This window comes from Glutamicibacter sp. AGC84 (assembly GCF_053543575.1).
In genome coordinates this window covers 232,669-284,859 of record NZ_JBLVOC010000015.1, presented here as the reverse complement: position 1 = coordinate 284,859, position 52,191 = coordinate 232,669, and the positions used below count along the sequence as shown (strand labels likewise).

Here is a 52,191-nt window from a genome sequence, read left to right as displayed (position 1 = left end):
GGGTGCCCCCCCGCTTCTGTTGTAATGCATGTCGGGCATGCTGGCTCAGAACTGCTTGCGTTCGATCAGTGCGCTTTCGATTTCGTGAAACCGACAGCGGACCGCTCCGCTTCTAGCAACGTGCTGAGCCGCAGACCACTACAGCCCCGGGCGTTTTGCAGGATTCTCAACCGCTTGAAATAACGGTTAGCGGCATCGGCGATGGAGCTCCAGTACGCGGAGATTCAGAACTGCGTAGCTCGTGCCTCGAATGCAAGGGGTATGCCGCGTTTTTCGAATTGGTCCAGCATTTGCTCATAAAGGGTCCGGTACTCTATGGCAGGGTAATGGCGAAGCGAAACCCGAACGTATGTCGTTCCATCCTTGGAGTTTCCAATGGGGCCATCCACGGAATCATCAACATAAATTTCCAATGACCGGTTCAGATCGGCTCGGTCCCAAAGGACTTGGACTTTCGCATTATTTACATGCTCGATACCTGTCACCGAGGTAATCGAATCCCAGTTGATCTTGCGACCGCCCCGAACGGTCAGGCCGCTGGCTTTGAATCTCAGGTCGATCGCCTCGTTGCCCTTGCGTGCCGCGTCTTTTAGTGCGGTGACAAGTGCGACGACTCCGAAAATAGCAAGAATGGCTCCGATCACGGTCGGAATTCCTTGCAAAACAATCTGGGATAGATAACTTGATGTCGAGGGTAAATCATTCGCGATTAGATAGATTCCCACGATGCACAGAATCCCGCCCAACAGCACTAGGGAAAACCCCTTGTCGATTCTTGGATATAGATGCAAGGAGTTAGTTACAAAATCTTTGTGTTCGGGGAGCCTGGATCTGGCAGTATTCAATTCTCATCCATTTCACTATCGAATTCATCCTCTTCAAAGTTGACGGCTTCGAAAAAGTCGATCATAGGGTCCATCATGAAGCTCAACGCAGACAGGTCCGAGTCGTAGGCTTCCAGCAGGAATACCAGCCCGTGCGAACGCGCAACGGTCCTCACATGCCCGATGGCCGGCAGCACAGCTGAACCGTTTCCTTCACGCTTCCCATCCAGCGCGATGACGGAAGACAATTGGATGATCTGGCCAAGTGACTCCGAGTGGTATTCGCTCATCTGGACCGGTGCCGCCGATTCGTAGTCCGGCCGGGCCAGTTCCTCCAAGCTCAGGGCAGGGTCGTCATCCAGAACTATCAAATGGGCAGTGCCCAGTGCGTGTCCATCTTCAGGCGAATACCAGAGTGTATGCTCGGCTTCGGCTATCTGGTTGTTCGCCACGTCCAAAGCCAGCTGCTCATAGACCTTCCGCAGCTCAGGATCTTCCGGGATGGCCAATTCCGCAAGGTCCTGTGCCCATTGCTCCGCCGTCTCCCAATTATCTTCAGGAAATGAGCGAGGTACTGGAATCCAGAATTCCAGATCCGGTTCAATTTCGTATGTTGTCATTGAATTGGCACCCATTTGAAAGTTCCCAGTATCGACAAGCCCAACGACCTTAATCCTTCGGCGAATGCCTCACCATTCTCCGACTCAACGTGCGCGTAGGAATAAAGCAACCACAATCCAGCTTTTGGATCCGGATCGATGCTTCCATCCGGCAAAGGACGAGGAACAACCATGTTCAGGCCATTGTTCTTGAGCTCGGGAGCTTCGGCAGCTTGCTCCACGGAAGACCAGAGGTACCAGTCTGCTCCGTCGGCATCTTCGATTTCGATCTGGTTGCCGCCTGCGGCCTTTCGCGCAGCATCCAGCAAAGTGCCGGAGGGCCCCACCTTGAGTGGTGTCAGGATCACGGAAACCGGCATTGCACCGACGGCAAGTTTCTCTACCGGCATTGCGAAGCCAAGTGATCCACGGCGCCTCAAGTACTCGAACGTCTGGTGCATTTGCCGTCGAAGCATCAATACCAGGTCTGCGCGCCCAAGTGCCTTGGGCTCAGCAGTCACCAGCTTCGTCAAAGCCTGCTCGTGCTCCACACTGCTGTTGAATTCGCGCCAACCTGCCGGATAAAGCAAGCTATATCCGATGCCTCGGGGACGCGCCTTCGACGCTGGTGGTGTTGCGCTCATCGTTTCTCCCGCCAATTCAATGTGTAGCTCGGATGTTCACTTTACGGATTGCTCCGCGCCTAAGCTACTTCTCGCGAGTCAAGTCCCAGAGGCTAGGAGGCGCGGTCACTATGACGTTGCCCCGGTCTTCCCAGTTCCCGTGCTTCGCAATCTTTTCCGCCCAGGCCTTAGCTTGGGGACCCACGTCGTCAGGGTTCTTCAGTATGTACGCAGCCATCTCGCGATGCTTTGTCGCGCTTCCCTCCGAGATGTACTTCACGTATGTCTTCCAGTCGCCTTTGAATTCCTTGTTGAAGCCATCCAAATACTTGTTGGTCTTGCCGGAAACGGTCTGCTGGTACTTTTGCTCGATCTTGCGGTTATTTCGCCGGATCTTGGCTTTGGTCGGACGGTTTCCACGGATCGTAGTTTTCGGTGGGCGCTTGGTGCCCGACTTGATGGAAGACCTGACAATGCCGCGCCCCGTGCTGGAACGCGTTTTGCTAAAGGCCTTGATGATATTCCGAGGTCCCGCTTTGGATCCTGCCTTGATCCCCGAGGGAATTGCCTTGCTTAAGCCGGAGAAGGCTTTTCCAGCAAAACGGCCGAAGGGGATAATTCCGACTACCGCTATCAGCAAACTGGTCCAGTCGCCATCGCCTTGGACCATCTTGATGACCTCGATTGCCACCACGGCAACGGCAGCGATCACCGCAATTGCTGATGCGATCGGTCCCCACACCGGCGAAGTGATGAACAAGGCCGCAATACCCACGCCCAAGGCAATCCAACCTAGAACCGAACCCAGGGTGGAGAGGAACTTGTCATCGTTGTCCGCGGCTTTGAAGGCATCCTCGATTTCGCCGACTGCCTCATCGTAGGCATCTTCCCAATAGGAAACGCGACCGTCGAATTTGCCCCACAGCTCACGCAGTTCTTCTTCGGCTTCTTCGCGCGCAGCGGTTGCTTCTGTCAGATCGCTTTTGGCTTCCGCTTTTTCCTCGTCGGTCCCTTCGCTGAAGCCGAGGAATCCGTCGGCATCATCTACCGCGCCTTCGGCGGTGTCTTCTTGGCTTCTCTTGGTTTGCACGCTCTGGTGCGCATCCTCGATGTCCGTGATCAGCGCGTTCAAGGTCGTGTACGAATCCACTCCGCCCTCAGCGGTACACATCTGGAGCGCGCCTTGGACCCGGTCCAAAGCATAGGAATATTTCTTCAGGGCCTGGCCTGTGCCGTCGTATCGGATGGCCGCCTTGCGCAACTCGGGAAATACGTCTCCAGCGTTCTCACGCAACTTGGCGATAGCTTCAGACTTCAGATCCGACGTCCCGTTACTGATGTCTTCCAGCCTGGCCGCAGAGCGTTCCATCTCCTCGCCCGAGGTGATCAAGTCCTTGGCGCTCCGGAGCAGGTCATCAGGATTTCCGTCGATGAGCTGCAGGGTTGTACCCTTTGGCGATTCCAAGGTCGTGTCGTCAACTCTCTCAGTTTACTTAGCTTCTTTGGGGGCATCGGAAGCACGTGAATTCAAGAAGGCCTTCTTCGTTTCCAGATCCCACTCTTCGAATCCATCCTTGATGTCCTTCAAGCCGGTATGCACTCCTTCAAGATTCTTGAGGAGGTCATCTCGGGTATCGTTCCAGTTGTCTTCGAAGTCCTTGACCCGGTCTTTCAGGTCGCCCTTGCCCATCGGGTCTCCCACCGAGCCGGCCATGCCCTTGGCGAAGTCAGACGCATTCTCGAAATCCTTAATGCTGTTGCCTAGCTCCGTGACAATTTCTTCCAGGCGCGCCAAATAGATCTCATCGGCCATGGTGCAAACGACTCCTCAGGTATCCAGCGACGACGCTGCAGGACAATTCGGTATTCAAGGATCAGGCGGTCCAAGTGAAATGCGGCCGCCCGCAACTTCCCAAGGCGGCCACACTCCCCCGTATGAAAATGGGCCTACTTGCCAGCCATGGAACGGTCGGTGTCCTGGATCTGCTCCATCATGTCGCGCAGGGCGATGGCCATGTCATTGATGCCGTCGAAAGCCTTCTTGAGGCCATCGTTCAGATCCTTGTAGCCTTCACCGAACTGGCCCGAAGCGTGCTCGGTAGTAAAGTCTTCGCCCAGCAGCTTGTCCACGCCTGACTGCAGCTGCTCAAGAACGCCATCCAGGTCTTCGCGCCCGGTGTCAAGCTTCGATGCCATGGCTTCCATCTCGCCATAATTGGCCTTGAAATCAGTCACAACAATGCTCCTCAACTTGTCGACTGGCCCGCTTTCCGGGCCACTTTAGTTCGTTCACAGTCTAGACTAATGTGGCAGATGGCCTCCGTTCAATGGGGAGAACTCCCCGTGGCAGGCCGGCATTGAATTGCAGTAGAAAGGTCCCATGGACGTCGTCGCAGCAGCCCTCGCCAAATCCGCCTCCCTCGGAATGCGGCCAGCCGAAGCACGCCTGCGCATTTGGTCCTACCTCATCGACTACGCCATTTCGCTGGCCGCATTGCTGCCCGCCGGCATCGGCTACGTGATTTTCGTGGTGACCGGGCAGTACTCCACCGTTCCGCTGGTCCTGTCCGCGGTCAGCGCCCTACTGTTGCTGGTCTACCTGATTGTCTTGCTCACGATGAACAGCCGCAACGGCTCTTCGCCCGGCAAGTCCGCGATGCGACTGCGCGCCACCGGACTGGGCCGCTTCGCCGCACCGGGTTTCCCCCGCGTTATGGTCGCGTCCTTCGCCTTCCTGCTCAGCCATCTCATCCCGCTCATCGGCCCCGTCCTGCTACTGGTCTCCTGCCTGTTCGACAAGGAGCACGGCCGCGGCTGGCTGGACAAGATTGCCCAGACCTATGTGGTCGATATCCGCAATGGACTGGACCCCACCAACCCGCGGGCGCTGGCCCGTGCCGAATACCTGCTCTCGCGCCCGGACCGGGGCATTTCCGAGCATCTGCCGCCGCTGGGCACGATCGAAGATGACGCCGGGCGCGAAGAGGCCGCCGTGCCTTCGCGTGCCCGGTCCACCGCGGGCATTGTCGGGGCGCAAAACAGCGACTGGCATTCGCCTTCGGAGCAAGGTCTGGGAATCGTCCGCCGCGCGGCCTTCGCCTTCGACGACGGGTCCTACATCCCGGTTCCCGAATCCGGGCTGATCGGGCGTGCGCCCCAGGCCGCCCAGGGCACCGGCAATGAACTGCTGGTCGCGCTGAAGGACCCCGAACGGCTGATGTCCAAAACGCATCTGGCCTTCGGCTGCGACGGGGCGAATGCCTGGATCATGGATCTGGGATCCAGCAATGGCACCCAGGTCATCGTCGCCTCCCGCGCCCCGCACAATGCACCGCCCCATGTCCGCCTGCATCTGAATGACGGGGACGTCGTCCAGGTCGGCAGCCGCACCTTCCGCATTACCTTCCAGGAGACCGCCAAGTGAAAATCAAGGCCACGCTCAGGCGACCAGATACCAGCACCGTGGACGTCATCCTCACCTGCGATGCGACCGCCACCGTGGGAGATGCCGCTCGTGCCCTGGCCGGGGAGCAGGTTCCCGAGCATCCCACGCTGCTGGCCACGGCCGCCGGCACCGCGCCGGTGCAGCTCGATCCGCAGACCCCGCTGGCCGAGGCGGAACTGGGTTCGGGCTTCACCATCGAAGTCGTGCCGACTACCGACGCCTTCGTCTCGGGCGGCTCGGCGGCCGCGGTGCTGCGCGTGGCCAACGGCCCGGATGCCGGCATGGCCTTCGCGCTGCCCGCCGGTACCTCCTATGTGGGGCGCTCGGAGAAGGCCACCGTGGTGCTCAACGACCGCATGGTCTCCACCCGGCATGCGCGCATCGAGGTGGGCAGCAAGATCGAGCTGGTGGACCTGAACTCCGCCAACGGCATCCTAGTGGATGGCGGGTTGGCCCAGCGCGTCTCGGTGATCCCCGGCCAGCTGATCACCCTGGGCGCCACGGATGTCTACTTCGAGCTGCTGCACGGGACCGCCACGGGGCAGTCCCCGGTCTACGAGAAGGGCGGCTCGATCCTCTTCAACCGCTCCCCGCGGGTGGAGATCCGCTACCCCGGCGAGGAACTGCCTCGCCCGGCGATCCCGCAGGAAGCCAGCCCCAAGCTCTTCCCCTGGCCGATGATCTTCGCACCGCTGATCATGGGCCTGACCATTTTCTCGCTGACCCAGCGCGCGCTGTCGCTGATCGTGGTGCTGGTCTCGCCGCTGATGATGCTGGGCAACCTGATCGGCCAGCGCACCCAGAACAACAACAAGCTGCGCCTGGAAATCGAGACCTTCGAGCGGCAATTCGAAGTGCTGGAAGATGGCCTGCTGGCCGGGGAGGAAGCCGAACGCTCCCACCGGCGCAGCGAAGCCCCAGCCACCGCAACGGTCTTCGAGCAGGCCGAGTCCCTGGGCCAGCTGCTCTGGACCCGGCGCCCGGAGCACTGGAACTTCCTCTCCCTGCGGCTGGGCTCGGGAACCGCCCGCAGCCGCACCACCGTGGCCCCGTTGGCGGACCGGGCAGGACTGCAGGAATACGTCGAACGGGTCGAAGCCCTCACTGAGCAATACCGGATGATCGACGATGTGCCGATCATCGAGCTGCTGCCCTCTGCCGGCGCCATCGGCATTGCCGGGCCCCGGTTGCAGTCTGCCGATGTCCTGCGCTCGCTGGCCGTGCAGCTTTTCGGCCTGCACGCCCCCAACGACGTGTGCACCGCCGCGATCATCGACCCAGCCTGGACCGGGGACCTGGAATGGTTCAAGTGGCTGCCGCACACCACCGGGCCGCGCTCCCCGCTGGCCCAGCTGGCGCTGGCCGATACGCAGACCTCGGGCACCGTGCTGCTCAACGCCCTGGAAGAGCTCATCGCCCGGCGCAACGACCCGGCTTCCTACCGGCTGGGCCCGCTGTCCACCCGCAATTCCTCCATGGAGCTGGGCAAGGAAACCGGTGAGCAGAACACCAGCGTGCCGTTAGCCAAGGACCTCTCGCTGGTGCTGTTCGTCAGCAATGACGCCCCGGTGGACCGCGCCCGGCTCTCGCAGATCATCGAGCGGGGACCGGCCGTGGGCATCTACACGATTTTCGTGGCCCCCACCGTCCAGTCCCTGCCGGCGGCCTGCCGCACCTTCGTGGATGTCACCCGGGGCCTGGAGGATGCCCGCGTGGGCTGGGTGCGCGCCGGCGAAGAAGCCCGCAAGGTGACCGTGGAAGGGGTCTCGCGCGAGCATGCCGAGCACTTCGCCCGCCGGCTGGCCCCAATCGTGGACTCCAGCTCGCTGGTCCCGGACTCCTCGGATATCCCGGACTCGGTCTCGCTGCTGCGCATCCTGGGCACCGATCTGGCCGAAGCACCAGACGCGGTGCTCGAGCGCTGGAAGCAGAACAACTCGGTGATCGACCGCGCCGCCACCGGGCCCCGGCCGCGGCTCAAGCGCGCCGGAACCCTGCGCGCCTACATCGGCCAGAGCACCCCGGATGCGATGAGCCTGGATCTGCGCACCCAGGGCCCGCACGCTCTGGTAGGCGGCACCACCGGCTCGGGCAAGTCCGAATTCCTGCAGGCCTGGGTGCTGGCGATGGCCGCCGAATACAGCCCCGACCGGGTCACCTTCCTCTTCGTGGACTACAAGGGCGGCTCGGCCTTCGCCGACTGCGTGGAGCTGCCGCACTGCGTCGGGCTGGTCACCGATCTCTCCCCGCACCTGGTCCGCCGCGCGCTGACCAGCCTGCGTGCCGAGCTGCACCACCGCGAGAAGCTCTTCCACCGCAAGAAGGCCAAGGACCTGCTGGAGCTGGAAAAGCGCCAGGACCCGGAGACCCCTCCAGCGCTGGTCCTGGTGGTCGACGAGTTCGCCGCCCTGGCCGGGGAGGTCCCGGAATTCGTGGACGGCGTAGTGGACATCGCCCAGCGCGGCCGTTCATTGGGCATCCACCTGATCCTGGCCACCCAGCGCCCGGCCGGGGTGATCAAGGACAACCTGCGCGCCAACACCAACCTGCGCGTGGCCCTGCGCATGGCCGACGCCGCCGACTCCAATGACGTGGTGGAGGACCCCATCGCCGCTGGCTTCGATCCGTCGTTGCCCGGCCGCGGCATCGCCAAGACCGGCCCGGGCCGGCTGGTGCCCTTCCAGTCCGGCTACGCCGGAGGCTGGACCACCGATGAGCCCGAAGCGGCCGAAGTGCGGGTTGAGGACCTGCGCTTCGGCGGCGCGCGCGTCTGGGAGCAGCCTGATGCGGGGTCCGAGGAAATCGAGGAGAACAGCGGCCCGAACGACCAGAAGCGCCTGGTCTCCAGCTTCATCGCCGCATCCAACGGCGCCGGGATCCCAGCCCCGCGCCGGCCATGGCTCGATGACCTCTCAGCCACCGTGGATTTGCGCGAGCTCGCCCCGGATTCGGACAGCCGGATCCCGCTGGCCCTGGCCGACATCCCCGAGCACCAGGCCCAGGAAACCGCCTGGTTCGAACCCGATACCGACGGCCACCTGCTGGTCTACGGCACCTCCGGCGCGGGCAAGTCGGCGGCCCTGCGCAGCATCGCGATCGCCGCGGGAGCCAATCCTCCGGCCGGCACCGCAGCGGTGTACGCGCTGGAATTCGGCACCAGCTCGCTGCGGTCGCTCGATCCGCTGCCGCATGTCGGCGCGGTGATCGGCGGCGATGACGTGGAGCGCATCCAGCGCGTCTTCCGCATCCTGGCCGAGCACCTCGATGAGCGCTCGACCCGCTACGCGGCCGCAAACGCCGCCTCTCTGAGCGAATACCGCCAGGTCACCGGCGACTTGTCCGAACCGCGCATCTTCTTGCTGATCGACGGCTTCGGCCAGTTCCGCAGCGACTGGGAGCTGGGCCACGGCCGAGGCGAGTACTACCAGGTGTTCATGCGCATCGTGGGCGAAGGCCGCCCGCTGGGCGTGCACGTGGTCACCACCGCCGACCGCTTCGGCGCGGTGCCCACCGCGATCAGCGCGAACATCACCCAGCGCGTGGTGCTGCGCATGGCCGACGAGCAGGCCTACAACGTGCTGGGCGTGGCCAAGGATGTGCTGGGCGAACGCAGTGCCCCGGGTCGCGCCATCATCAAGGGCCACGAGGCGCAGATCGCCGTGCTGGGCGGCACCGCGAACGTGGCCGAGCAGACCGCGCTGACTACCAGCTGGGCCCAAGAGCTGGCAGCTTCCGGTGCCCCGCAGGCGGCCGGAGTCGAGTCGCTGCCGCAGGAATTCTCCGCGGCGGCGCTGCCCGACACGGTCAACGGGCAGCCGGCCATCGGCCTGTCGGATGCCACCCTCGCACCCTGCGGCTTCGAGCCCATCGGCACCTTCGTCATCGCCGGGCCGCCGCAAAGCGGGAAGACCAACACCATGCGCGCCATGGTCACCGCGCTGGAACGCGCCAACCCGGCCACCCAGTTCTTCCACATTGGCGGCCGGCGCGCCGAGCTGCGCGGCTGGCGGACTTGGAACGGCGCGGCCTCGGGCCCGGCTCAGACCCGGCAGTTCGCCAAGGACATGCTGGATCTGGTCGCCGACGATTCCATGCCGGGCAAGATCGTGTTCGTTGTGGAGACCTTCACCGAGTTCGCCGATTCGGATGCCGAGCGCCCGCTCAAGGAACTGCTCAAGGCCATCAACCGCTCCGACCACTTCCTGATCGCCGACGGAGACATCAACGCGTTCTCCTCCAGCTTCGGACTGCTCGGCGAACTGAAGTCCAACCGCCACGGCATCGCGCTCAAGCCCGACGCCTACGACGGGGACTCGCTGTTCAAGGTGCCCTTCCCGCGCGTCAAGCGCCACGAATTCCCGCCGGGCCGCGGATTCATGGTGCAAAACGGGCAACGCACCCTGGTCCACCTTCCACTCGTGGAACAGTAGGGCCGCAGGACTCTGCGCCGGTTCAGTTTCCCGCGAACGATCCCGCACTTTCGGCTTCACGCTGCGGGCTGAACACCCCAGCGCCATGGCGCCAGCGGTAATAGGCCAAGCAGGCAAGGGTGAACGGAACACCGAAGTACAGTGCTGGACGCTGCACTGGATCAAAAGCCACGCCCACCAGCGAAGCGCCAAGCAGCACCAAGGCGATGATCGGCAGAATCGGGAACAATGGTGCCCGATAGGGCAGGGAATCGGTGGATCCATGCAGGGCTACGTAGTGCCGGCGGAACGACAGATGCGATGCACAGATCACGATCCACACCGCTACTACCGCAAACCCGGCAATGGATACCAAAGCCATGAAGAGCGACTGCGCCGCGATGAAGCTGGAGAACAGCGATACCAGTCCGCCGAGGATCGACAGGCTCAGGGCCAGCATCGGAATGCCCCTGCTGTTGGTCTTGGACAGGGCTTTGGGCGCCTGGCCTGCGGCTCCCATGGAATGCAGCATGCGAGCGCATGAGTACAGTCCGGAGTTGCCTGCCGAGAGCAGGGCGGTGATGATCACGAAGTTCATGATGTCCGCACCGGCTGGCAGGCCGGCGACATCCAGGACCGTGACGAACGGACTCTCATTCGCGCCCGCCTCGGCAAACGGGATAATTGCGGCTACGACCACGATGGCACCGATGAAGAACACCGCCAAGCGAACCACGGCGGTGCGGATGGCCCGCGGAATGCTCAGCTGCGGGTTCTTCGCCTCGCCGGCCGCTACGCCGATCAGCTCGGTACCGCTGAATGCGTAGAACACCGAGAGGACGGTGACCAGTACTCCGGTAATCCCCGCAGGGAACAGTCCCCCTTCGGTGCTGAAGTTGGACAGGCCAATCACGCCGGCGTCACTGGCCGGGTTGATGCCGATGATCGTGGCGGCGCCAACGACAATCACCAGCAGCACCGCCGCCACCTTGATCAGCGCAAACCAGAATTCGGTTTCGCCGAAGACCCGCGATGAAGTCGCATTCAGCGCAAACAGCAAAGCAGCGAAAACCAGTGAGAAGACCCAGACGGAAATCGAGGGGAACCAACGTTGCATCAGCAGCCCGGCTGCGGTGAATTCGCTGGCCAGGGCTACCGCCCAGCACAGCCAGTAGAGCCACGCCGTAGCAAAACCCCACGCTGGTCCAAGATCACGGGTGGCGTGTGCATGGAATCCTCCTGCCACCGGATGCCGCGCCGATAGCTCTCCCAGCCCGCTCATCACCATGTAGGCCACCAAGGCTCCGACTGCATAGGCCAGCACCGCGCCCAGCGGCCCGGCTTGGGCAATGGTGTATCCGGAGGAAACGAACAGGCCCGAGCCGATCACCCCGCCCAAAGCGATCATCACCAGATGACGCGAGGTCATGGTTCTTAGCAGTCCGGAATCGGCTGGTGCAGTCTCGTTGGTGCTGACGATGCTCTCGGTCATGGGGCTCCTTGTGGAATGAATGCGCTTGCAGGATATCGAGCTTGGACGGCAGTCCCGGACGGGCATGTCATCTGTGGTCACACGGCGTCAAGGTCGGTCATCCAAGCACTCGCCGTGTACCCTCGATGACGTGCATACCCCAAACCACCCCAGCAATTTCCGTGACGCATTGCGCGCCGAAGGCAGCCCGCCAATCATCCTCGACGGCGGTCTCGGCACCCATCTGGCCGATCGCGGCAATGACGTGACCGGGCACCTGTGGTCAGCGCAGATCCTCATGGACCGCCCCGAAGAGGTCCGCGCGGCGCACCAGGACTTTTTCGCTGCCGGTGCCCAAGTTGCCACGACTTGCTCCTACCAGGTCAGCTATGACGGCCTGGCTCAGGTGGGCTCCGAGCAGCAGATGGAACAAATGCTGCGCACCAGCGTGCGCCTGGCGCGAGAAGCCTCCAGCGCTGGGCGCACGGACACAGCACGCTGGGTGGCCGCCTCGGTGGGGCCCTACGGTGCCGGACCGGGCGCCGGGACCGAATACGACGGCGCCTATCGCAAGACGGCCTCCGAGCTGGCTAACTGGCACCGCAAGCGCTTGGAAATCCTGGCTGATGCCGGTGCCGATCTGGTCATCTTTGAAACCGTGCCAAGCCTGGCAGAAGCAGAAGCATTGACCGTATTGGCTCGGGAGCTGCAACTGCCGGCGTTGCTCAGCCTTGCGGTGCGCGCCGATGATCAAGGCCGAGTGGTTCTGGGCGATGGCACCGATCTTCGAGTCGTGGCCGGAATCGTTCAGGAATCCGGTGTGTGGGACGCAGTCGGCGTGAACTGCTGCCCGGTACCCCAAGCGGTGGCCGCGTTGCAGATCCTGGGAGAAGAAACCGGCTTGCCGCTGTTGGCCTACCCGAATAGCGGAGAAATTTGGGACCACGAAGCTCGTGTGTGGGTCCCAGGAACTGAAGGCAATGATTTGCCCGGAGCGGTTCCCGAACTCGTGGCCGCAGGCGCTCGCCTGATCGGCGGTTGCTGCCAGGTCACCCCGGGACAGATCACCCGGGTCCGCGAAGCCGTCCAGCCCGGCTAAAGCCCTTCCAGGCACTTCGGCTTCCGCTGAGCCAGCGGCTTGTCCGCAGGCCTGGACAGCGCGCGAAAAAGCCGGCAGCAACACGCAGTTGCTGCCGGCTTGAGACCAGTTACTAGAACTCGAAGTCGCCGAAGTCCCCACCGGCACCGCCGAGGAAGTCCCCGAACATGCCTTCGGCCTGGCCGCCCAGGCCTTCACCGGCCGCGGAGAGCTGTTCCCCGGCACCGGATACGGTATCGCCCAGGCCCTCGGCCATGGAACCGAACTCTTCGCCGATGCCGGCGAAACCATCAAGCAGCGGTCCAGCAATGGCCGTGCCGATGAACGCACCTGCCACGCCGCCGAGCAGGCCAACACCCAAGCCGCCGGCCGCGCCGGCAGCCATGCCCATGCCCCGTCCCTTGCCGCCGGAACCCAAGATCTTGTCCATGAACCCGGGACGCGACATCTCCGCGCGGGTTGCCGAACGGGCCAGGTCCCTTGGGTCCTGGCTCATCGGGCGTTCTGCTGGCGGCAACTGCTCGGAGAGCTCATGATGCAGCAGTTCGCGTTGCTGCGGGGTCAGCCGGGCGAAAGCCTCGGCGTGGGCGCGTTCCATATCCTGCGGCGGAGCGGTACGGAGCATGTAGCGGTACTTCTCGATCGCGGCCTGATCCTCGCGCGACGGTGCCGAGGCCGGCTGGTTGCCGTAGCCGCGCTCGCCGTAGTTCTGGTGCTGCGGCTGCTGCTGGTAGCCGCCGGGATTCTGCTGGTAGCCGCGTTGCTGGTTATTGGAGCCGCGCTGATTGCTATTGGAGCCGCGCTGGTTGAGCTGTTCCCGGACGTACTCGCCGGCCATTTGCTTGCCCTTGCGCAGCAGCTTGTCGAACATGGACATGGAATTGGCCTCCTAGACGTTGCGGGCGCGGTGCACGAAGCACCGCTCTCCCCTGTTTAAACTCCCCGGCATTGCTCCTTGTTCCCCACGTTAGACAATTCTCATAATCGCCCGTCGGCCCCGCATCTAGGCGCTGCGCACCGGCTGCTTTGCCCCGGACGTGATCCTCGCCAGCAAGTCGGCAGCCACGGACACCGCAATCACCGCCGGCTGCTTGCCCCGCACCTGCTCGATCCCAATGGGGCACTGGATCGCCGCGATCTGTTCGTCGCTGAAGCCGCTGGCACGCAGATTCTTCTGGAAGCGGGCCCACTTGGCACTCGACCCGATCAATCCAATCGATCCCAAGCCCGGGTGGCGCAACGCGGCATCGCACAGGTGGAAATCCTCGGCATGATCGTGCGTCATGATCAGCACGTGCGTTCCCTCCGGCAGGCAGCTGAGCACCTGCTCCCCGAGCACCGCCACCGCCGAATGGATCCGCGCCACGCTCGGTGCAAGGGCCGGCAGGTCCTCCAGGAATTCCGGGCGCGAATCAACCAGATGCAGCTCCAGGTCATGGCGGGCGAGAATGCGGGCCAATTCCATGCCCACATTTCCCACCCCGAAGATCGCCACCGTGGCAGGAACCGGCAAGGGCTCTAGCAGCACCGTGATCTCGCCGCCGCAGCATTGCCTGCCGTACTTGGCCGGGGCCTTGTCGCTGAGCTTCATGGTGATGCTCTGCGGCTGGTTCCCGCCCGCGCTGATCATCTGCCGGGCCCGTTCCATGGCCGCCATTTCCAGGTTGCCCCCGCCGATGGTTCCGAAGATCTCCTGGCTGGCAATCACCATTTTCGCGCCGGCCTCGCGTGGGGCATGCCCGCGCACCGCGGTGATGGTGGCCAGCACCGCGGGACGCCGTTCATTGCGCAGCGCGGTGACAGCTTCAATCCACGACAGCATGGCTACCGCTCCTCCCGCGCCGCTTCGATCGCCCAGAACACCGCTTCCGGAGTCGCCGGGGACGCCAGCGGCACCGAACGCCCGGAGCGGCCGAAGGAGGCAATGGCCTGACGCAGTGCCTCGCGCACCGAGAAGGCGAGCATCAGCGGCGGTTCTCCCACGGCCTTGGAACCGTAGACCGCGCCTTCCTCATGCGCCTTGTCCAGCAAGCTGACGTTGAAGACGTCAGGCATCTCGGAGAAGCTCGGGATCTTGTAGGTGCTCGCGGCTTGGGTGGCCACCCGTCCGCGGCCCGGGCCATCGGAGGTGTCCCAGCGCAAATCCTCCAGGGTCAGCCAGCCAGCCCCCTGCACGAACCCTCCCTCGATCTGCCCCAGATCCACCAGCGGCGAGAGCGAATCGCCCACATCATGGACGATATCCACGCGGCGCAGCACATAGGAGCCGTCAAAGCCGCTGACTTCCACCTCGCTGGCCGCCACCCCGTAGGAGAAGTACTTGAACGGGCTGCCCGTCATCCGCGACAGGTCCCAATGCAGCCCTTCGGTCCGGTAGAAGCCGGCGGCCGAAAGCTGGACCCGCTGGAAGTACGCGGCGTTGACCACGTCTTCCCAACCCAGCGATTCGCTCTTGCCCAGCGCGGTGACCCTGCCGCGGCTGAAGCGCAGATCTTGCGCCGGAACCCCCAATTTTCCGGCGGCCACCTGCGCGAGCCGGCCGCGGATCTGCTCGCACGCATCCTTGACCGCGCCGCCGTTCAGGTCGCTGCCCGAACTGGCTGCGGTGGCCGAGGTATTGGGCACCTTGTCGGTGCGCGTAGGGGCAATGCGCACCTTGGATAGCGGCACGCCCAAGGCGGTGGCGGCCACCTGCAGCATCTTGGTATGCAGGCCCTGTCCCATTTCGGTGCCGCCGTGGTTGACCAGCACCGAACCGTCCTTGTAGACCAGCACCAACGCGCCGCCCTGGTTGAAGGCGGTGAGGTTGAAGGAGATGCCGAATTTCACCGGCGTCATCGCCAGCGCCCTTTTGGCGTGCTCGTGCCCGGCATTGAATTCTGCGATCTGCTCCTCGCGCGCGGCGATATCTGCCGAGCCGAGCAGCTGGCTCCAAGCAGCCTCCAAGCGCTCGGGATGCCGGACCGGCTGGTAGTACGGGGTGTCCTGTCCCTGAGTGTAGAAATTGCGGCGGCGCAGTTCCCGGGCGTCCAATCCCAGCTGCGGGGCCACCCGGCCCAGGATGTCTTCCATGACCAGCATGCCCTGCGGACCGCCGAAGCCGCGGAACGCGGTCTGCGAGGTCTTATGGCATTTGGCGATGCGCCCGTTAACCCTGATATTCGGGATCCAATAGGAATTGTCGATATGGCACATCGCGCGGGTCAGCACCGGTTCGGACAGATCCAGACTCCACCCGCCGTCAGCGGTCAGCTGGGCCTGCAGGGCCAGGATCTTGCCCTGCCCGTCGAAGCCGATTTTCCAGGTTGCATGGAATCCGTGGCGCTTGCCGGTCATGGTCATGTCCAGGGTGCGGTCCAGCCGCACCCGCACCGGCCGTCCGGTGAGCACCGCACCGAGGGCCGCCACCGCGGCATAGCCATGGGGCTGCATTTCCTTGCCGCCGAAGCCGCCTCCCATGCGCAATACCTGCACGGTGACCTCGTGGGCGCCGATGCCCAGCACATGCGAGACGATGTCCTGGGTTTCGGTGGGGTGCTGGGTGGAGCAGTGGATCATGATCTGCCCGCTCTCATCCACGATCGCCAGCGAGTTCTGGGTTTCCAGATAGAAGTGCTCCTGGCCGGCGAACTCGAAATCGCCCTCGAAAACGTGGGCCGCCTGCGCGAAGGCTGCCTCCGGATCTCCCTTGGAGATCTCGGGCTGGATGCCGTGGAAGCTGTTGGCCTCGATCGCGTCCTTGATGGTGATCAGCGAGTCCAGCGGTTCGTACTCCACGCGCACCGCCTTGGCCCCGGCCTTGGCAGCTTCCAGGTCTTCGCCCAGGACCCACGCCACCGGCTGGCCGAAGAACATGACTTCTTCCACCGGGAGCAGCGGTTCGTCGTGCTTGGCGCCCTGGTCATTGACCCCGGGGATGTCTTTCGCGGTGATGACCCGGACCACCCCGGGTACCTGCTGTGCCGCGCTGGCATCCAGGCCCAGGATTTTTCCATGGGCGCAGGTGGACTGCACCGGGTAGGCATGCAGGACCCCGGCCAGACGCGCGGCCAGGTCGTCGGTATACAACGCGGTGCCGGTAACGTGCGCGGCCGCCGATTCGTGGCGGTGGCGCTGGCCGACTACCGGAGCGTCGGGGCGTTGGGATAGCTGGCTCATGAGTTCTGCTCCTGTCCTGCTTCCAAGCTGCGTTCAAGCTGCTGGGCATAGAACCGTTCAAGCGAGGAGGCCAGCATGGCCTTGCGGTAGTTGGCGCTGGCCCGGTGGTCATCCATCGGGGTTCCTTCGGTGCCCATGGTGCGTGCCGCGGCCCGGATGGTTTCCAGGTTCCACGGCTGGCCTTCCAACAGTGCTTCGGTGGCCACGGCGCGCAGCGGGGTTGCGGCCACGCCGCCCAGCCCGATCCGCGCCGTGGTGATCATGCCGTCCGACACCGTGAGCGCATAGCCGATGGCTACCGAGGAGATGTCATCGAAGCGCCGCTTGGAAATCTTCTGGAAGCTGGTCAGCGGCGCCAGCGGCAACGGGATGCGGATCGCGGTGATCATCTCTCCCGGCTCGCGCACGGTCTGCCGGTAGCCGGTGAAGTAGTCCGAAAGCGCCACCATCCGGTTGCCGCGGATGCTGGAAAGGACCAGCTCGGCCTCCAGCGCCAGCAGCGCCGGCGGGGTGTCGCCAATGGGCGATCCGGTCCCCAGATTGCCGCCGATGGTTGCGCTATTGCGGATCAGCCTTGACGCGAACTGCCCGAAGAGCTGGGAGAGCAGCGGAACCTGCCCGGCGAGCTTGCGTTCCAGTTCGCTCAGGGTGCAGCCTGCACCCAATTCAAGGTACTGCTCGTTCCAGTGGATCTGGCGCAGCTCGGGCAGCCGGTCGATGGCCAGCACCGAGCGGGCGCGGGCGCCCTTGATGTTGACCTCCACGCCCCAGTCGGTGGCACCGGACACCAGTACGGTCTGCGGTTCGGTTGACAGGATCTGCAGTGCCTGGTCCAGGTCCGCCGGCCGGCGGAAGCGGCCCAGGTCCCCGGTAGGGGTATCGGCGCGCTGGATGTCGGTGGCCACCGGTGCCGGGGCCCGGTGCTGGGTCCGGGCAGTCAGCGGGTCATCCGGCTCGGGCTCGCCCAGCGCGTAGGCGGCGTCGCGGATCGGGCGGTATCCGGTGCAGCGGCAGAGATTGCCCGACAGCGCGTGCAGGTCGAATCCATTCGGTCCGCACTCGTGCTCCCCGCCATCACCCGCGCTGACTGCGGGATTGGCGGTCCGCTCGGGGCGGTAGTATTCGGCGGCCATGGAGCAGACGAATCCGGGGGTGCAATAACCGCACTGGGATCCGCCGCGGTTGGCCATCTCTTCCTGCACCGGATGCAGCGCCGCGACGCTGCCCAGCCTTTCGGAGGTGATGATCTCCTGGCCGTCGAGCGCCGCGGCCGGCAGCAGGCAGGCGTTGACCGCCGTCCACCTGCTGCCTTCCCCATCGCTGCGGGCCACCAGGATCGAGCAGGCGCCGCACTCGCCCTCGGCACAGCCTTCCTTGCATCCGATCAATTGCTGCCCGCGCAGGAAATCCAGCGCGTTGGTATGCGGCGGCCCGTCGAATTCCCGGACCTTTCCGTTGACCGTAACCAGGCATTTTGTCTCTTGCGTTGCCTCGGCGCTCATGCCGTTGACACCTCCTGCGCCCGGGTATCGCCGGACGCACCATGAATGAATTGGATGATGGGTGGGATCTGGCGCCCTGCCGGAGGTTCCAGGCTCGTCCAGGGCGCCGCCGCGTGTTGCGGCGGGATCAGTTTCCGTGCGCTATCTGGCCCTTGGACCAGGCGAGGCATCCGCCCATGATTACCCTCCAGAATTCGGATCATTCACATCCATGCAAACCATCAAGGTGAGCCACCTCACCTCAGTGGATCCTTACTATAGCCCGTATCAACTCAGGCCAGTAGGGCCGTAATCGGGCCCCGTGCGAAGTACACCAGGAAGCCCAGCGCCACCACCCACAGCAGCGGGTGGATCTTGGCATACCGCCCGGCCGCGGTGTTCACCACCACCCAGGCGATGAACCCTGCGCCAATGCCATTGGCAATGGAGTAGGTCAACGGCATGGTGATCAGGGTGAGGAACGCCGGCATGGCGCTGGAGAACCGCTTGAAGTTGATCTCGCGGATCTGCGCGCACATCAAGGTGCCCACCAGAACCAGTGCCGCGGCAGCCACCTCGATGGGAACCACGGAGGTCAGCGGCGTGAAGAACATCGAACCCAGGAACAGCACGCCGGTGATGACCGAAGCCAGCCCGGTGCGCGCTCCTTCCCCGATGCCGGCCGCCGAATCCACGTAGACGGTATTGGAGGAGGACGAGCCCATGCCTCCGGCCACCGCGCCCAGGCCCTCGACCACGAACGCGGCCTTCAGCCGCGGGAAGGTGCCGTCCTTGCGCGCCAGACCGGCATTCTTGGCCAGTCCGGTCATGGTGCCCATGGCGTCGAAGAAGTTCGTGAACACCAAGGTGAACACCAGCATCGTCGCCGCCAGCGCGCCGATCCGCCCGAAGGATCCGAACAGGTCGAACTCCCCGGCCAGCGACAAATCCGGCAACGAGACGATATTTCCCTGCAGCACCGGCATGTTCAGGTGCCAGCCATGCGGGTTATCCGCGCCGGCTGGCCCGATCCTGAACACCAGCTCGGCGATCATCGCCAGCACCGTGGAGATCACGATGCCGATCAGGATCGCGCCCTGCACCCCGCGGGCCACCAGCGCGCCCATGATCAGCAGGCCCACCACGAAGACCATGGTCGGGATCGAGACGATCGACCCGCCATCGCCCAGCTGCACCGGAGGCCCGGCGGCGGTACGGGTGACGAAGCCGGAGTCCACGAACCCGATGAAGGTGATGAACAGCCCGATGCCCACCGTAATGGCGGCCTTCAGATCCTTGGGGATGGCCCGGAAGATCGCGGTGCGCACCCCGGTCATCCCGAACAGGACGATCAGCACGCCGTTGACCACCACCAGTCCCATGGCCTCGGGCCAGGTGACGTCCTGGATCACCGAGACGGCTAGGAAGGAGTTGATGCCCAGCCCGGCGGCCAGGCCGAAGGGCAGGTTGGCGATCAGCCCGAACAGGATGGTCATGGCCCCGGCAGTCAGCGAGGTCATGGCCCCGACCTGCGCGGCCGGAAGCCAGTTGCCGGCCACATCCACGGGTGCGGCCTCGGCGCTGAATCCGCCGAGGATCAGCGGGTTGAGGATCACGATGTAGGCCATCGTGAAGAAGGTGACGATCCCGCCGCGCAATTCCCGCGCCAGCGTGGACCCGCGTTCGGTGATGCTGAAGAACGCATCCAGGATGCCGCCCGGCCCACCCGGCCGGCGCGGCTTGCTGCCGCGCTGCGTGCCCTGGGGGCCAGCTGGCAAGCGACTTGTCGTGGTCATGGTCCTGGACCTTTAGTAGTCGGTCCGGGATTCTTGCGAATCCCATGCCTTGAACGGCAACAGGTGCTCGCCGCCTTCGGACTGGAAGCAGTTCACCGGCATCAGCGAGCGGTTGGATTTTGCTTCGAAGTAGTCGTAGAACACCGCGTCGTCGAATCCGGCGGCAGCCGCATCATGCCTGTTGGCCGCGAAGAAGACCTTGCCGATGCGTGCCCACAGCGAGGTGGCCAGGCACATTGGGCAGGGTTCGCAGCTGCTGTAGAGCACGCAGCCGCTCAAGTCGAAGGTCCCCAAGGCGGCGGCCGCGGTACGGATGGCCACCACTTCGGCGTGCGCCGATGGATCATTGTTGGCCGTGACGCGGTTGACCCCTTCGAAGACCTGGCCGTCGGGGGCGACCACGACGGCGCCGAAAGGCCCGCCGGCGTTGTGGACATTTGTGGTGGCAATATCGATGGCCATCGAAAGATAGTCTTGGCCAGTGGTAGTAACGCTCATCGCGTGGCTCCTCATGCTTTGGACAAGAGAACCGCAGCGCGCTGCTTGGCGCTAGCTACCGGTTGCGCTTGTCACCTGAAATCGATCAGTTGCATGCCCGGTAGATAGCGACCCATCAGGTGGGTGCCCGCCATAGACAGCTACGAGATTATCAGCGGATTGTGACGCACGCAACAATTCTTTTGAAATCTCTTTTTCGCATCATGAACAAAAACTTGCCGTCTTGCCGCTCATCCCCTCTCCCACTAGCAGCGATCCGACGGGACTGGCCCCTCCCTCCAGCGCCGCGACTCCCGAAGCTGGATCCTTGCCCCGGCGCTCGGGTTTCCAACACATTACAGCCGCCTATCGGCGCACCGATCCGGCGGGTGAATTTAAGTTCCCTTCGGCGCAACAACCTGAGCACCTAGGCGAAATACCTCTTTGAGAAGCTCAGATGCATCAAGTGCTAGAGAAGGGATCGGATAACGTGAGCGCACAGTTAGAAGCATCTGACACATCGCAGGCACTGCAAGTGCAACCGGGACGCTGGGTCAGCAACTGGACCCCGGAGGATCCAGAATTCTGGAAGCGCACCGGATCTGCGGTAGCCAGCCAAAACCTCAAGTGGTCCATCTTCGCCGAGTTCCTCGGATTCAGCGTTTGGCAGCTTTTCGCCATTGTCGTGGTCTATCTTCCAGTAGCGGGATTCAGCTACAGCACCACGCAGCTGTTCTGGCTGATCTCCATCCCGAGCCTCGTCGGTGCCACCTTGCGCATCCCCTACACGTTCATGGTGGCCCGTTTCGGCGGGCGCAACTGGACGGTCATTTCCGCGCTGCTCCTGCTGATTCCGGCCGGCGGCATTTCGCTGGCCCTGGCTGATCCGTCCACGCCATTCTGGGTCATGCTCAGCCTTGCGGCGCTGACCGGCTTCGGCGGCGGAAATTTCGCTTCCTCGATGGCTAATATCACCTATTTCTACCCCGCTTCCCGCAAGGGATGGGCGTTGGGCCTCAACGCCGCCGGCGGCAACCTCGGCGCGGCGGTCGCCCAGCTGCTTGTACCGGTCATTGTCACGGTCTTCGCCGCCGGGGCGTTGCAGCTTCCGCTGGCAGGGATGCTCTGGATCCCGTTGATTCTGCTCTCCGCATGGGGTGCCTGGAAATACATGCACAACCTGTCGTCGGCCCGCTCAGATATCCGCGGCGCCATTGCCTGCCTGAAGGTAAAGCACCTGTGGATCATCTCCGCACTGTATGTGGGAACCTTCGGCTCCTTCATCGGATTCTCGGCAGTATTCCCCAAGCTGATCGTTGACACTTTCCCCGAATACGCGGCCTTGCCGTTGGGCACCGCAACCATCACCTTGGCCTTCCTTGGCCCGCTGGTCGCGTCCCTGGCCCGTCCATACGGAGGCAAGATCGCTGACAAGCTCGGCGGCGCACGCATCACCGTGGCGACTTTCGGAGCCATGGCCTTGATTACCGCTGCGCTAGTGCTCAGCCTGCCACGGGCCAACTTCTGGATGTTTCTATTCCTGTTCTTGCTGCTCTTCACCGCAAGCGGCATCGGCAATGGCTCGACCTACCGCATGATCCCGGCAGTCTTTGCCCTGAGCGACGAGGGAAAACAGGCAAGCCAGGTGGATTCTTCGCGCAAGGCGGCCGCCGCTCTCGGTTTGATCTCGGCCATTGGCGCCTACGGCGGCTTCCTGATTCCCCAGGCCTTGGGACTGTCCTTATCCAGCACCGGCGCCTACACCACGGCGTTCATCATCTTCATCGCGGTCTACCTGCTGCTCATGGCCACCGCATGGTTCGCCTATGCACGCTCAGGCACCCGTTTCGCCCAGCACGGAGTCTAGGATGACCGACACTCATTGCCCCTATTGCGCCCTGCAGTGCGGCATCACCTTGGAATCCAACCAGCAGGATCACGGCACCGAACCGGTGAGCCTGAGGGGACGGGACTTCGAGACCAATGGCGGGGCGCTGTGCCGCAAAGGCTATAGCGCCGCCACGCTGCTCGATCACCCAGAACGCCTGCAATCACCCCTGCTCCGCCAGCCCGATGGAAGCTTTGCCCCGGTTAGCTGGGAGCATGCGCTGGATCTGGTTGCCGAAAAGGCGCTGGGCATCCGGGCCGAATCCGGAGCCAACGCACTCGCGGTCTTCGGTTCCGGGTCGCTGACCAATGAAAAGGCCTACCAGCTGGGCAAGTTCGCGCGGCTTGCCCTGGGTACCTCGCGCATCGACTACAACGGACGGTTCTGCATGTCCTCGGCAGCCGCCGGCACCAACCGCGCCTTCGGCTTGGACCGGGGATTGCCTTTCCCGCTGGCTGATCTGGATTCGGCCGGGATGATCCTGATGCTCGGTTCCAACGTGGCCGATACGATGCCGCCCTTTGTCCGGCATCTGGCCGGAGCCCGTGAGAACGGCGGGCTGATCGTGGTTGATCCGCGCCGTTCAGCTACAGCCAAGCTCTGCGCCGATAATGCTGGCTGGCACCTGCAGCCGACCCCGGCCACCGACCTACCGCTGCTGCTGGGCTTGGCCCACGTGCTGGTGGCCGAGTCCCTGGCCGACACCAGCTACTTGGCCGCCCGCACTAACGGTTTCGATGCAGTGAAAGCCTCCTTGGCCAGCTGGTGGCCAGAACGCACCGCCCAGGTCACCGGCGTTCCTGCCGAGCAGATCCGGCACACCGCCCGGGCCCTGGCCCAGGCGGCCAGCGAAGCGAAGGCCGGCGGCAAGCCCCTCTACATCCTCACCGGCCGCGGCATCGAGCAGCATTCCAACGGCACCGATACTGTCACCGCCGCGATCAACCTCGCGCTGCTGCTCGGCTTGCCCGGAACCCTGGCCGGCGGCTACGGCACCATCACCGGCCAGGGCAACGGGCAGGGCGGTCGGGAACACGGGCAAAAGTGCGACCAGCTTCCCGGCTACCGCAAGATCACCGACCCGGAACACCGTGCGCAGGTAGCCCGCGTCTGGGGTGTTGACCCCGAAACCATTCCCGGTCCCGGGCTTCCCGCCGTTGAACTCCTCGACGCGCTAGGTACCCCCACCGGTCCGCGCATGCTGATGGTCCACGGGGCCAACCCGGTGATCTCCGCACCCGATGCGTCGCGCGTGATCCACGCACTGTCCAGGCTGGATTTCCTGGTGGTCTGCGACTTTTTCCTCTCGGAGACCGCAGCCCAAGCGGACCTGGTCTTGCCGGTGCTGCAATGGGCTGAAGAAGAAGGCAGCATGACCAACTTGGAGGGGCGGATCCTGCGCCGCCGCGCTGCCTTGGCGGCACCGGAACATGCGCGCGGCGAACTGTGGATCCTCGCCCAGCTCGCCCAGCGGCTGGATGCTCCCGGCCACTTCTCCCCCGATCCACGGGAAGTTTTCGAAGAACTCAAATTGGCTTCGGCCGGTGGCCTGGCGGACTACTCGGGGGTGCGTTGGGATGACCTCGATGCCGGGGCGGCCATCTACTGGCCGTGCCCTGCAGGCACCGAAGTGAAGGCCGGGCGCGGCATCCGCAATGGAACCCCTCGGCTATTCCTTGACGGTTTTGCGCATGCGGATCGGCGTGCAGTGCTGGTGCCAGTTGCTTTCCAACCGGAACCCCGGAAGAACAACGCGGCCGTGTCCCTGGTGACCGGCCGGCTGCTGGAGCACTACCAGTCTGGCGCCCAGACGCGCCGGGTCCCCGAGCTGGCCCAGGCCGCTCCGGAACCGCTGCTGGAAATCCATCCGGCAACCGCCCTGGCCCACCAGATTGCCCAGGGGCAGAAGGTCGTGATCAGCAATGAACGCGGTGAAGTCACCGCCCGCGCGCTGCTGACCGCTGATGCCCGGCTGGACACGGTCTTCCTGCCCTTCCACTACCCGGATTCCGGTACCGCAAACCTGCTGACCGAGGCGAAGGTCGACCCGTACAGCAAGATGCCGGAATTCAAGCACGCCCATGTTTCGCTGAGCGCTGTGAAAGAGGAACAATGAACGAGCAACGCCCGCAACGCATTATCATCATCGGCTTCGGCCCCGTCGCCGCGTCCCTTGTCGAAGGGCTGCTCCCGGCAGCGGCGGCCGGCCACTGCGCCATCACCATCATCAGCGCCGAAGACCACCTGGCCTACAACCGTGTGCTGCTCGCTGAACTGGCAGTGGGAGCCGCCGAGTTCGGGCATTTGGGCATGGTGGATCCGCAACGCCTGGCCGATGCCGGAGTCGACGTGCGCTTGGGCGTGCAGGCTACCGGCATCGATCGCTCACGGCGCCGGATCCATCTGGGCGGCAATGACTATGTGTCCTACGACCGGCTTGTTTTCGCCACTGGCGCCCGAGCGGTGATCCCCACGCTCAACGGCCTGAATTTCGATCCGCACGCTGATGCTTCACTGCCAGCCGGAGTTTTCGCCCTGCGCACGGTGGATGACGCCCACCAGCTGCGCAAATCTATCGATCTTGGCCAGCGCATTTTGATTCTCGGCGGCGGTGTTCTGGGCATTGAGGCGGCGTTGGCCATTGCGCGTACCGGGGCGCAGGCGGTGCTGGTGCATCACGGTCCGGCCCCCTTGGGACGCGTCGTGGATGCGGATGGAGGGGCGCTGCTGACGCGTAATCTGCGTGAAGCAGGTGTCGAGGTGATCCCTGGTGCGAAGGCCAGTGGCATTCAGAAGGATGCACAGGGTTTCACCGGCCTGATGACTTCCGCCCACGGACTGATCCAGGCTGATGCCCTGCTCATTTCCACGGGTGTGAGAGCCAGAACAGAGCTGGCCTCGGGCTGCGGATTACCGGTGGGCCGCGGTATTAAGACTGATGAATTCCTTTGCGCCGATACCGAGCAGCGAATTTTCGCCCTCGGTGACTGTGCCGAAGTTGCAGGACAGCCACCGGTCGGATTGCTGGCCCCGGGCTGGGCCCAAGCCGCATGGTTGTCCCAGCAGTTGTTGCGGCTGGCTGGTTCCTCTGGCTCCGAGCCGCTTGCTGCCCCGGACTTCTCTGCTTCTGATGTATTGATGCTCAAGGGACAAGGCATCGAGCTGACTGCCGCCGGCGATATCAGCGCCGGTTATTGGGACGATACCGATCTGCAGGCAACCGTCTATGCAGATCCTGCGCGCGGACGGTACCTGAAGATCGTCACCCGGCAGGATACGGTCACCGGATTCCTGGCCATGGGATTGCCGCAAACCAGTGCCGAACTCGTGCTGGCCTATGAACGGGCCACCGCGTTGCCTGAAGACCGTTCGGCCCTCTTGCGGCTGGATGATCCGGCAACGGATCAAATCGCGGCTACCCCCAGCGATGATGATCAGCTGTGCCGCTGTTCGGGCGCTACCTACGGCCAGGTAGCCTATGCTGTAGGCGCTGGTTGCACCACCGTCGCCGAGGTCGGCGAGAACTGCCGTGCGGGCACCGGATGCGGCGGGTGCAAAGCGAAGATCGAAGAGTTGCTGGCCAAGGCGCCTGCCCTGGCGTAATGACTCCAATGGGCGGTCGGCTCCCAGCTAGCTGGCCGCCCTTGCCTATGCCCGGCCGGAACGCAAAATCGCAGGGACGAAAGCCGTGAGCTTTCGTCCCTGCGTTTGGATGATGATGCGAGTTGCCTTATTCTTGCACGCCGCCGCTGGAAAATGCGATAGCCGGAGCTAGTTGGTTGCAAGCGAATCCGTCTCGTCGTTCAGTTCGTACCAGCCTTGCCAGGCCGAATGCTCGACGTTCAGGCTGCGATCTGATTTGATACTCATTTGCTCTGCTCCATCCATAGCTGTCCCTCGATTTCCATGAGCCGCTGCACTGGCAGCGGCAGCGAATCGGCGTTCAGGCATTCGCCGGTATCCAGTCGGTACACTTCCTTGTGCAGCGGGCAGGCAACGGTGGCCACGCTGGTTCCTTCGACCATGGTGTCGCCCAGAATGCCGCGGGCCATGACCTTCGCGCCGCTGTTCGGGCAGTGATGCGAGGTTGCGTAGAAGGCATCTTCTTCGGTACGGAACAGGGCTAGCTGTGTGGCCTCGAGCCACAGCGCTTCTCCCCATCCACGCTCCAGCTCTGCACTGCGGCAAAGCGGAGCCAAGCTCAAAGTAGCTTCACGGGTGTCTTCTGCAATTTGCGTGCTCATGAACGTAAGCCCTTCGTGGTTGGCATCTGCTGACATACCGAGCTTAGAAGCCGCATGTTTCGCCCGATGCTTCCAGCCGTTGCCAGTCCGTAAAGCATGCCTAACAGCAAAAATGGGCACCGTGAATCCTGGATTCTCCCGGAAATCCGCTGGTTTATCCTGTCCAATTGCCTTTGCGCAACGATTGCCCATTGCGAATGATTCGAATTTGTTTCAGCCGCTTCACCCGGCTTTCGTCTGATGGTGGAGAGAATTGCTCCGGCCGAAACACAAGGGTAATTGCGGCGCAAAGCATGCTTTCTACAGTGGACTCATCAGCCTGAAACTCACCGTTTCCCAGCGAAAGTCGAAATTGATCATGGGTACTCCACACAATGCACGCAACATCCTGGTTATCGGCGGCGGTCCCGCAGCCCACCGCTTCACCGAAGCCCTGGCCAGCCGCGCACCGCAGGATCTGAGCATCACGGTATTGACCGAAGAAACCCACCTTCCCTATGATCGCGTGGCGCTCTCCCAGGCGTTGACCAACCCCAGAGTCGATCTCACCCTCGGCGATCCGAAGCTCTGGGAAGCCGAGCATGTCACCTTGGAAACCAACGCCAAGGCCATCGCTATCGACAGCACCAAGCGCACGGTCACCACGGAAGACGGACGCATTTTCAGCTACGACGAATTGGTGCTGGCCACCGGTTCCAACGCGGCCACGTTGCCAATCGCCGGCAACGAGCACACCTTTGTGTACCGCACGCTGGAAGATGTCTGGTCCATCGCGCAGAAGGTCAAGGAACTTTCAGCTTCCCTGGGCCGCACCCCGGTGGTAGCTACCATCGGTGGCGGGCTGCTCGGTTTGGAAGCTGCCGCGGGTGCCCAAGCACTGGGTGCGGAGGCAGTGGTCATTGATGGCGGCAAATGGCTGATGGGCACCCAGCTGGATGAAGGCGCTGGCCAAGCCATGGGCCGGCTCATCGAGCAAACCGGATTCACCGTCCACAACGGCGTTTTCCCGCAGGAAATCCTGACCAGCCAGGAGTCCGGCAGCACGGCTGTCACCGGCGTGCTGATGGCTGATGAACGCACCATCGATGCGGATATGGTGGTCGTTTCGATCGGTGTTCGTCCCCGCGATGAACTGATCCGCAATTACAACGCGGCCCTTGACGAAGCAGGAAGCCCGGCACCCCGTTTCGGCATGGGCCCCCGCGGCGGCGTGGTCATCGACGCGCATTGCGCCACCGATATCGAGCACATCTGGGCTATCGGCGAGGTCGCGAACTACGAGGGTTTCTGCATCGGCCTGGTCGCTCCGGCCAACGCCATGGCGGAAATAGTGGCCGAACAGCTGGCCGGGGGCGAAGCCGAATTCGCTGGCTTCGACACCGCCACCAAGCTCAAGCTCTCCGGTGTGGATGTGGCCAGCTTCGGCGATGGCTTCGCCCGCGCCGAGGGGGCGCTGGAAGTGGTCTATGCCGATGCCCCGCGTGGCCTGTACCAGAAGCTCGTGGTTTCCTCCGATGCCAACACACTGCTCGGCGGCATTTTCGTTGGCGATGCCACCCCGTACCAGTCGCTGCGTCCTTTACTCGGACGGGAGCTGCCCGGCGAACCAGGCGCGTACCTCAGCGCCTTGGGCGGCGAAGCGCCGGAGGGCGAACTGCCCGATGATGCGGTGCTGTGCTCCTGCAATTCGGTCACCGCCGGCACCATCCGCGATGCCGTTTCCGGTTGTGGTTGTTTCGAGGGCGAAGCTCCGGTGACCACCGTTTCCGGGTTGAAGGGGTGCACCCGTGCCGGCACCCAGTGCGGGTCCTGCGTGCCGATGCTCAAGAAGCTCATGGAAGCGCAGATGCTCAAGGACGGCGCGGAAGTTTCCACCGCCCTGTGCGAGCATATTTCCTTCTCCCGTCCGGAGCTCTACGAAGCCATCCGCGTGGCCGGGTTGCAGGCCATCGGCGAGGTGATGGAACGCTTCGGCACCGGCCAGGGCTGCGATATCTGCAAGCCGGTGATCGCCAATATCCTCTCCTCGCAGACCAGCGCCCACCCGATGGATGCAGGTCTTGCCGGCGCCCAGGACACCAACGACCGCGTGCTGGCCAATATGCAGAAGGACGGCACCTACTCGGTGGTGCCGCGCATCCCGGGCGGGGAGATCACCCCCGAGAAGCTCGGCGTGATTGCAGCGGTGGCGCAGAAATACGGCCTGTACACCAAGCTCACCGGCGGCCTGCGCATCGACATGTTCGGCGCCCGCTTGGAGCAGCTGCCCGAGATCTGGCGCGAGCTGGTGGACGCCGGCTTCGAATCGGGCCAGGCCTACGGCAAGTCGCTGCGCAATGTGAAGACCTGCGTCGGTTCATCCTGGTGCCGATACGGCATGCTCGATTCCACCGCGCTGGGCATCGAAATGGAGCTGCGCTACCGGGGCCTGCGGGCACCGCACAAGCTGAAGATGGGCGTTTCGGGCTGTGCCCGCGAGTGCGCCGAGGCCCGCGCCAAGGACATCGGCGTGATCGCCACCACCGATGGCTGGAACCTGTATGTGGGCGGCAACGGCGGCGCCAACCCGGCCCATGCCCAACTGCTGGCCGGCGGGCTGGATGATCAAACGCTGTTCAAGTACATCGACCGCTACCTGATGTACTACATCCGCACCGCGGACAAGCTGCAGCGCACCGCGCATTGGCTGCAGGACCTGGATGGCGGATTGGAACGGGCCAAGCAGGTGGTGATCGAGGATTCGCTGGGCCTGGCCGACGAGTTGGAAGCGGCCATGGAAACCCACGTGGCCAACTACGAGGACGAGTGGGCCGCCACCTTGGCCGACCCGGTGAAGCTCAAGCGCTTCCGTTCCTTCGTGAACACCGCCGCACCGGATACCGAGCTGGAATATGTTTCCGAGCGCGGACAGCAGCGCCCCGCCGAGCCGGTGGCACTAGGTGCCAGCATCCCGGTCGGGGCGCCGCAAGGCTAGGAACGGCATCCCACCCGTGCTGCCTACCAGCGCGGGTGGATCTGTTCGCGCAGCTTGGCGTCGTAGAGGTCGCGGACCGAGGCGTTGAATCCCTCGGAGATCCGCAGCGAGCCGGCAGCCGCGTTCGCGCGGGCCTGCTGTGCGTTGCGGGCTCCGGGGATGATGGTGCTCACCCCGTCCTGGGCGGCCAGCCAAGCCAAAGCCACCTGGGCACTGGTGGCTTCGGGCGCCTCGGCGGCAGCCAGCTTGGCGAACTCGCCAGCGGCTTGAAGACCGGTGGCGTAGTCCACGCCGGAGAAGGTCTCCCCGACGTCGAAGGAGGAGCCGTCGCGGTTGAAGTTGCGGTGGTCGTCCTTGGCGAACTCGGTCTGCAGGGTGTAGCGGTTAGTCAGCAATCCGCTGGCCAGCGGCACCCGGGCGATGATCCCCACCCCTGCCTCGCGGGCTGCTGGAAGCACGGTTTCCAGCGGCTTGTGGCGGAAGGCGTTGATGATGATCTGCACGGTGGCAATGTTCGGGCGGGCAATTGCCGCCAGCGCCTCATCCACGGTTTCCACCGAAACGCCGTAGTTGGCCATCCGGCCTTCATCCACCATGGTGTCCAGCGCATCGTAGATCGCATCGGTGGAGTACACCGGGGTTGGCGGGCAGTGCAGCTGGACCAGGTCCAGGGTGTCCACGCCCAGGTTCTTGCGGGAGCGGTCATTCCACGCGCGGAAGGCATCCAGGTTGTAGTTCTCCGGCAGCTGCTCGACACGGCGGCCCATTTTGGTGGCCACGGTGACCCCGGCATCCGGGTTGGCCTTCAGCCAAGTGCCGATCAGCTGCTCGCTGCGGCCATCGCCGTAGACATCGGCGGTGTCGAAGAAGTTCACCCCGGCTTCGTAGGCGGCATCGAGTACGGCAAGCGCGTCGGTCTCGTCTACCGAGCCCCAGTCAGCGCCTAGTTGCCAGGTGCCCAGGCCAATGGCCGACACGTTGCGGTGGGTACGTCCAAGTTCTCGTTTTTGCATGCCTCCGAGTCTAGTGCCCGCAGTGCATATTTCCGGTCGATGGCAGATCATATTTCCGTGTTGCGGTGTCTGAATTTGTTCTCAATTATCTAAACGATAGAATATAAATTACCGTCACACCATCGAGGAGATCATGTTCCCCACTATTCTTGCGGTCATTTGCGCCGTCGTAGGATTGCTCGTCATGCTTGCCAGCAAATCCATGAAGCCAGAAAACAAGAACCGCTCTTCCACGCGCTTCACCGGAATCAGCATCTTCATCGTCTCGCTGATTGTGCTGGCCATCATGTCCACCACCATCGTGCAGCCACGCACTGTAGGCGTGAAGGTCGCGCTGGGCAAGCCAACCTCCGTGGTGAGCAACGGCTTCCACCTGAAGTGGCCATGGGAAAAGGTCGAGAAGCTGGATGGCTCGGTGCAGAACGATGTCTACTCCGCCAGCAGCGCCATCCCGGTTCGCCTGGGCAACAACGGCCGAGCCGACGTTGACGCCTCGATCCAGTGGCAGCTGAAGACCGACGATGCGATGGACGTGTTCCTGGATTACCGCACCTTCGAGGGCATCCAGTCCAACCTCGTCGACCGCAACTTCCGCGCCGCTTTGAACGAGGTCATGGCCACCTATGATCCGCTGGAATACGGCGAACCGGCCAGCGGCGGCCAGGACCTGGAAGGCCTAGCGAAGTCCGTTCAGGAAAAGATGCAGGCCAAGGTCAAGACCCAGATCGAGATCCGCTCGGTTACCTTGCCGATCATCAACTTCGACGAGCCGACGCAGAACCGCATCAACGAGCTGCAGGCGGAAACCGCCAAGACCCGCGTGGCCCAGCAGCGCAAGCAGACCAGCACCGCTGAAGCAGAAGCTAACAAGATCCTGGAACGCTCGCTGACTCCGGAAACCTTGACGTCCAAGTGCTTGGACATTGTCGCGGAGTCCGGCCAGAGCCCTATCGGCTGCTTCCCGAATTCTGGGGTCCAGCCCATCACCATGACCGGTGATAAGCAGAAGGACTCCAACCAGTAGCAGCCTTCACGCCAAACGCCCCAGTTCACGCTTGTGAACTGGGGCGTTTTGCTCTTCGGATTCGGAGTTGCCGCTAGCCCTGCGGCATCGGACGGTCACCGGCGTGGCCTGGCTGCTCCGAGATGACCTGGATTTCCAGGCCCTTCGAGTCGTACAGCTTGCCATCGATCAGGCGGTCGCCGTCTTCAAGGCCGGCCAGCTGGTACTTGTAAACGGTGCGCAGCGACGTTTCCTTCTTGCCCCAGTTCAGCTCGTTGAAGATGATGTTCAGCAGCACCGCCATGATGGTGGCCGAGGAGATGCTCGACTGGAAGATGGTGCCAACCCAGGCAGGGAATTCGGCGTAGAAGTCGGGCTTCACCATGGGAATGCAGCCGAAGGCCAGCGAGGTCGCGATGATCAGCATGTTCATGTTGTCATCCTTGGCCTTGGCCAAGGTGCGGATGCCTGCGGCCGCTACCGAGCCGAACAGCACCACGCCGGCGCCGCCCAGCACCGGGGAGGGGATGGAGGCGACCACGCGGCCAAGCACTGGCAGCAGGCCGAGGACCACCAGGATGCCGCCGCCGGCGGCCACCACGAAGCGGCTCTTCACACCGGTAATGGCCACCAGCCCGACGTTCTGCGCGAAGGCGGACTGGGTGAAGGTGTTGAAGATCGGGGCGACGGTGGAGGAGAGCATGTCGGCGCGCAGGCCGTTGGCGATGCGCCGCGAATCCACCTTGGATCCGGTCACTTCGGCCACGGCGAGCATGTCTGCGGTGGTTTCGGTATAGGTCACCAGGATGACGATCATCATCGAGATGATGGCACCGATCTCGAAGACCGGGGCGCCGAAGGCGAACGGCGTGGGAACCGCGAAAATGTCGCCGGTGAGCACCTGCGAGAAATCAGCCATGCCCATGAACACGGCCACCAGGGTGCCCAGGGCAATGGACAGCAGGATCGACAGGCGCGAGAGCGCAGGGATGCCGGACTTGGACAGCGCCAGCAGGATCAGCAGGGTAATGGCGGCCAGCGCGATGTTCTTGATCGAGCCATAGGAATCCCCTGCGCCCGCCCCGCCCATGGCCCAGTCGGCGGTGACCGGGAAGAGCGAGACGCCGATAATCGTGATCACCACGCCGGTGACCACCGGCGGGAAGAAGCGCAGCAGCTTGGCGAAGAACGGGGCGATGACAATGCCTATGGCCCCCGAGGCGAGCACCGCGCCGAAGACTGCCGGCATGTCTCCCCCGCCGTTGAGGATGGCGATCATGGTGGCCACGCCGGAGAAGGAAGTGCCCTGGACCAGCGGCAGCTGGGCGCCGAAGAATGGCACGCCCAGGGTTTGCAGGATGGTGGCCAGGCCGCCGATGAACAGGCAGCTGGCGACGAGCACGCCCATTTCGGCCGTGTCCATTCCCGCAGCCCCGCCCATCACCAGCGGCGGGGCAATGATGCCGCCGTACATGGTCAGCACATGCTGGAAACCGTAGGCCACGGTTTTCGGCGCGGGCAGGCGTTCGTCTTCGGGTCTGATGCTCTCAGCGGATTGGCTGCGGGCAGCACTCATGGGGAGTTTCCTCTTCGGTGGACTGCGGATTGGCGCACCCCATGCGTTCGGGATGCGCCCCGCCGTCAATTCTCCCGCACAAGCCCGCCAGGTTGACAGCTGGTGAACCCCAAATGGCTGCGAGGTGCATTACGTCAAGCGCTTAGCACTGCTCCAGTTCAGCTATCCAGCGTGCGTCCGGGCTGCTGGGTGTGCTCGACGAAACGCACCATCATCGCCTTGAAACCCGGGGTATTGGACTCGCGGGCCACCAGATCGCGGTGCACCAGCGCGTTGGCCTCCGGGTAGTAGGCCGCCACGCAGCCCTTGGCCGTCGGGTAGGACACCAGGCGGAAACGGTTGGCGCGGCGCTCGGAGCCGGCGAAGGTGGAGATCACGTCCACCAGGTCGCGGTCGCTGTACCCGGTCTCGGCCAGGTCCTCCGGGTTAATCAGGATGACCCGGCGGCCATCCTTGATCCCGCGGTAGCGGTCATCGAGCCCGTAGAAGGTGGTGTTGTACTGGTCGTGGCTGCGCATGGTCTGCAGGATCAGGTGGCCTTCGGGGGCTTCCAAGGCCTCGAACTCGGAGACGGTGAAGCGGCCCTTGCCGATGTCCGTGGCAAAGGAGCGGGTATCGCGCGGCGGATTGGGCAGCACGAAGCCGTTCTTTTCCCGCACCCGGGTGTTGAAGTCCTCGAAGCCGGGCAGCACCTTCTCGATGTGGTCGCGGATCACGTCGTAGTCCTCGGCCATGGCACGCCAGTTGACCGGGTGCCCATCGCCCAGGATGGCCTGGGCCATGCGGGCAACGATGACCGGTTCGCCCAGCAGGTGCTCGGAGACCGGGGTGAGCCGGCCGCGGGTGGACTTGATCACCGACATGGAGTCCTCCACAGAAAGGAACTGCGCACCGGTGGGGTGCTTGTCGTCCTTGTCGGTGCGGCCCAGGGTCGGCAGGATCAGCGAGGTCTTGCCGTGCACCACATGCGAGCGGTTGGGCTTGGTGGAGATGTGCACGGTCAGCTTGGCACGCTGCATGCCCGCCTCCAGCGCTTCGGTGTCCGAGTTGGCCAGGGCGAAGTTGCCGCCCATGGAGACGAATACGTCCACTTCGTCCTTCTCGAAGGCATGCAGGGCCTCGGTGGAATCGTAGCCGTGGGCGCGCGGGGATTCGATGCCGAATTCGGCGTCCAGCGCTTCGAGCAGCTGCTCGCCGGGCTTCTCCCAGATGCCCATGGTGCGATCGCCCTGCACATTGGAGTGCCCGCGCACCGGGCAGGCGCCAGCACCTGGCTTGCCGAAGTTGCCCTGCAAAAGCAGCAGGTTGATGATTTCCTTCAGCGTCGGCACCGAGTGCGGCTGCTGGGTCAGGCCCAGCGCCCAGCAGATGATGGTGGCCTTGGACTTGGCCAGCAGCATCGCGATCTCGGTGATCTGGGTGCGGGTCAGTCCGGTGGCCTCCTCGGTAGCTTCCCAGTCCAAGGTGGCGCGCGCGGCCTGGTAGGCCTCGAACCCGTCGGTGACCGCGGCGATGAACTCGTGGTCCACCACGGTGCCCGGATGCTTCTTCTCTTCTTCGAGCAGCAGGTGGCCGAAGGCCTGGAACAGGGCCAGGTCGCCACCGACCTTGATCTGCAGGAAGTCGCTGGAAATCGGGTCGGCCTTGCCCAGCATGCCGCCCACGGTCTGCGGGTCCTTGAACCCGAAGAAGCCTGCCTCCGGCAGCGGGTTCACGGCAACGATGCGGGCGCCGCGCTTGCGCGCATCGGCCAGCGCGGAGAGCATGCGTGGATGGTTGGTGCCGGGGTTCTGGCCCACCACGAAGATCAGGTCCGCATGATCGAAGTCTTCCAATGACACGGTGCCCTTGCCGATGCCGATGGTCGGGTTCAGTGCGCTGCCCGAGGATTCGTGGCACATGTTCGAGCAGTCGGGCAGGTTGTTGGTGCCCAGCGAGCGGGCGAGCAGCTGGTACATGAACGCGGTCTCGTTCGCGGTGCGCCCGGAGGTGTAGAACACGCACTTGTCCGGGGTGGTCGCGTTCACGTGCTCGGCGATGGTCGAGAAGGCCTGCGCCCAACTGATCGGGGAGTAGTGGGTCTCCCCCTCGCGAATGATCATCGGAGCGGTGATCCGGCCCTGCGAGCCCAGCCAGTATTCGGTCTTGTCGCGCAGGTCCTCGATGGAGTGCTGCGCAAACCACTCCGGGGTGACGGTGCGGGCGCTGGCTTCCTCGGCGATGGCCTTGGCGCCGTTCTCGCAGAACTCGGCGGGCTTGCGCTTGCCGGTGATGGATTCAGGCCACGCGCAGCCCGGGCAGTCGAAGCCGTCGTGCTGGTTGACGCGCAGCATCGAACGCAGGGTACGCGACGGGCCGGCTTCGGCGAAGCCGCGCTCCATGGATACCATCACGGCCTTCAAGCCGGCGGCGGCGTGCTTGGGTTCGCTGACCTTCAGTTCATCTTCGTTGATGTCCTTTTTGGGTGCCGAACGATGCATGAGACCCTCCTATTGGTAGCGCGGCCGGTACTGATATCCAGCTCACATATTACAAGGCTACGCCCTGATCACCCGATCCGCATGTGTATAAATGTTCACGCTGTGCCTGCGGGAAAAAGCGGCCAGCGTCAGACCCGATTCCTCGGCCAGGTCAGCGGCCAGCGACGAGGGCGCGCTGACCGCTGCGAGCACCGGAATTCCGGCCATCGCTGCCTTCTGCACCAGTTCGAAGGAGGCGCGTCCGGAGACCTGCAGGACGGTGTCGCCCAGTGGCAGCAACCCGTCGCGCAGGGCCGCTCCGATGACCTTGTCCACCGCATTATGACGCCCGACGTCTTCGCGCAGGATCAGCAATTCCCCGGCGGTGGAGAACAATCCGGCCGCGTGCACTCCCCCGGTGGCGGAGAACAGCTGCTGCGATTCGCGCAAGGTGTCAGGCAGGCCCAGCAGCGTTTCCAGCCCAACCCGCCCCGATTCAGGGGAGGGTGCGAAGGCGGCTTTCTTGCGCACTTCGTCAATGGAGTTGGTGCCGCAGATCCCGCAGGCTGAACTGGTGACCACATTGCGGGCAGCCAGGAGATCAGGATGCTTCGCCCCCGCGCCCAGCTGCACCTCGATGACGTTATAGGTCTGGTTGCCTGCTTCATCGGTGCCGGCGCAGTAGCGCAGGGAGGCCAGATGCTCGGGCGCGGAAATGATTCCCTCGCCCACCAGGAATCCGGTGACCATGTCGAAGTCGTCGCCCGGGGTGCGCATGGAGGTGGTGTAGGAGGTATGGCCGAAGCGGATCTCCAGCGGCTCCTCGCCAGCCAGCTTCTCCTCGCGGACGCGGGAGCCCTCCAGCGTTGCCCTGACCACGCGGCGGCGCACGATCTTGCGACCCATTTAAACGCTCCTTGTGCTACATCTTGCGGCTTCCGCCGCTTGCCGCATACTGCTAGAGGACACTCTACGTTTACAGACCCCGGCTCGGCCAACCCCCATGCTGGATTGAGGCAAATCCAAGGCTCCACCGGGGCCGCAATTCGCTGGGCCCAACTATTTCGCGGTGCTGCCTAGCCTGCTTCGTTGCCGTCTCCGCTCGGCGCTGCAGCTTCCAGCAAAGGTGCCTGCAGGCGCGTGTCGCAGCGCAGCTCCCTCATAAGCGACATCCCCAGCAGCGTCACAATCACCGTGAACGGCACCGCCGAGAGGATGGCTGCCTGTTGCAGGGCCTCGAGCCCGCCCACCAGCAGCAACACGATCGCGCAGACGCCGGTGAGAAGTCCCCAGACCACTAGGACCGGCCTCTTGGGGTACATATTTCCGCCGGAGGTCAGCGTGCCCAGAACATAGGTATTGGAATCCGCGCCGGTAATGAAGAACAGCACCACGAGAATTACTGTGAATGCCGAGGTCGCTTCCGGTATCGGCAGTTCGGCCAGCATCGCGAAGAAGGTGCTGTTGGTGTCTTCCAACGTTGCCTGGCCGATCCCAGAGCTGCCGGTCATCTCCTGGTGGATCGAGGTGCCACCGAAAATGCTGAACCAGATGCTGAAGACCAGAGACGGGACACCCATCACCGCAATAACGAATTCGCGAATGGTCCGGCCCTTAGAAATCCGCGCCAGGAAGATGCCGACGAAGGCGCCCCAGCTCAACCACCAGGCCATCATGAAGTACGTCCACCATTGCATCCACTGCAAGTCTTCGGCTCCAGAGGGAGTCAGCAGCGCCACGGCCGGGAACTCGCCCAGGAACTGCCCCATGGAACGGAAATAGATGTTGGAAATAAATCCGGTGGGACCGGAAACCAGGACGAAAACCCCGATGGCGGCGGCACCGATCATGGTGCCCTGGCTGAGCCATTTGATGCCCTTGCCAACGCCGGAAAGCGCCGAGAGAGTGAATACGATGGTAACGCCTGCAATGATCACGATCTTGACGAACAGATCCGTGGGAATCCCGAACAGGCTGTTCAGCCCCTCGGCGATTTGCGAAGCGCCCAAGCCCAGGGAAGTGGTCGTGCCGAAGAGGGTGGCCAGCACGGTGAACACGTCAATGGTCTTCCCGAGCCATCCGTCCATGGATTTTCCAAGAACTGGCCTGAGCATCACCGAGACGAGTCCCGAGTTGCCCCGGCGGTGCGTCGAGTAGGCAATGGCCAGGCCGAACACGCCGAACAAGGCCCAGGCGTTCGGACCCCAGTCGAAGTACGAGAACTGCAAGGCCAGCACTGCCGCATCCATGCTTTCCGGCTCCGCCCGTCCGTGCGGAGGGACCATGAAGTGGCTCATGGGTTCGGCCGCGCCATAGCTGATCAACCCGATGCCCATCACGGCACCGAGAATCATCGCGATCCAGGCCCATGTGGAGAACTCGGGCCGGTCCGCGTCCTTGCCCAGCCTGATGCCTCCGTAGCGCGAAAAGGCCAGGAACAGCATCAGCACGATGCAGCCGAGAGTCACCAACAGGTAGCTCCAGCCAATGTACTGCGCTGACCAGGTGGATGCCCCGGACATCAGTTCATTGAGCCGGCCCGGTGCAATAGCCGCCCAGAGCACGAACACCACGACCAGCGCCAGCGAAACGAAAAGGACACTGCCCGGACGCTGGAGTTGCTTGTAGACCTGTTTCGATTCGTTCTTGTCCGCGGCCCGGCGCAATTTGCCGCCGGTGAGCGTGGGCCCTCCGCGTGGCCCCTTGCCCTGCTTTTCGTTGGTTTCGGTTTTCATGGCTCTCACACTTCGTTGTATTGGAGGAATCTGCCGACGCCGGGCTATAGCGCGGTCAGTTCGGCGCCGTCGTAGAACCGGCCGGCCTTGTAGACCATCGGCTCAAGCTGGGCGACTTCGGAATGCTTTACCTTGGCGATGAACACGGTATGGGTCTTGGCTTGGAAGCGCTCCTTGATTTCTGCTTCGATGGAAGCGGCCGAGCCATCGATCAGCGGGCTGCCGTTCGGCCCCTGATGCCATTCGAGCTCGGCGAACTTGTCATCACCCTTGGAAGCGAAGGTGCCCACGGTGTCGCGCTGCCCGTTGCTCATGATGTTGATGCCCAGATGGGTGGACTTGAACAGCGATGCATAGGTGCTGGTGGTCTTCTGCACGCACACCAGCACCAGAGGCGGCTCGAGCGAAACTGACACATATGAATTTGCGGCTAGCCCGCGAGGCTTGCCATGTTCATCCATGGTGGTCACGACAGTCACGCCGGTAATGAATTGGCGGTTGAACCCCTTGAGCGCATCGAGATTCGGCACGCCGCTCAAATCGTCCACTACCACGCCATCATCCGTGGACTCGAAGGCGGACTTGAGCGATGGGACCCCCACGTCTTCGAGCAGCTCGCTCTGGTCCCAAGTCACCTGCTCCGAGATGATTTTCCCGTCCTGGACTTCCATCAGGTTGGAACCGCGGGTTTCCACGGTGTTGCCCGTGGCCGGCACACCCTGCAGATCGTTGGTGAACGTTCCGGTGGTGTGCCAGAAAATCGCGATGGACTGCTCCTGCTCATCCACGAGCAGATGGTCGATTTTTGTCACCAGATCAGGGAAGGCCTCCCGCACGGACAAAATCTCTTGCTTCAGCTCTCGGATGGTGGTGACGTTTTTGGATTTCTTGCTGATTCGCCGGAAGTCCGCGTGGAAGATCTCGTCCAGCGCATCGACCTGGCCCCGATCCCATGCCGCTTCCCAGGCGTTGACGAGTGATTCTTTGACAGGCTGGAGTGAATTTACAATTTGTTGCATGCAAGAAATGCTAGCAAAGGTTGTGACGGAGTCAACATGTTTCAGGAAATTCTCTTAAATTTAGCGGATTCAAGGCGATTCCTTGAATTTCTGTTGCATACAAGAGGATCTATGGATAGAGTTCTTGTATGCAAGAGAGTTCAAGCGTGGAATCAAAAACCAGGAGCACCCCGGAGACGCCGTTGCTGGGCCGGCTCCGTCAAATGATCGTCACTGGAGTTGTTCAACCCGGAGACCTATTGGCAGAGACAGCCCTGGCGCAAGACTTCGAGGTCAGCCGTACTCCAATTCGAGAAGCATTGAAGCAGCTGGAGCGCGAGGGCCTAGTTGAGGTGCGTTCGCGGGTTGGAACATTCGTCAGGAAGCCCACCCAGCGCGAAATTCACGAGATGTTTTCCCTGAAGGAGGCCTTCGAGGGACTAGCCGCTGGCCTGCTGGCCAGACGTGGAGCCGTACCTGAATTGGAGCAGCTCAAGGAAAACGTTGCACGCAGCCAACGGGCCGTCGAGCGCGGCGACGCGGAACTCTATTCGCAACTGGTCCATGAATTCCACAGCACGTTGGTTGCCGGGGCTGACAACAGGAAGCTCACCGAGCACTATGACCTGTTGATGAACCAGCTGGCCTACCATCGCATCGTTTCGCAGACCCTGAGCTTGCCCGGGCGCTTGCAGAATTCGAAGGACGAGCACCAGGCAATCATCGACGCCATCAGCTCCAAAGATCCGTTGGCCGCAGAACTTGTGATGCGCAGGCATGTTGCCGCATCAAGCCAGTCGGCGGCCCTGGCCGCAATGAAAGAAGAAGACGAAGAACAACCGGGTTAGCCCCAAAATAGCCATGCAAAGGAATACCAGATGAATTCTCCACTGGCCCAGCCGCCTCAGCTCATTGATTTGAGCACCCGATCAACTCTCGAAGACTACCAGGATTTGGCCCAGGCCATTGGTTTGCGCAAAATCTCGTGCATGGTGGAAGAAGTTCCCCACCACGAATTAGGCAGCATCACCCGCGCGACCGCCACCGCAGTCATCCCCAATCCTTGGCTCGGCACCGGAACGTCGCAAGATTTATCCGAGCGGACCGAGGCCATCGCCCCATTGCTGGCCAAGCTGCTGTCGGATCGCCTGCTCAATGCCCTGGGCGGAGCCGAACAAGTTGCAGCTTTCGGCAAGGCCGCATTGGTTGGCAGCGATGGGGAATTGGAGCATGCCGGAGCGCTGATCCACACCCCGTTCTTCGGCAACCTGCTGCGCGAAGCCCTCGGCGGCACCTCGATCATCTGCTTTGTCGACGGCCGCGGCGTTCCTGGTGAATCCCTGCGAGTACCGATGTGGCATAAGACCGCAGCTGCCACCCGAAGCCACTACCAGACCCTGGAGCTGTCCTTGCCCGATGCCCCGCATGCTGGCGAGATCGCGGTCATTGCCGCGGCATCAAGCGGCCCCCGGCCACATGCACGCATCGGCGATCGAACCACCGACCGAACGGTCACTTCCGAAATACTGAAGGGAATACAACTATGAACTACCGCAAACTGGTAACCATCGTCGAGGAAATTGCCACAGAGGGCGGACGCTCGGTGGATCCGGTAGCCCGCGTGGTCATTGTCGCCGCCGTATTCGACAACCCGTGGGCAGGGCAAGGATTCGTCGAGGACTTGAACCCGGGAATCGACTCGGTCGCCTCGGACCTCGGAGCGCTGCTGGCACCGCGGGTCATCGAAGCGCTGGGCGCCCCGCTCCAGGCCTATGGCAAGGCTGCAATCGTCGGCCTTGACGGTGAAGTCGAGCACGGCTCGGCCCTGATCCACACCCTGAAATTCGGCAACCACTTCCGCGACGCAGCCAAGGCCACCACCTTGCTGCCGGCCGTGGAAAAGCGCGGACAGGCCGGAGTGCAGTTCGACATCCCGCTCAAGCATTTCACCGATGCCACGATCCGCTCGCACCACCAGAGCGTCGAGGCCAGGATCGCCGATGCTCCGCATCCTGGCGAAATCCTGATCGCCCTGGCCGGCGCAACCCGTGGCCGGCCGCAGGAACGCCTGGCCCCGCTGTCCACCGAACAGTAGCAGAGCGCATCAGCCGGAACGGAGCGAAGCACGCATGACAAGCACGAAGCAGCCATTGGTTGTCCTCCTGCATGGAGTCGGATTGGACCGGACCATGTGGAAGCCGCTGCGCGAGCAGCTGGCGCACCAATCAGTGGCCCTGGACCTGCCTGGGCACGGGTTACGCCCGCCCCTGCGCAGCGAGCAGAATCTGGCGAGCTTGGCCGCCGATGTGCTCGAACGCCTTGAAACTCGCGAGCCTGTGCATCTTGTGGGATTCTCGCTCGGTGCCTTGGTTGCCCAGTACCTTGCGCGCTTCGCTCCCGGGCGCGTGCTGACCTTGTCTGCAGTGAACTCCGTATGCCGGCGCACCGCCGAAGAGTCGGCCGCGGTGGAAGAGCGCCTGGCTACCGCCGGCACGAACTTCTCCCAGGGAGTGGACCGCGCCATCGAACGCTGGTTCCCGGCCGCGGCCACCACGGTGGACGCGCAGCTCATCGAGGCTACGCGCCAAACTATGGCGGGCAACGATCTCGAATCCTATCTGCACGCCTACGCGGTTTTCGCCCGCGGTGACCAGGAGATTGCCGGCGAACTCGATGCGATCAAGCAGCCGACACTGGCCATCACCGGGGAACTGGATCCCGGATCGACCCCGCAGATGTCCCGCCGGCTGGTTGCTGCCGTGCCTCATGGGCGGCTGCGCATCATCCCCGGAGCACGGCACATGCTTCCGGTCGAGAATCCGCTGGCCTTGGCCACGGAATTAAACAGTTTTTTCAGCGATAACGAAGGGAAACAGGCATGAGCGAGCGTTACATGCATTTCATCAACGGCGAGCACGTCGCTCCCAGCGAAGACCGTTTCTTCACCAGCACCAACCCGGCGACCCTCGACGAGCTTTACGAGGCCGCCCGTGGCAATGCCGAAGATGTGGATCGCGCCGTCAAGGCCGCCCACAAGGCATTTTCCGCACCCTCGTGGAGCACCCTGAGCGCTACCGCCCGCGGGCACCTGCTGCGCCGCCTGGGCGATCTGATCGGCGAGAACGCCGAGAAGCTGGCCCGCTACGAATCCCTGGATAACGGCAAGCTGCTGCGCGAAATGCGCGGCCAGCTGGCCACCCTGCCCGAGTAACTCTATTACTATGCGGGACTGGCTGACAAGGTGCAGGGCGCCCAGATCCCAAGCATGAACCCGGCGATCTTGAACTATACCCAGCGCGAGGCACTGGGCGTGGTCGGAGCCATCACCCCCTGGAACTCGCCGCTGACGCTGACCACCTCGAAGATCGCCCCGGCGCTGGCTGCTGGCAATACCGTGGTAATCAAGCCGAGCGAATACACCTCGCGCACGGTGCTGCTGCTGGCTGAGCTGGCTGAGCAGGCCGGATTCCCTCCGGGCGTCATCAACGTTGTCACCGGGTTCGGGGCCGAGGCCGGCGCGGCGCTAGTCAGCCACCCACTGCTGGCCAAGATCTCCTTCACTGGTTCTACGGCCACCGGCTCGAAGATCGCCGCCGAGGCGGCCGGCCGCTTCATCGGCTGCACCTTGGAGCTGGGTGGCAAGAGCCCGAACATCGTCTTCGACGACGCCAACGTCGCCAACGCGGCTATGGGCGTGGTGGCCGGCATCTACGCCGCGGCCGGCCAGACCTGCATTGCCGGCAGCCGGGTCTTCGCCCACAGGTCTGTCTACGACGAGCTGCTGGAACGGGTTACCGAACGTGCCAAGTCCATTGTCATCGGAGATCCGCTCTCCGATGCCACCGAGCTAGGCCCGCTGGCGTTCGCCGACCAATTGGAAAAGGTCGCTTCCTATGTGAAGATCGGCGCAGACGAGGGCGCCAAAGTACTGGCCGGCGGCACCCGCCCCGAAGGCCTGGACCTGCCGGGCTACTATTTCTCCCCCACTGTGCTCACCGACGTCAATAACGACATGCGCGTGGTCCGCGAGGAGATCTTCGGCCCGGTGGCTGCGATCATGCCCTTCGAGCACGAAGACGAGCTGCTGTCCATGGCCAATGACACCGAGTACGGGCTGGCCGCCGGCGTGTGGACGCAGAACCTTGCCCGCGCCCATCGCATGGCCCGGAGGCTGGAGGCCGGCACGATCTGGGTGAACACCTACCGCGCGATGTCCCCGATGTCCCCTCGCCAAGGCTTCAAGAACTCGGGCGTCGGCATCGAGCACGGCCTCGAATCCATGAACGAATACACCCGCCTCAAGAGCGTATGGATCAACACGGACGAATCCCCCGTCGCAGATCCGTTTGTGATGCGCGGCTAAGGAAAGGGAGCCCCATGCCACTGATCGATGTATCCATTGCCAAGGGCCGCAGTTCCCAGCAGCTGCGCGCCCTGATCGACGCCTTGCACCGGGCCGCCGAAGAAACCGTTGATGCGGCCCCCGAAAACATCACGGTCATCGTGCGCGAAGTCGATCATGAGCATTGGTCCCGGACCAATCAAACCATCGCCGAACGCAACAGCACCCAGGCAACTGCCTAAGGGCAGCAGAGCAACGAAAGAAGGACAGATATGCGCTTTTCACTGTTCATCCACATGGAACGCTATGACGACTCGATCAGCCACGCACAGCATTTCGAGAACCTCGTCGAACTGACTCAAATGGCCGAAGCCGGTGGCTTCTCCACAGTCTGGATCGGCGAACACCACTCGATGGAATACACCGTCTCCCCGAACCCGATCCCGCAGCTTGCTTACCTCGCGGCTCGGACCTCCACGATCCGGCTCGGAGCCGGCACCATCATCGCACCATTCTGGAACCCGATCCGAGCAGCCGGCGAACTCGCGCTGCTCGATGTCATCAGCAATGGCCGTGCCGAATTAGGCGTGGCACGCGGTGCCTACCAATTCGAATTCGATCGCATGACCGATGGCATGAAGGCCACCGACGGCGGTGCCTCCATGCAGGAGCTCATCCCCGCAGTCAAGAAGCTGTGGGAGGGAGATTACGCCCACGACGGTGAAGTCTGGCAGTTCCCGACGTCCACCTCGGTGCCCAAGCCTACACAAAAGCAGATCCCTGTCTGGGTTGCCGCCCGCAGCCCCGAGTCGCACGAGTATGCTGTGGCCAACGGGTGCCATGTCATGGTGACTCCGCTGATGAAGGGCGACGAAGAAGTCGAATCATTAGTCCAGAAGTACGAAGCCGCCATCGCTGCCCACCCGGAGGTGAAACAGCGCCCTGACATCATGGTGCTTCGCCACACCTATCTGCACTCCGCCAACGAGCCAGAGGCCTGGCGCCCTGCTGCCGAAGGCATCAACAAGTTCTACCGCACCTTCGATGCGGTCTTCGGCAACAAGGCGGAGCCGGTCAACGGCTTCATCGATCCCAGCCCGGAGGAGAAGTTCTCCGAACGCGAGGAATTCACCCCTGAGTCCCTGCACCGCACCGCAATGATCGGCACGCCGGACGTGGTTGTTGAGCGCCTGCGCCGCTACGAAGATCTGGGCGTCAGCGAATACAGCTTCTGGAGCGACAACGCCCTGAGCCACGAGGAAAAGAAACGCTCGCTGAAGTTGTTCATTGACGAAGTTGTGCCGAATTTCGTGAAGTAGGCTGCGAAGGACCAGCCCGAACCGAGGCCGCCGTGCATCCGATTTTTCGGTGCCGGCGGCCTTTGCCGTCAGGCTTCAGATTCCTGTTTGCGCGACGGAGCGATGATCGCGAACTCTGCGCCGGTGACGTCGCTGAGCACGGCCATGCGGCCAAAGTAGGAATCATGGGGCTCATGGATGATCGTGCCGCCGAGCTTCTCGGCGAGCGCCACGGTCTGTTCGGCATCCGCCACCGCGAAGTAGGCGCGCCAACCGGCCTTGGAATCCGGATAGCTGGAGATGTCGAAGATTCCGGCCACCGCCTCGGAACCTTGGCCGTAGGTGTGGTAGCGGAATTCGTCCGTGTCCGAGACCGGGGACAGGCACCAGCCCAGTGCTACACGGTAGAAGCGGGCCACCGCCTCGAAGTGCCTGGTGTGCAGCTCGTTCCAGATGCGGGTGCCCGGTGCGCGGCTGGCGGTTGTGTCTGCTGATTGGAATGCCTGGAAGAGTCCAACGCCGGTTCCCGCTGGGTCCCCGATGATGGCCATGGTTCCCTGGCCGGGAATGTCGATGGGCTTGAGATAGACCTTGCCGCCGTGCATTTTGGTGGCATAGGCGGCGGCGTGCACATCGGTCACATTCAGGTAGGTGGTCCAGGCATCTTGCACCTCGGAATCCGGGTCATTGGCAATGAAGCCGGTGGCCATTTCCCCGTTGAGGTAGACCTCGGCATATCCCTCGTCGCGGGTTTCCTCGTCATGGCGGACTTCCCAACCGAAAAGCTGCCCGTAGAACTGCGTGGAGCCCTCCATGTCGCTGGTGAGCAAATCGACCCAGCACGGCTCGGCTCGAGGATCCTTTGGTGCCGGCATCGCTTCCCCATTCCACAATTCATCCAGCTCGTTTGGGCTGAGTCTATGTCCTTTTTACCCAGATCAGCAACGGAAATTTTCCATTGTTCAAGATATTTCGAAACTCAATACCTCGTACTGAACCGCAGTTCCAATATGGTTTAATGTGACACAACACACAATGCACTGCTGGGCGACCCGAGGAGTTCACCATGAGCGTTTCCACATCCAATCTCACTGTTTCAGTGGCGGCCATCCTCGCAGAAGGGGCTGCCCGCTACGGCGAGCTGAACGCCATCACCGTCGATGGTCGCAGCACCACCTATGAGCAGCTGTGGGAGCAGGCCCGGGAATACGCCGGAGCCCTGCAAGCCCAAGGCATCGAGGCGGGCGACCGGGTGGCCTTGCTCATTCCCAACGTCACGGACTTCGCCCGCGCCTACTACGCGGTTCTGGCCCTGGGCGCCGTGGCGGTACCGGTCCACGCGCTGCTCAAGGCGCGCGAGATCTCCTACATCCTGGAGGATTCCGAAACCAAGCTGATGATCTGCGCCGCACCGCTGCTCGCAGAAGGAGCAGCGGGGGCCGCCGCTTCCGGGGTGCCGGTGCTCAGCGTGCTGGCTCCGGAGGAATCGGGCGCAATCCGGTTGGAAGACCTGGCCCGGAACGCCGCGCCGATTGGCACCTACCTGCCGCGCCGCCCCGAAGACCTGGCCACGATCCTGTACACCTCGGGCACCACCGGCAAGCCCAAGGGTGCGCTGGGCACGCATCTGGCGTTGATCGAGCAGACCCACACCACGTTGCTGAACACCATGGAATTGCGCCGCGGCGACAAGCTCTTCGGCGGGTTGCCGCTGTTCCACACCTTCGGCCAGACCTGCGTGCTCAATACCGGGCTGCGGGTGGGGGCCGAGGTCATGCTGTTACCCAAATTCACCGCCGAAGGGGCCCTGGAACTGTTGCTGGAGGCTGGCATCGACGTCTTCTTCGGGGTGCCCACGATGTATGTGGCCCTGCTCGAAGCGGGCAAGCAGCGCGAAGGGATGCCGGAAAAACTGCGCTACGCCATTTCCGGAGGGGCCTCGCTTCCGGTATCCATCCTCACCGCCTTCGAGCAGCGCTTCGGCGCGCGGATCCACGAGGGCTACGGGCTGACCGAGACCTCTCCGGTGGCTTGCTTCAACCATGTGGGCGTCGACCCGCGGCCCGGGACCGTGGGCACCCCGGTCTGGGGCGTGGATGTGGAAATCGCCGACCCTGCCTGCCCCGATGAAATCCGGCTGCTGCCGCGCGGGGAGCTGGGCGAGCTGGTGGTGCGCGGGCACAACTTGTTCTCCGGCTACCTGAACCGGCCCGAGGCCACGGCCGAAGCAGTGGTTGATGGCTGGTTCCGCACCGGGGATCTGGGGACCAAGGACGAGGATGGCTACCTGCGCATCCTGGACCGGACCAAGGACATGATCCTGCGCAACGGCTACAACGTGTACCCGCGCGAAATCGAAGAGGTACTGGTTTCCCATCCGGAGATTTCCAATGCCGCCGTGTACGGGGTGCCGCACGAAACCCACGGACAGGAGATTGCCGCCTCGGTGACCTTGGAGGCCGGCTCCACGCTGGGCGCGCAGGAGCTGGTGGCGTGGGCCAGCAAGCAGATGGCCGCGTACAAGTATCCGCGGCTGATCGAGATCGTCCAGGAATTCCCGCTGGGTCCCAGCGGGAAGATCCTCAAGCGCGAACTGGTTGCGCAGTTCACTGCCCAGCAGGACTAGCGACCACTACTGGGGCAGTCCACCGTAATCCGGTGTGCGGCGTGAGTAGAACGCGGATCTGCCTTCGGCCAGGTCCGCGTTCGCCCCGTTCTCTTCCCACATCGCTTCCCACCAGCCCTCGGTGGCTTCTCCCTGGCGCACCAAGTTGATTGCCTCATTGGTGCGCGCAATGGAATACGGCGAGTTCGCCGCCAGCTTGCCCAGCAATGCGGCCAGCTCTTCGTCGAGCTGCCCCTGGGCAATCACCCGGGTGAACATGCCCCAGCGCTCCGCCTCGGCAATGGAAATCTCCGCGCCGGAAAACAGCAGGTACTTGGCCCGGTGCTCCCCCACGGTACGCACCAGCCGTTCGATGCCCGGGCGCGGGAAAACCAACCCGATTCTCGCTGGGGTGATCGCCAGGCGCACGTTATCCGAGGCCAACTGGATATCGCAGGCCGAGGCCAGCTGCCAGGCCCCGCCAAAGCAATTACCTTCCACCACCGCGATGGTGGTCTTCGGGCAGCCCACGATGATCTTGTCGAGCAGGTCGAAATGGTTGATCAGCTCGCCGGCCGCGTCCCGGTCGAAGAGCACCTGGTCCATCTCGTCGATGGCAATTCCAGCGCAGAAGTTCGCCGCAGCGCCGCGAACCACAATGGAACTGACCTCGTCGTTGGTCGAAAGGCCGGCAAAGGCGCCCACCAGCTGCAGGCACATGTCCTTGGTGAGCGCGTTGAGTTGGCCCGGGTTATCCAGCAGCACCACGGCAGTGGACCCGGCTATTTCTACGCTGACCCGTGCTTCATTGTCCTTGCCCATCAGGTTCCTCCCAGTCGCGTGCAAGCCGCAGAAGTTTTAGAGGCAATAGCAATGCCCCCACTTCGCAATCTATCGCGAAATGGGGGCAAGCTGTTGTCCAGGCTGGAAACTATTACTTCCCGGTTCGTTGTACGCGAATTGGAGCTAGGTGGCTGGATACGACCCAGGGCCCGGTACGCTAATACCGGGCCCTGGGCCCTTCCCTTCCGGGCTTAATTTCGCCGCAAGGTAAGAATTCGTTGCAAGACCACGAAGATCAGCAGCAAACCGCCGATCACGATCTTGGTCCACCAGGAACTCAAGGTTCCCTCGAAAGTGATGATGGTTTGGATCAGTCCCAGCACCATCACGCCAACCACCGAGCCGAGAATGAAGCCCATGCCGCCGACAAGCAGTGTTCCACCGATAACCACTGCGGCGATCGCGTCGAGTTCCATGCCCACACCGGTCAGCGCATAGCCCGAGCGCGAGAACATGGCGAAGAGGATTCCGCCCAGCGCCGCACAGGTGCCGGAGATGACGTAGACAACCACCTTGGTGCGTGCCACACGCAATCCCATCAAGGTGGCTGATTGCTCTCCGCCGCCCACCGCGTAAACGGTGCGGCCGAAACGGGTGCGGTGCAGCACCCACCAGGACCCGGCAATCACCAGCACGGCGATGACCACGGCCGCGGTCAACCGCCAGCGCCCCGCAGAAACGCCCCAGCTCGACAGCGCCACGAAACCCTCATTGCGGATCGGCACGGATTCCGGGGCGAAGATGAAGCACAGGCCGCGGGCCAAGAACATGCCGGCCAGGGTAGCCACGAAGGGCTGCACCTCGAAGTACTGGATCATCACTCCCATGCCCAGGCCGATGATCGATCCGCTGAGAATCGCGATAGGCAGCACCAGGGACAACGGGATCCCTGCATTGAGCATGGTTGCGGTGATGACCGAGGACAGCGCCAGCACCGCACCGACGGACAGGTCGATGCCGCCGGTGAGAATCACGAACGTCATTCCTGCTGCCAGCACGATCAGGTGGGCATTGTTGATGAACAGGTTGGACAGTACAGCGGGCGAAAGGAAATTCTCGTAGCGCACTCCGCCGATGACGAGCATCAGCCCGAAGACGACCACAGTGCCCAGAACCGGCAGGTAGCGCCGGTCCACATTCAATTTGGATATGGACTTGCGCGGAACACTGAGGATGCTCATGCTCCCACCTCCTGGTAGCGGCGGCGTTCGCGCAAGGAACCGAGCATGGCGCGCAGCCGGGTTGACATCATCAAGGTCACGGCAATGACCACGATGGCTTTGAATAGCGAAGTGACCAGCGGTGAAACGCCCAGGACGGTCACGGCCAGGCTCAGGGTGGTAATGATCAGCACGCCAATCATGGTGCCCGCGAGGTTGAACTTGCCGCCGGCCAGGGACGTGCCGCCAATAACCACGGCGAGAATGGCATCCAGCTCTATGAACAGTCCTGCATTGTTGGCATCAGCGGCCATGGTGTTGCCGGCGAAGATCAGTCCAGCCAGGCCCGATAGCAGGCCGCACAACACATAGACGGTGAATACCAGAGTTTTTGATTTCACCCCTGAGAGCCGGCTGGCTTCCGGGTTGATGCCTACCGCTTCGAGCAGCATGCCCAGTGCAGTACGCCGTACCACGAGGGCCACCACCGCAAACACGCCGTAAGCGATGAGCGCGGCCACCGGCAGGCCCAGCACATAGCCCGAGGCCAGTTTGCTGAAAGGTGCGCTATTGACCGTGGTGATCTGGCCGTTGGTGATCAGCATGGCCACACCGCGGCCGGCGGTCATCAGGATCAGCGTGGCGACGATCGGCTGGATGCCGAAGTTCGCCACCAGCACGCCGTTGAATGCGCCGAGGATCAGGCACAACCCCAATGCCACGATGACGGCGCCGACGGCTGTACCTGCGGATCCCGGATTTGCCGAGCTGGCGATGAACGTCAGCGCCACGGCTCCGGAGATCGCGACGGTGGCACCCACTGACAGGTCGATGCCGCGGGTGGCGATCACCAGAGTCATGCCCAGGGCGACCAGCAGCAGCGGCGAGCTATTGCGCAGGATGTCTATGGGGGCGCCGAACAGGTGCCCGTCCAGCACGCTGATGCCCAGGATGTCCGGGCGCTTGATGGTGCAGGCTAGCAGCAGCGCGAGCAGCGCAATCGCTGGCCAAAACAGGCGATGCTTGTAAATACGGGTCATTTGTTTTCTTCCCCGGTGGCGATGATTTCGATCAGGCGTGGCACATCCACATCTGGAGTGCTTGGAATTTCGGCAACCTTGGCGTGATCGCGCATCACAACGATGCGATCCGAGAGGCGCAGGACTTCTTCTAGCTCAGCGGAGATGAAGACCACCGACATGCCCTGTTCAGCTAGTTCGGAGACCAGGTTCATGATTTCGGTCTTCGCGCCGATGTCGATTCCGCGGGTGGGCTCATCGAGGAGCAACAGCTTCGGAGCGGTGGCGAGCCAGCGGGCCAGCAGAACTTTCTGCTGATTCCCGCCCGAGAGGTTCTTGAGCAGGGCGTTCGGATTGGCCGGACGGACGCCCATTGCCTTGATATAGGCGTCCACGATTTGGGTGGCTTTGGTCTTGGGCAGCGGGCGGATCCATCCGCGCGCTGCCTGCAGGCCGAGGATGATGTTCTCGGCCACGGTCAGCTCGCCCACAACCCCTTCGCCCTTGCGATCTTCGGATGTGTAGGCGATTTTTCGGCCCAGGGCCTGCCGGGGAGTTCGCAGCTTCACCGGTTTCCCGCCCAGCTTGATCACCCCTTCATCTGCCTTGTCCGCTCCGTAAAGCAGGCGCGCGAGTTCGGTACGGCCTGAGCCCAGCAGGCCGGCCAAGCCGATGACTTCCCCGGGATAGAGGTCCAGATCGAAAGGCTGCACCGCTCCCTTGCGCCCGAGTCCCACTGCCTGCAGCAACGGTTCAGCGTCGGCCGCGCGTTCGGTTGCGGCGGTGCGTTCGTTGGCGCCGCCCACGTGGGCATCGGAGGTGCCAGCGATCATCAGCGAGACCAGTTCGCGTTGCGGCAGCTGGTCCTTCTTTCGTTCTTCTACCAATTGCCCGTTGCGCAGCACGGTGATGCGGTCGGCAATGGCGTAGATCTGGTCCAGGAAGTGCGACACGAAGAGGATCGCCACACCGTCATCACGCAACTTCCGCATAACCTCGAAGAGCTGGGCCACCTCGTCGGTATCCAGGCTCGAGGTCGGTTCATCGAGAATCAGTACCTTGGCGTCGACCACCATGGCGCGGCTGATGGCCACCAGCTGCTGGACTGCCAGTGAATGGGACCCCAGCGAGCTGGCCGGGTCTATCTTCAGCCCCATCCGCTCCAGATAGGTTTTGGCCTGGCGCCGCATGGTTCGCCAGTCAAGACCACCGAAACGGCGAGGCTCGCTGCCGAGCATGATGTTTTCGGCCACGGTGAGATTGGTGCAGAGATTCACCTCTTGGTACACCGTGGAGATGCCGCGTTCGCGGGCATCGGCGGGGCCGGTGAAGCGGGTGTCGTTGCCGTTAACCGTGATGGTTCCGGAAGCGATCGGATTCACGCCAGTCAGGGCTTTGATCAGGGTCGACTTTCCAGCGCCGTTCTCCCCCATCAAGGCGTGGACTTCACCGGGAAAAAGCCGGAAGCCAACGTTGTCCAGTGCTTTGACCCCGGGGAACTCCACGGAAATTCCAGCCATTTGAACGATGGGCTTCATTGTAGGGGAATGCTGCACGGTGATTTCCTCAGTCCGTGACATGGGTGTTGAATCAATCATTAACTTGCCTCTGCGAGTTGCTTGTCCTGCCACCTGGTGGTGAACCGGCGGGGC

The 52,191-nt window shown here is 63.1% G+C and carries 40 protein-coding genes and 1 pseudogene; 16 read left to right on the top strand and 25 right to left on the bottom strand.

Annotated elements, in window-relative coordinates:
• Nucleotides 1–224: 224 nt before the first annotated feature.
• The 6 genes from ACNPN0_RS10105 to ACNPN0_RS10080 form a co-directional block, all read right to left on the bottom strand.
• Nucleotides 225–725, bottom strand: coding sequence for a hypothetical protein (locus ACNPN0_RS10105; RefSeq protein WP_359185318.1), 501 nt, complete (start codon nt 723–725; stop codon nt 225–227).
• Between the two features lie 116 nt (nt 726–841).
• A complete protein-coding gene (locus ACNPN0_RS10100; RefSeq protein ID WP_359185316.1) occupies nt 842–1,444 on the bottom strand; it encodes a hypothetical protein in 603 nt (200 codons plus the stop codon).
• The gene (locus tag ACNPN0_RS10095) at nt 1,441–2,013 is read right to left on the bottom strand and encodes a hypothetical protein (RefSeq protein ID WP_133834099.1); all 573 of its coding nucleotides are present in this window, start codon (nt 2,011–2,013) and stop codon (nt 1,441–1,443) included. The genes ACNPN0_RS10100 and ACNPN0_RS10095 overlap by 4 nt, the downstream gene beginning before the upstream one ends.
• A gap of 118 nt (nt 2,014–2,131) precedes the next feature.
• The gene (locus ACNPN0_RS10090; RefSeq protein WP_448937765.1) at nt 2,132–3,511 is read right to left on the bottom strand and encodes a hypothetical protein; all 1,380 of its coding nucleotides are present in this window, start codon (nt 3,509–3,511) and stop codon (nt 2,132–2,134) included.
• Between the two features lie 24 nt (nt 3,512–3,535).
• A complete protein-coding gene (locus ACNPN0_RS10085) occupies nt 3,536–3,859 on the bottom strand; it encodes a hypothetical protein (RefSeq protein WP_105656206.1) in 324 nt (107 codons plus the stop codon).
• 134 nt (nt 3,860–3,993) lie between these two features.
• Nucleotides 3,994–4,281, bottom strand: a complete 288-nt coding sequence (locus ACNPN0_RS10080) for a WXG100 family type VII secretion target (protein WP_066141890.1) — start codon at nt 4,279–4,281, stop codon at nt 3,994–3,996.
• A 145-nt stretch (nt 4,282–4,426) separates the two neighbouring features.
• Here ACNPN0_RS10080 and ACNPN0_RS10075 point away from each other — a divergent pair, with 145 nt between their 5' ends.
• Together ACNPN0_RS10075 and ACNPN0_RS10070 are read left to right on the top strand one after the other, a co-directional pair.
• Nucleotides 4,427–5,470 (top strand): RDD family protein, encoded by a 1,044-nt coding sequence (locus ACNPN0_RS10075; protein WP_448937766.1) that lies wholly within the window; start codon nt 4,427–4,429, stop codon nt 5,468–5,470.
• A complete protein-coding gene (locus tag ACNPN0_RS10070; protein ID WP_448938894.1) occupies nt 5,467–9,921 on the top strand; it encodes an FtsK/SpoIIIE domain-containing protein in 4,455 nt (1,484 codons plus the stop codon). Before ACNPN0_RS10075 ends, ACNPN0_RS10070 begins: the two co-directional genes overlap by 4 nt.
• A 22-nt stretch (nt 9,922–9,943) precedes the next feature.
• On the opposite strand, the gene ACNPN0_RS10065 is transcribed toward ACNPN0_RS10070, so the two are convergent.
• Nucleotides 9,944–11,392 (bottom strand): amino acid permease, encoded by a 1,449-nt coding sequence (locus tag ACNPN0_RS10065; protein ID WP_105656203.1) that lies wholly within the window; start codon nt 11,390–11,392, stop codon nt 9,944–9,946.
• 130 nt (nt 11,393–11,522) lie between these two features.
• On the opposite strand from ACNPN0_RS10065, the gene mmuM reads away from it, so the two are divergent.
• Nucleotides 11,523–12,470: a homocysteine S-methyltransferase gene (gene mmuM / locus ACNPN0_RS10060; RefSeq protein WP_448937768.1), complete on the top strand. Its 948-nt coding sequence runs from the start codon at nt 11,523–11,525 to the stop codon at nt 12,468–12,470.
• A 112-nt stretch (nt 12,471–12,582) separates the two neighbouring features.
• On the opposite strand, the gene ACNPN0_RS10055 is transcribed toward mmuM, so the two are convergent.
• The 6 genes from ACNPN0_RS10055 to ACNPN0_RS10030 form a co-directional block, all read right to left on the bottom strand.
• Nucleotides 12,583–13,347 carry a hypothetical protein gene (locus ACNPN0_RS10055; RefSeq protein WP_105656202.1) on the bottom strand — a complete coding sequence of 255 codons (765 nt, stop codon included), beginning with the start codon at nt 13,345–13,347 and terminating at the stop codon, nt 12,583–12,585.
• Between the two features lie 126 nt (nt 13,348–13,473).
• A complete protein-coding gene (xdhC, locus tag ACNPN0_RS10050) occupies nt 13,474–14,292 on the bottom strand; it encodes a xanthine dehydrogenase accessory protein XdhC (RefSeq protein WP_448937769.1) in 819 nt (272 codons plus the stop codon).
• Between the two features lie 2 nt (nt 14,293–14,294).
• Nucleotides 14,295–16,628: a xanthine dehydrogenase molybdopterin binding subunit gene (xdhB, locus tag ACNPN0_RS10045; RefSeq protein ID WP_448938893.1), complete on the bottom strand. Its 2,334-nt coding sequence runs from the start codon at nt 16,626–16,628 to the stop codon at nt 14,295–14,297.
• Entirely contained in the window at nt 16,625–18,130 is a 1,506-nt protein-coding gene (locus tag ACNPN0_RS10040; RefSeq protein ID WP_448937771.1) for a xanthine dehydrogenase small subunit, read from the bottom strand. Before ACNPN0_RS10040 ends, xdhB begins: the two co-directional genes overlap by 4 nt.
• 272 nt (nt 18,131–18,402) lie before the next feature.
• A complete protein-coding gene (locus ACNPN0_RS10035; RefSeq protein ID WP_332498715.1) occupies nt 18,403–19,905 on the bottom strand; it encodes an NCS2 family permease in 1,503 nt (500 codons plus the stop codon).
• Between the two features lie 12 nt (nt 19,906–19,917).
• Entirely contained in the window at nt 19,918–20,403 is a 486-nt protein-coding gene (locus tag ACNPN0_RS10030; protein ID WP_105656196.1) for a nucleoside deaminase, read from the bottom strand.
• A 436-nt stretch (nt 20,404–20,839) separates the two neighbouring features.
• Here ACNPN0_RS10030 and ACNPN0_RS10025 point away from each other — a divergent pair, with 436 nt between their 5' ends.
• From ACNPN0_RS10025 to ACNPN0_RS10015, 3 genes are read left to right on the top strand one after another with little or no spacing between them, the layout of a single operon-like run.
• A complete protein-coding gene (locus ACNPN0_RS10025; protein WP_105656195.1) occupies nt 20,840–22,249 on the top strand; it encodes an MFS transporter in 1,410 nt (469 codons plus the stop codon).
• A 1-nt stretch (nt 22,250) separates the two neighbouring features.
• On the top strand, nt 22,251–24,386 hold the full coding sequence (locus tag ACNPN0_RS10020; protein ID WP_448937772.1) for a molybdopterin oxidoreductase family protein: 2,136 nt from the start codon (nt 22,251–22,253) through the stop codon (nt 24,384–24,386).
• On the top strand, nt 24,383–25,873 hold the full coding sequence (locus tag ACNPN0_RS10015; protein ID WP_400341294.1) for an FAD-dependent oxidoreductase: 1,491 nt from the start codon (nt 24,383–24,385) through the stop codon (nt 25,871–25,873). The genes ACNPN0_RS10020 and ACNPN0_RS10015 overlap by 4 nt, the downstream gene beginning before the upstream one ends.
• Nucleotides 25,874–26,136: 263 nt before the next feature.
• Here ACNPN0_RS10015 and nirD read toward each other — a convergent pair whose 3' ends face one another.
• The gene (nirD, locus tag ACNPN0_RS10010) at nt 26,137–26,514 is read right to left on the bottom strand and encodes a nitrite reductase small subunit NirD (protein WP_105662151.1); all 378 of its coding nucleotides are present in this window, start codon (nt 26,512–26,514) and stop codon (nt 26,137–26,139) included.
• Nucleotides 26,515–26,872: 358 nt separating this feature from the next.
• Between nirD and nirB the strand changes: the two genes are divergently transcribed.
• Nucleotides 26,873–29,488 (top strand): nitrite reductase large subunit NirB, encoded by a 2,616-nt coding sequence (nirB, locus tag ACNPN0_RS10005; RefSeq protein WP_448937773.1) that lies wholly within the window; start codon nt 26,873–26,875, stop codon nt 29,486–29,488.
• Nucleotides 29,489–29,511: 23 nt separating this feature from the next.
• Here nirB and ACNPN0_RS10000 read toward each other — a convergent pair whose 3' ends face one another.
• Complete coding sequence (locus tag ACNPN0_RS10000; protein WP_105656191.1) at nt 29,512–30,501, bottom strand: aldo/keto reductase; 990 nt, start codon at nt 30,499–30,501, stop codon at nt 29,512–29,514.
• A 133-nt stretch (nt 30,502–30,634) separates the two neighbouring features.
• On the opposite strand from ACNPN0_RS10000, the gene ACNPN0_RS09995 reads away from it, so the two are divergent.
• On the top strand, nt 30,635–31,525 hold the full coding sequence (locus ACNPN0_RS09995; protein WP_105656190.1) for an SPFH domain-containing protein: 891 nt from the start codon (nt 30,635–30,637) through the stop codon (nt 31,523–31,525).
• 73 nt (nt 31,526–31,598) lie between these two features.
• On the opposite strand, the gene ACNPN0_RS09990 is transcribed toward ACNPN0_RS09995, so the two are convergent.
• The 5 genes from ACNPN0_RS09990 to ACNPN0_RS09970 all read right to left on the bottom strand — a co-directional run bounded on the left by ACNPN0_RS09990 (nt 31,599) and on the right by ACNPN0_RS09970 (nt 39,293).
• Entirely contained in the window at nt 31,599–33,080 is a 1,482-nt protein-coding gene (locus tag ACNPN0_RS09990; protein ID WP_448937774.1) for a nucleobase:cation symporter-2 family protein, read from the bottom strand.
• A 158-nt stretch (nt 33,081–33,238) separates the two neighbouring features.
• Nucleotides 33,239–35,560, bottom strand: coding sequence for an FdhF/YdeP family oxidoreductase (locus ACNPN0_RS09985; protein ID WP_448937775.1), 2,322 nt, complete (start codon nt 35,558–35,560; stop codon nt 33,239–33,241).
• A gap of 57 nt (nt 35,561–35,617) precedes the next feature.
• Entirely contained in the window at nt 35,618–36,445 is an 828-nt protein-coding gene (fdhD, locus tag ACNPN0_RS09980) for a formate dehydrogenase accessory sulfurtransferase FdhD (RefSeq protein ID WP_105656187.1), read from the bottom strand.
• A gap of 170 nt (nt 36,446–36,615) precedes the next feature.
• The gene (locus ACNPN0_RS09975; RefSeq protein ID WP_448937776.1) at nt 36,616–38,274 is read right to left on the bottom strand and encodes a BCCT family transporter; all 1,659 of its coding nucleotides are present in this window, start codon (nt 38,272–38,274) and stop codon (nt 36,616–36,618) included.
• Nucleotides 38,275–38,318: 44 nt separating this feature from the next.
• On the bottom strand, nt 38,319–39,293 hold the full coding sequence (locus tag ACNPN0_RS09970; RefSeq protein WP_105656185.1) for a flavin reductase: 975 nt from the start codon (nt 39,291–39,293) through the stop codon (nt 38,319–38,321).
• A 146-nt stretch (nt 39,294–39,439) separates the two neighbouring features.
• Between ACNPN0_RS09970 and ACNPN0_RS09965 the strand changes: the two genes are divergently transcribed.
• The 7 genes and pseudogenes from ACNPN0_RS09965 (at nt 39,440) to ACNPN0_RS09935 (ending at nt 44,933) form a co-directional block, all read left to right on the top strand.
• Nucleotides 39,440–40,120, top strand: coding sequence for a GntR family transcriptional regulator (locus tag ACNPN0_RS09965; protein WP_286134632.1), 681 nt, complete (start codon nt 39,440–39,442; stop codon nt 40,118–40,120).
• Nucleotides 40,121–40,150: 30 nt separating this feature from the next.
• The gene (locus ACNPN0_RS09960; RefSeq protein ID WP_448937777.1) at nt 40,151–40,819 is read left to right on the top strand and encodes an amino acid synthesis family protein; all 669 of its coding nucleotides are present in this window, start codon (nt 40,151–40,153) and stop codon (nt 40,817–40,819) included.
• The gene (locus ACNPN0_RS09955) at nt 40,816–41,367 is read left to right on the top strand and encodes an amino acid synthesis family protein (protein WP_448937778.1); all 552 of its coding nucleotides are present in this window, start codon (nt 40,816–40,818) and stop codon (nt 41,365–41,367) included. The genes ACNPN0_RS09960 and ACNPN0_RS09955 overlap by 4 nt, the downstream gene beginning before the upstream one ends.
• A gap of 34 nt (nt 41,368–41,401) precedes the next feature.
• Entirely contained in the window at nt 41,402–42,154 is a 753-nt protein-coding gene (locus tag ACNPN0_RS09950; RefSeq protein ID WP_448937779.1) for an alpha/beta fold hydrolase, read from the top strand.
• Nucleotides 42,151–43,635, top strand: a pseudogene (locus tag ACNPN0_RS09945) (aldehyde dehydrogenase). Before ACNPN0_RS09950 ends, ACNPN0_RS09945 begins: the two are co-directional and overlap by 4 nt.
• Nucleotides 43,636–43,649: 14 nt before the next feature.
• The gene (locus tag ACNPN0_RS09940; protein WP_286172207.1) at nt 43,650–43,856 is read left to right on the top strand and encodes a tautomerase family protein; all 207 of its coding nucleotides are present in this window, start codon (nt 43,650–43,652) and stop codon (nt 43,854–43,856) included.
• 30 nt (nt 43,857–43,886) lie between these two features.
• Nucleotides 43,887–44,933 (top strand): LLM class flavin-dependent oxidoreductase, encoded by a 1,047-nt coding sequence (locus tag ACNPN0_RS09935; RefSeq protein WP_448937780.1) that lies wholly within the window; start codon nt 43,887–43,889, stop codon nt 44,931–44,933.
• Nucleotides 44,934–45,001: 68 nt separating this feature from the next.
• On the opposite strand, the gene ACNPN0_RS09930 is transcribed toward ACNPN0_RS09935, so the two are convergent.
• Nucleotides 45,002–45,787: a VOC family protein gene (locus tag ACNPN0_RS09930; RefSeq protein ID WP_105656177.1), complete on the bottom strand. Its 786-nt coding sequence runs from the start codon at nt 45,785–45,787 to the stop codon at nt 45,002–45,004.
• 191 nt (nt 45,788–45,978) lie between these two features.
• Here ACNPN0_RS09930 and ACNPN0_RS09925 point away from each other — a divergent pair, with 191 nt between their 5' ends.
• Nucleotides 45,979–47,538, top strand: coding sequence for a long-chain-fatty-acid--CoA ligase (locus tag ACNPN0_RS09925; protein ID WP_402696854.1), 1,560 nt, complete (start codon nt 45,979–45,981; stop codon nt 47,536–47,538).
• A gap of 6 nt (nt 47,539–47,544) precedes the next feature.
• Here the strand turns inward: ACNPN0_RS09925 and ACNPN0_RS09920 are convergent, their stop codons facing one another.
• The 4 genes from ACNPN0_RS09920 to ACNPN0_RS09905 all read right to left on the bottom strand — a co-directional run bounded on the left by ACNPN0_RS09920 (nt 47,545) and on the right by ACNPN0_RS09905 (nt 52,059).
• Nucleotides 47,545–48,339, bottom strand: a complete 795-nt coding sequence (locus tag ACNPN0_RS09920; RefSeq protein ID WP_448937781.1) for an enoyl-CoA hydratase/isomerase family protein — start codon at nt 48,337–48,339, stop codon at nt 47,545–47,547.
• A 212-nt stretch (nt 48,340–48,551) separates the two neighbouring features.
• Nucleotides 48,552–49,541, bottom strand: a complete 990-nt coding sequence (gene yjfF / locus ACNPN0_RS09915) for a galactofuranose ABC transporter, permease protein YjfF (RefSeq protein WP_332489088.1) — start codon at nt 49,539–49,541, stop codon at nt 48,552–48,554.
• Nucleotides 49,538–50,560 carry an ABC transporter permease gene (locus ACNPN0_RS09910; protein ID WP_332499296.1) on the bottom strand — a complete coding sequence of 341 codons (1,023 nt, stop codon included), beginning with the start codon at nt 50,558–50,560 and terminating at the stop codon, nt 49,538–49,540. The genes yjfF and ACNPN0_RS09910 overlap by 4 nt, the downstream gene beginning before the upstream one ends.
• Nucleotides 50,557–52,059, bottom strand: a complete 1,503-nt coding sequence (locus ACNPN0_RS09905; protein WP_448938892.1) for a sugar ABC transporter ATP-binding protein — start codon at nt 52,057–52,059, stop codon at nt 50,557–50,559. Before ACNPN0_RS09905 ends, ACNPN0_RS09910 begins: the two co-directional genes overlap by 4 nt.
• Nucleotides 52,060–52,191: the final 132 nt, after the last annotated feature.

Excerpts from the sequence above, each read along its gene's own strand:
- ACNPN0_RS09905 (WP_448938892.1), bottom strand. The coding sequence starts at position 52,059 with ATGGCTGGAATTTCCGTGGAGTTCCCCGGGGTCAAAGCACTGGACAAC.
- ACNPN0_RS09920 (WP_448937781.1), bottom strand. The coding sequence starts at position 48,339 with ATGGGCAAGGACAATGAAGCACGGGTCAGCGTAGAAATAGCCGGGTCC.
- ACNPN0_RS10025 (WP_105656195.1), top strand. The coding sequence starts at position 20,840 with ATGCATCAAGTGCTAGAGAAGGGATCGGATAACGTGAGCGCACAGTTA.
- ACNPN0_RS10055 (WP_105656202.1), bottom strand. The coding sequence starts at position 13,347 with ATGTCCATGTTCGACAAGCTGCTGCGCAAGGGCAAGCAAATGGCCGGC.
- ACNPN0_RS10040 (WP_448937771.1), bottom strand. The coding sequence starts at position 18,130 with ATGAGCGCCGAGGCAACGCAAGAGACAAAATGCCTGGTTACGGTCAAC.
- ACNPN0_RS10000 (WP_105656191.1), bottom strand. The coding sequence starts at position 30,501 with ATGCAAAAACGAGAACTTGGACGTACCCACCGCAACGTGTCGGCCATT.
- ACNPN0_RS10085 (WP_105656206.1), bottom strand. The coding sequence starts at position 3,859 with ATGGCCGATGAGATCTATTTGGCGCGCCTGGAAGAAATTGTCACGGAG.
- fdhD (WP_105656187.1), bottom strand. The coding sequence starts at position 36,445 with ATGGGTCGCAAGATCGTGCGCCGCCGCGTGGTCAGGGCAACGCTGGAG.
- ACNPN0_RS09970 (WP_105656185.1), bottom strand. The coding sequence starts at position 39,293 with ATGCAACAAATTGTAAATTCACTCCAGCCTGTCAAAGAATCACTCGTC.
- ACNPN0_RS09950 (WP_448937779.1), top strand. The coding sequence starts at position 41,402 with ATGACAAGCACGAAGCAGCCATTGGTTGTCCTCCTGCATGGAGTCGGA.
- yjfF (WP_332489088.1), bottom strand. The coding sequence starts at position 49,541 with ATGAGCATCCTCAGTGTTCCGCGCAAGTCCATATCCAAATTGAATGTG.
- xdhC (WP_448937769.1), bottom strand. The coding sequence starts at position 14,292 with ATGCTGTCGTGGATTGAAGCTGTCACCGCGCTGCGCAATGAACGGCGT.
- ACNPN0_RS09995 (WP_105656190.1), top strand. The coding sequence starts at position 30,635 with ATGTTCCCCACTATTCTTGCGGTCATTTGCGCCGTCGTAGGATTGCTC.
- ACNPN0_RS09925 (WP_402696854.1), top strand. The coding sequence starts at position 45,979 with ATGAGCGTTTCCACATCCAATCTCACTGTTTCAGTGGCGGCCATCCTC.
- ACNPN0_RS09960 (WP_448937777.1), top strand. The coding sequence starts at position 40,151 with ATGAATTCTCCACTGGCCCAGCCGCCTCAGCTCATTGATTTGAGCACC.
- nirB (WP_448937773.1), top strand. The coding sequence starts at position 26,873 with ATGGGTACTCCACACAATGCACGCAACATCCTGGTTATCGGCGGCGGT.
- ACNPN0_RS10075 (WP_448937766.1), top strand. The coding sequence starts at position 4,427 with ATGGACGTCGTCGCAGCAGCCCTCGCCAAATCCGCCTCCCTCGGAATG.
- ACNPN0_RS09935 (WP_448937780.1), top strand. The coding sequence starts at position 43,887 with ATGCGCTTTTCACTGTTCATCCACATGGAACGCTATGACGACTCGATC.
- xdhB (WP_448938893.1), bottom strand. The coding sequence starts at position 16,628 with ATGAGCCAGCTATCCCAACGCCCCGACGCTCCGGTAGTCGGCCAGCGC.
- ACNPN0_RS09930 (WP_105656177.1), bottom strand. The coding sequence starts at position 45,787 with ATGCCGGCACCAAAGGATCCTCGAGCCGAGCCGTGCTGGGTCGATTTG.
- ACNPN0_RS10035 (WP_332498715.1), bottom strand. The coding sequence starts at position 19,905 with ATGACCACGACAAGTCGCTTGCCAGCTGGCCCCCAGGGCACGCAGCGC.
- nirD (WP_105662151.1), bottom strand. The coding sequence starts at position 26,514 with ATGAGCACGCAAATTGCAGAAGACACCCGTGAAGCTACTTTGAGCTTG.
- ACNPN0_RS09985 (WP_448937775.1), bottom strand. The coding sequence starts at position 35,560 with ATGCATCGTTCGGCACCCAAAAAGGACATCAACGAAGATGAACTGAAG.
- ACNPN0_RS09940 (WP_286172207.1), top strand. The coding sequence starts at position 43,650 with ATGCCACTGATCGATGTATCCATTGCCAAGGGCCGCAGTTCCCAGCAG.
- ACNPN0_RS09910 (WP_332499296.1), bottom strand. The coding sequence starts at position 50,560 with ATGACCCGTATTTACAAGCATCGCCTGTTTTGGCCAGCGATTGCGCTG.
- ACNPN0_RS10065 (WP_105656203.1), bottom strand. The coding sequence starts at position 11,392 with ATGACCGAGAGCATCGTCAGCACCAACGAGACTGCACCAGCCGATTCC.
- ACNPN0_RS10030 (WP_105656196.1), bottom strand. The coding sequence starts at position 20,403 with ATGAGCGTTACTACCACTGGCCAAGACTATCTTTCGATGGCCATCGAT.
- ACNPN0_RS09990 (WP_448937774.1), bottom strand. The coding sequence starts at position 33,080 with ATGAGTGCTGCCCGCAGCCAATCCGCTGAGAGCATCAGACCCGAAGAC.
- ACNPN0_RS10100 (WP_359185316.1), bottom strand. The coding sequence starts at position 1,444 with ATGACAACATACGAAATTGAACCGGATCTGGAATTCTGGATTCCAGTA.
- ACNPN0_RS10020 (WP_448937772.1), top strand. The coding sequence starts at position 22,251 with ATGACCGACACTCATTGCCCCTATTGCGCCCTGCAGTGCGGCATCACC.
- ACNPN0_RS09975 (WP_448937776.1), bottom strand. The coding sequence starts at position 38,274 with ATGAAAACCGAAACCAACGAAAAGCAGGGCAAGGGGCCACGCGGAGGG.
- ACNPN0_RS09955 (WP_448937778.1), top strand. The coding sequence starts at position 40,816 with ATGAACTACCGCAAACTGGTAACCATCGTCGAGGAAATTGCCACAGAG.
- ACNPN0_RS10015 (WP_400341294.1), top strand. The coding sequence starts at position 24,383 with ATGAACGAGCAACGCCCGCAACGCATTATCATCATCGGCTTCGGCCCC.